The sequence below is a fragment of the bacterium genome, assembly GCA_022616075.1.
GTDB lineage: Bacteria > Acidobacteriota > HRBIN11 > JAKEFK01 > JAKEFK01 > JAKEFK01.
This window is the reverse complement of sequence record JAKEFK010000211.1, coordinates 57,672-110,682: the sequence shown is the minus strand read 5'-3', so window position 1 is coordinate 110,682 and position 53,011 is coordinate 57,672. Positions and strand designations below refer to the sequence as shown.

At 48.7% G+C, this 53,011-nt stretch carries 45 protein-coding genes (1 of these 45 running past the window's edge); 24 read left to right on the top strand and 21 right to left on the bottom strand.

The annotated features are described in order from the left end of the window. Positions 1-7 precede the first annotated feature (7 nt). From L0156_17410 to L0156_17385, 6 genes are all read right to left on the bottom strand, one after another. On the bottom strand, positions 8-694 hold the full coding sequence (locus L0156_17410; protein MCI0604768.1) for an ABC transporter ATP-binding protein: 687 nt from the start codon (positions 692-694) through the stop codon (positions 8-10). Next, complete coding sequence (locus L0156_17405; GenBank protein MCI0604767.1) at positions 691-1,845, bottom strand: efflux RND transporter periplasmic adaptor subunit; 1,155 nt, start codon at positions 1,843-1,845, stop codon at positions 691-693. Before L0156_17405 ends, L0156_17410 begins: the two co-directional genes overlap by 4 nt. Before the next feature lie 37 nt (positions 1,846-1,882). Continuing rightward, positions 1,883-2,218 (bottom strand): 6-carboxytetrahydropterin synthase, encoded by a 336-nt coding sequence (locus L0156_17400; protein ID MCI0604766.1) that lies wholly within the window; start codon positions 2,216-2,218, stop codon positions 1,883-1,885. Continuing rightward, entirely contained in the window at positions 2,199-3,332 is a 1,134-nt protein-coding gene (locus tag L0156_17395) for an FAD-binding oxidoreductase (protein ID MCI0604765.1), read from the bottom strand. The genes L0156_17400 and L0156_17395 overlap by 20 nt, the downstream gene beginning before the upstream one ends. Then, entirely contained in the window at positions 3,320-3,964 is a 645-nt protein-coding gene (locus L0156_17390) for a 7-cyano-7-deazaguanine synthase (GenBank protein MCI0604764.1), read from the bottom strand. Before L0156_17390 ends, L0156_17395 begins: the two co-directional genes overlap by 13 nt. Before the next feature lie 101 nt (positions 3,965-4,065). Further along, on the bottom strand, positions 4,066-4,815 hold the full coding sequence (locus L0156_17385; GenBank protein ID MCI0604763.1) for an SDR family oxidoreductase: 750 nt from the start codon (positions 4,813-4,815) through the stop codon (positions 4,066-4,068). Positions 4,816-4,951: 136 nt separating this feature from the next. Between L0156_17385 and L0156_17380 the strand changes: the two genes are divergently transcribed. Continuing rightward, positions 4,952-5,392 carry an Hsp20/alpha crystallin family protein gene (locus L0156_17380; GenBank protein MCI0604762.1) on the top strand — a complete coding sequence of 147 codons (441 nt, stop codon included), beginning with the start codon at positions 4,952-4,954 and terminating at the stop codon, positions 5,390-5,392. Here the strand turns inward: L0156_17380 and L0156_17375 are convergent. Beyond that, the gene (locus L0156_17375) at positions 5,382-6,353 is read right to left on the bottom strand and encodes a glycosyltransferase family 9 protein (protein ID MCI0604761.1); all 972 of its coding nucleotides are present in this window, start codon (positions 6,351-6,353) and stop codon (positions 5,382-5,384) included. The two genes, L0156_17380 and L0156_17375, sit on opposite strands and share 11 nt — an antisense overlap. A gap of 78 nt (positions 6,354-6,431) precedes the next feature. Between L0156_17375 and rpsO the strand changes: the two genes are divergently transcribed. After that, on the top strand, positions 6,432-6,698 hold the full coding sequence (gene rpsO, locus L0156_17370; GenBank protein MCI0604760.1) for a 30S ribosomal protein S15: 267 nt from the start codon (positions 6,432-6,434) through the stop codon (positions 6,696-6,698). A 168-nt stretch (positions 6,699-6,866) separates the two neighbouring features. After that, positions 6,867-9,095: a polyribonucleotide nucleotidyltransferase gene (gene pnp / locus L0156_17365; protein MCI0604759.1), complete on the top strand. Its 2,229-nt coding sequence runs from the start codon at positions 6,867-6,869 to the stop codon at positions 9,093-9,095. 31 nt (positions 9,096-9,126) lie between these two features. Here the strand turns inward: pnp and L0156_17360 are convergent, their stop codons facing one another. The 7 genes from L0156_17360 to ychF all read right to left on the bottom strand — a co-directional run bounded on the left by L0156_17360 (position 9,127) and on the right by ychF (position 18,907). Further along, on the bottom strand, positions 9,127-11,556 hold the full coding sequence (locus L0156_17360) for an ABC transporter permease (GenBank protein MCI0604758.1): 2,430 nt from the start codon (positions 11,554-11,556) through the stop codon (positions 9,127-9,129). 96 nt (positions 11,557-11,652) lie between these two features. Continuing rightward, the gene (gene uvrA / locus L0156_17355; GenBank protein ID MCI0604757.1) at positions 11,653-14,265 is read right to left on the bottom strand and encodes an excinuclease ABC subunit UvrA; all 2,613 of its coding nucleotides are present in this window, start codon (positions 14,263-14,265) and stop codon (positions 11,653-11,655) included. Between the two features lies 1 nt (position 14,266). Continuing rightward, positions 14,267-15,199: a flippase-like domain-containing protein gene (locus tag L0156_17350; protein MCI0604756.1), complete on the bottom strand. Its 933-nt coding sequence runs from the start codon at positions 15,197-15,199 to the stop codon at positions 14,267-14,269. Continuing rightward, positions 15,196-15,936, bottom strand: coding sequence for a class I SAM-dependent methyltransferase (locus tag L0156_17345; protein ID MCI0604755.1), 741 nt, complete (start codon positions 15,934-15,936; stop codon positions 15,196-15,198). The genes L0156_17350 and L0156_17345 overlap by 4 nt, the downstream gene beginning before the upstream one ends. A gap of 35 nt (positions 15,937-15,971) precedes the next feature. After that, a complete protein-coding gene (locus L0156_17340; protein MCI0604754.1) occupies positions 15,972-17,180 on the bottom strand; it encodes a glycosyltransferase family 4 protein in 1,209 nt (402 codons plus the stop codon). 96 nt (positions 17,181-17,276) lie between these two features. Continuing rightward, positions 17,277-17,846, bottom strand: coding sequence for a molybdenum cofactor guanylyltransferase (locus tag L0156_17335; GenBank protein MCI0604753.1), 570 nt, complete (start codon positions 17,844-17,846; stop codon positions 17,277-17,279). Beyond that, complete coding sequence (gene ychF, locus L0156_17330; GenBank protein ID MCI0604752.1) at positions 17,843-18,907, bottom strand: redox-regulated ATPase YchF; 1,065 nt, start codon at positions 18,905-18,907, stop codon at positions 17,843-17,845. The genes L0156_17335 and ychF overlap by 4 nt, the downstream gene beginning before the upstream one ends. A 97-nt stretch (positions 18,908-19,004) precedes the next feature. Here ychF and L0156_17325 point away from each other — a divergent pair, with 97 nt between their 5' ends. Both L0156_17325 and L0156_17320 read left to right on the top strand, forming a co-directional pair. Then, on the top strand, positions 19,005-19,976 hold the full coding sequence (locus L0156_17325) for an aldo/keto reductase (protein MCI0604751.1): 972 nt from the start codon (positions 19,005-19,007) through the stop codon (positions 19,974-19,976). 21 nt (positions 19,977-19,997) lie between these two features. Beyond that, complete coding sequence (locus L0156_17320; GenBank protein MCI0604750.1) at positions 19,998-20,297, top strand: hypothetical protein; 300 nt, start codon at positions 19,998-20,000, stop codon at positions 20,295-20,297. 12 nt (positions 20,298-20,309) lie between these two features. On the opposite strand, the gene L0156_17315 is transcribed toward L0156_17320, so the two are convergent. From L0156_17315 to L0156_17295, 5 genes are all read right to left on the bottom strand, one after another. Beyond that, on the bottom strand, positions 20,310-21,533 hold the full coding sequence (locus L0156_17315) for a glycosyltransferase family 39 protein (protein ID MCI0604749.1): 1,224 nt from the start codon (positions 21,531-21,533) through the stop codon (positions 20,310-20,312). Between the two features lie 22 nt (positions 21,534-21,555). Beyond that, complete coding sequence (locus L0156_17310; protein MCI0604748.1) at positions 21,556-22,956, bottom strand: aldehyde dehydrogenase family protein; 1,401 nt, start codon at positions 22,954-22,956, stop codon at positions 21,556-21,558. A 77-nt stretch (positions 22,957-23,033) separates the two neighbouring features. Continuing rightward, on the bottom strand, positions 23,034-23,966 hold the full coding sequence (locus L0156_17305) for a radical SAM protein (GenBank protein ID MCI0604747.1): 933 nt from the start codon (positions 23,964-23,966) through the stop codon (positions 23,034-23,036). Between the two features lie 79 nt (positions 23,967-24,045). Beyond that, a complete protein-coding gene (locus L0156_17300; GenBank protein ID MCI0604746.1) occupies positions 24,046-26,115 on the bottom strand; it encodes an Ig-like domain-containing protein in 2,070 nt (689 codons plus the stop codon). A gap of 119 nt (positions 26,116-26,234) precedes the next feature. After that, on the bottom strand, positions 26,235-27,500 hold the full coding sequence (locus L0156_17295; GenBank protein MCI0604745.1) for a serine/threonine protein kinase: 1,266 nt from the start codon (positions 27,498-27,500) through the stop codon (positions 26,235-26,237). A gap of 184 nt (positions 27,501-27,684) precedes the next feature. On the opposite strand from L0156_17295, the gene L0156_17290 reads away from it, so the two are divergent. Together L0156_17290 and L0156_17285 are read left to right on the top strand one after the other, a co-directional pair. After that, the gene (locus L0156_17290) at positions 27,685-27,891 is read left to right on the top strand and encodes a hypothetical protein (protein ID MCI0604744.1); all 207 of its coding nucleotides are present in this window, start codon (positions 27,685-27,687) and stop codon (positions 27,889-27,891) included. Between the two features lie 21 nt (positions 27,892-27,912). Beyond that, complete coding sequence (locus L0156_17285; GenBank protein ID MCI0604743.1) at positions 27,913-28,515, top strand: hypothetical protein; 603 nt, start codon at positions 27,913-27,915, stop codon at positions 28,513-28,515. On the opposite strand, the gene L0156_17280 is transcribed toward L0156_17285, so the two are convergent. After that, positions 28,492-28,977, bottom strand: coding sequence for a DUF4112 domain-containing protein (locus L0156_17280; protein MCI0604742.1), 486 nt, complete (start codon positions 28,975-28,977; stop codon positions 28,492-28,494). The genes L0156_17285 and L0156_17280 overlap by 24 nt on opposite strands. Before the next feature lie 65 nt (positions 28,978-29,042). On the opposite strand from L0156_17280, the gene L0156_17275 reads away from it, so the two are divergent. The 17 genes from L0156_17275 (at position 29,043) to L0156_17195 (ending at position 52,192) form a co-directional block, all read left to right on the top strand. Continuing rightward, on the top strand, positions 29,043-31,427 hold the full coding sequence (locus tag L0156_17275) for a protein kinase (GenBank protein MCI0604741.1): 2,385 nt from the start codon (positions 29,043-29,045) through the stop codon (positions 31,425-31,427). Between the two features lie 79 nt (positions 31,428-31,506). Further along, complete coding sequence (locus L0156_17270; GenBank protein MCI0604740.1) at positions 31,507-32,886, top strand: MBL fold metallo-hydrolase; 1,380 nt, start codon at positions 31,507-31,509, stop codon at positions 32,884-32,886. A 294-nt stretch (positions 32,887-33,180) separates the two neighbouring features. Beyond that, positions 33,181-34,386, top strand: a complete 1,206-nt coding sequence (locus L0156_17265; protein ID MCI0604739.1) for a hypothetical protein — start codon at positions 33,181-33,183, stop codon at positions 34,384-34,386. Between the two features lie 60 nt (positions 34,387-34,446). Further along, a complete protein-coding gene (locus tag L0156_17260; GenBank protein ID MCI0604738.1) occupies positions 34,447-35,778 on the top strand; it encodes an amidohydrolase family protein in 1,332 nt (443 codons plus the stop codon). 10 nt (positions 35,779-35,788) lie between these two features. Then, positions 35,789-36,319, top strand: coding sequence for a histidine phosphatase family protein (locus L0156_17255; GenBank protein ID MCI0604737.1), 531 nt, complete (start codon positions 35,789-35,791; stop codon positions 36,317-36,319). Between the two features lie 437 nt (positions 36,320-36,756). After that, positions 36,757-37,125, top strand: coding sequence for a LytTR family transcriptional regulator (locus tag L0156_17250; protein ID MCI0604736.1), 369 nt, complete (start codon positions 36,757-36,759; stop codon positions 37,123-37,125). 315 nt (positions 37,126-37,440) lie between these two features. After that, positions 37,441-40,398 carry a TonB-dependent receptor gene (locus L0156_17245; GenBank protein MCI0604735.1) on the top strand — a complete coding sequence of 986 codons (2,958 nt, stop codon included), beginning with the start codon at positions 37,441-37,443 and terminating at the stop codon, positions 40,396-40,398. Between the two features lie 169 nt (positions 40,399-40,567). After that, the gene (locus L0156_17240) at positions 40,568-40,918 is read left to right on the top strand and encodes a WD40 domain-containing protein (protein ID MCI0604734.1); all 351 of its coding nucleotides are present in this window, start codon (positions 40,568-40,570) and stop codon (positions 40,916-40,918) included. Further along, positions 40,830-41,588 (top strand): hypothetical protein, encoded by a 759-nt coding sequence (locus L0156_17235; protein MCI0604733.1) that lies wholly within the window; start codon positions 40,830-40,832, stop codon positions 41,586-41,588. The genes L0156_17240 and L0156_17235 overlap by 89 nt, the downstream gene beginning before the upstream one ends. Continuing rightward, complete coding sequence (locus L0156_17230) at positions 41,542-43,146, top strand: caspase family protein (GenBank protein ID MCI0604732.1); 1,605 nt, start codon at positions 41,542-41,544, stop codon at positions 43,144-43,146. Before L0156_17235 ends, L0156_17230 begins: the two co-directional genes overlap by 47 nt. A 3-nt stretch (positions 43,147-43,149) precedes the next feature. Continuing rightward, a complete protein-coding gene (locus L0156_17225; GenBank protein MCI0604731.1) occupies positions 43,150-44,754 on the top strand; it encodes a serine/threonine-protein kinase in 1,605 nt (534 codons plus the stop codon). Beyond that, positions 44,755-45,663, top strand: a complete 909-nt coding sequence (locus L0156_17220; protein MCI0604730.1) for a DUF4384 domain-containing protein — start codon at positions 44,755-44,757, stop codon at positions 45,661-45,663. Between the two features lie 20 nt (positions 45,664-45,683). Next, a complete protein-coding gene (gene galE / locus L0156_17215) occupies positions 45,684-46,661 on the top strand; it encodes a UDP-glucose 4-epimerase GalE (GenBank protein MCI0604729.1) in 978 nt (325 codons plus the stop codon). Positions 46,662-46,904: 243 nt separating this feature from the next. After that, positions 46,905-47,990, top strand: a complete 1,086-nt coding sequence (gene purM / locus L0156_17210; protein MCI0604728.1) for a phosphoribosylformylglycinamidine cyclo-ligase — start codon at positions 46,905-46,907, stop codon at positions 47,988-47,990. Beyond that, positions 47,987-50,008, top strand: coding sequence for a M28 family peptidase (locus L0156_17205; GenBank protein ID MCI0604727.1), 2,022 nt, complete (start codon positions 47,987-47,989; stop codon positions 50,006-50,008). Before purM ends, L0156_17205 begins: the two co-directional genes overlap by 4 nt. A gap of 22 nt (positions 50,009-50,030) precedes the next feature. After that, a complete protein-coding gene (locus L0156_17200; protein ID MCI0604726.1) occupies positions 50,031-50,963 on the top strand; it encodes a GDP-L-fucose synthase in 933 nt (310 codons plus the stop codon). A gap of 14 nt (positions 50,964-50,977) precedes the next feature. After that, positions 50,978-52,192: a glycosyltransferase family 4 protein gene (locus L0156_17195; protein ID MCI0604725.1), complete on the top strand. Its 1,215-nt coding sequence runs from the start codon at positions 50,978-50,980 to the stop codon at positions 52,190-52,192. Here the strand turns inward: L0156_17195 and L0156_17190 are convergent. Then, positions 52,149-53,011, bottom strand: partial view of a hypothetical protein gene (locus L0156_17190; GenBank protein MCI0604724.1) — the final stretch only. Its footprint extends 1,441 nt past the window's final position; 863 of the gene's 2,304 nt are visible here — the last part of the coding sequence; its start codon lies beyond the right edge, outside the window — the gene reads right to left on this strand; its stop codon occupies positions 52,149-52,151. The two genes, L0156_17195 and L0156_17190, sit on opposite strands and share 44 nt — an antisense overlap.

Below are 53,011 nucleotides of genomic sequence, written 5' to 3'. Positions count from 1 at the left end.
CTAGAGCTTACGCAGGCGAGACGCCCGCGCTACTTAGCTCAATCTCACCATCATGCATGCGGATCACGCGTCGCGCGCGTTCTCCGATCGCTGGATCGTGAGTCACAACAATGAGCGTTAATCCCGCGCGATTCATGCCTTCAATCAGCTCAACGATTTCCTGTCCCGAGTGGGAATCAAGATTGCCGGTGGGCTCATCCGCCAGAAGTATCGAAGGTCCCATCACAACAGCGCGCGCGATGGCGGTGCGCTGTCTTTCTCCTCCGGACAACTGGTTCGGGCGGTGTTTCGAACGATGTGACAAACCTACACTTTCCAGCGCTTTCTCCACACGTTTCTTGCGTTCTTCGCGCGGCACTCCCGCAAAAATCATCGGAAGCTCCACATTACCTGCGGCATCGAGCCGCGGCACCAGATGAAAGAATTGAAAAACAAAACCGATGCGATGACGCCGGATCAGGGAAAGCTCAGTTTCCTCCATATGCGTCACATCTTTTCCTTCTAATATATACGTACCAGTGCTGGGGCGATCCAGACATCCGATCACGTTTAGAAGAGTCGATTTTCCAGAACCGGATGGCCCCATCAAGGCAACATGATCGCCCGCTTCAATTTCCAGATTGACGTTCCGCAGCGCGTGAACCGTTTCATCTCCCACCTGAAATTCGCGAGAAATATTTTTGAGCTGGATCACTTTTTTCCCTCTTGCGTGACCTTCACCTCCGCGCCTTCCGTAACCTGCGCGAGGTCCAGCGACATCGCGATCTGCTCTCCTGCTTTGAGCCCATCGAGGACTTCTACATATTCCCAGTTGCGCAAACCGGTTTTCACCGGGCGGGCAAGCAGCTTTCCTTCTTGCACGACGAGAACTTTGTTTCCTTCCATCAGCGCGTAAGCAGGAATCCGCAATACATTTTCGTGCGCGTTTAGAATTACTTCCAAATCCGCCGAAGTTCCCGGAAGCACCGTGTGACCAAAATCCTTATCTTCAAATTCCGCTTCCACATCCACTGTGCGGTTTTGTCCTTCGATATCCTGAACAAACGGAGCGATACGCGTCAGTTTTCCGTGAAATGTTTTATCCGGATAGGGATCCAAACTGATCCGGGCCGGCAAACTGATTCGTAGCCGGCCGGCATCCGTTTCATCCATGGGGGCTTCCACATAAACGCCGGAATTATCTAGAATGTCAAGAACGGGAGGAATCGGAACGCCGGGAGGCGAAGGACTGATGTATTCGCCGACTTCAGTGGAAACCTGCGCAATGATTCCATCGAAAGGCGCGCGCAGCTCCGTCTTTTTCAGATTTGCTCGCGCAACTGCAATCGAAGCTTCGGCGCGCTTCACTTCCGATTTTGCAGCATCGCATCGCGCTTTTGCCGCATCATAATTTTCGTTCGCCTGATCCAAGATTGCCACCGAAACGATTCCCTGCTGATGCAACGAGCGGTTCCGTTCCAGCTCGCGTCCCGCCCAATCTGCAGCGACACACGCTTCCTTCATCGTGGATCGCGCGGACTGAGCGGCTCGTTCGGCCAGTGAAAGCAACGCTTTTAAATCGGAATCCTCCAGCTGCAGTAATAGCTGTCCGGTCTTCACTGTCTCTCCTTCCCGCGCGCCAAGATAGACAACCCGGCCACCCAATTCAGGACTGAGTTTTGCCCGTTTACGAACTTTCACGGTTCCGGCTTTGCTGTTGGTGACCGTTTCTTCCACTTTCCCTTTTTCTACTTTGTACGCAGAAATTTCCACCGGCTTCGGTCGAAATAATGTGAATCGAAGTCCGAGTCCGGCCGCAATGAGAATCACAAGTATGATGACACGCTTCCGCCATTTAGGGCTCAATTTTGACTCCCCTCTGATGTGGTGCGGGCTGACACATTCAGGCCGTTGTCAGCTCCGCGTATTTTCCATGTCCTTCCCAGACCCGGATTGTGAATCGATACGGCAACTTTCCTAAAATCTTTTCTGCCAGAAGCTCACAAATATTTTCCACGGACGGATAATCAAGATAATCGTTGAAATCGCGGTGATCATACTCTGCAAGCACTCCGCGCACGATGGATTTCAGGTCTGCAAAATCCAAAATCATTCCCCCTCTTTTCTCGCCTTCAATCACCACATCGATCGTATAAGTATGACCATGCAGACGTCCACACTTATCATGGCCAGGAAGATGATGAGCACAATCGATATATTCAGTGATTCCAAGCTTCATAAAGGGTCCTCCAATCTCCGCCGGTGTAATCGGGTAGATTTCTTATTCTATCACTCGAAAAATAATGCGGAATTACGGCTTTGTCATGCACAATGAGCTCGTAAAGCCACGATGCACATTCCAGCGCATAGCTATGCCCGAGGCCACACATCCCTGAGAGCACAAACTGATTTCGTCTTTCCAGCAGCGGCCCAACAAACGGAAATCCATCCAAAGTGATCGCCATGGTTCCATACCATGTTCTTAATGGATGTTCTGAATGCCGCACGTGCAGATTCTCCCGAATCCATCTTATTTGTTGCTCCAAAATTTCTTCGGAAACGGAGGTGGCGATTCCCGTTTCCTCCTCCGGGACACTGGATTCCAAACCTCCGAAACGAAGATTATTCGACGTAAAGTTCCAGTAGATATCGCCGTATTGGGCAATGACCGGCTGCGCGCAAGGCGGTTGATCGAGGATTTCCAATTCCAGCATCTGGCCGCGCAGCGGAATAAATTTGCCCTTGAGCTCCGGAACCAATTCGCCTGCGAATGCGTTCAGACAGTACACAACTTTGCGAGCGCGAAACTCTTCCATCGATGTCAAAACAAGCAATGAATCGGATTCATCAACGACCTGGATTACCGGGCTTCCCGTTTTGACTGGAAAATTGCGGGCCAGTTCACTCCAGAAAGTTCCTGAATCAATGAGACCGTCCGCCGGGTTGAAGATTCCCGGTCGATCCTCCCGGAGTCCGGCAGGTACTGCATCCAGCCATTCGACCGGAAATCCTTCCGCGCGCATGAGTGTATAGCTTGCGCGAAGCTCCTGAACCTCTTGTTCCATCAGTCCGATCGTAAAACTTCCCGTAGGTTCGACAGTATTAGTAAGTTCGCGTATTCTTTGGTGAGAAGACAGATGGATTCGCTGAATTTCCGACGCGCGCTGTGAACCCCACCTTTTTGCGGTGCGGGAAAAATGCTCCCCAAATCCTGCGATCAGAAAACCGGCATTTTTGCCGGTGGCGCCGGCGAGCAAATCTCCCTTTTCCAGAAGAAGAATGTTTTGATCGTGAAAAAAGTGTGCAACGGAAATTCCGGACATCCCGCCGCCGATTACAATCAGGTCGTACACAACGGGTCGTTCATTCCTAACTGACGGAAAGCTTCGGCTCTTTCTGTGCAGCTAATACAGATACCGCAGGGCTCCGTTTGATTCCAGTAACAACTCCATGTGAAGTTCAGTGGAACTTTCCATTCAATCGCCTTTTCAAGCACCTGCAGTTTCGTGTAGCCTGCAAGCGGCAATTCGATTTGCACTTTGCGGATTTGCAACGCCTGATTTGCGAGATCCTGTAACGCCTGAACAAAGCGGGAACCTGCATCAGGAAAGGCATCCTGGTCTTCCGCGGTATGACCGCCCACAATTGCTGTGCATTGGTGCATTTCAGCAAAATAGATGGCGATCGAATAAAAAATCATGTTTCGGTTGGAGATGTAGCCTTCCGGAGCTTTGCTGGAAAATTTTGAAACAAAGTCCGCTGCCTCTTTCAGAAACGGAAGCGGCACTTCGATTAAATCAGCAGGAAAATGTTGAAGCAAACGGAGCACGGCAAGCCGCTCGCGAAAAGGGCGCAGGTAATAATGATAGGAGATCGCTTTGATTTGTTGGAAACGATTTTGAGCCCACGCAAGAGCGGCCCCTGAATCGAGCCCGCCGGACAGCAGAACAAGCGCGCAAGAGTAATCGTGGATCATAATCGTCATCTTAATCCTGATCGTTGTCTTGATCGTCTATCATCCATCATCAAAGCATTACGAACAACGATTTAGATTGCGATTAAGATCATGATTACGATCCAAGATTGTTATGGCATGTAAATTCCACCATCAATCACAAAAGTTTGTCCTGTCATATAAGTGCATTCCGGTGAAGCCAGAAACGCAACCAACTCAGCAACCTCTTCCGGTTTTCCGATCCGTCCGGAAGGGCTTTCGTTCGAAATTGCTGCTAGATCCTCACTGGTCAGTTTCCACTTTGTGATCCAATCAGTGGCGATGGAACCTGGCGCAACGCAGTTTACCTGAACTGTTGGTGCAAACAGCCTGGCCATGGTTCGGGTAATTCCTACAACGGCACTCTTCGCCGCCGTATAAAAATAGGTATGAGCATCCCCATAAAGGGCGGCGCTCGAGGAAAAATTGATGATTTTCCCCCCTCGTTCACCCATCAATTCAAAGGCAGTGTGGCTGCAAAGCATGGTTCCTTTAACGTCAGTGTCCATGGTCTTTTGCCATTCGTTCCAGTCGATTTGCCGGGGTTCTATGTCCCAACCGCTCGACGAGGAATGAGAAGCGCAATTGACGAGTACATCGAGGCGTCCAAACTTTGCTGTGCAAAACCCAAAGAGACGGGTCACGTCGTCGTACTGGCTAACGTCCACTTGCAGATTCTCGACGTGGCACAGGTCGGATAAGGATCCTTTGAGCTCCTTGGACGATTCTGCAGAACGGTTGTAGGTGAAAAGAATGTCATAGTCTCTGCTCGCGAACAGTCGACAGATTGCAGCGCCGATCCCTCGAGCGCCTCCTGTGACCAGGACTACCCTTTTCGCCATACCCCCTACTTTATCTTTATTTTGAATCATTTACAACTTGAGTGTAAATAACTAAGATTTTATGCTTGACAGACCATAAAGCCAGAATTATATTTTTCACAGTAAACCTAAACATTCAAATACTGGAGGAAAAACAATGGTTGGATTGGAAAGATATAGACCATTCAGAAGTATCGACATGTTTCCTGAATTCAATGACTTAGTTTCTCGTTTGTTTGATGACCAGGTCTTCAATGTAGGCAGACCGCAGACATGGGTACCCACTTCAGACATTCATGAAACTGAAGATCAGGTGAAGATCCATTTGGATCTTCCTGGAATGAGCCGGGAAAACCTTGATATTCAGCTCACGGACAGCAACACGCTCACAATTCGCGGTGAAAGAAAATTCGAAGAAGTTGATAAGGCAAAGTATCATCGCGTCGAACGCTTCTATGGCAACTTCACTCGCAGTTTTGTGCTGCCAACGAATGTTGATACAGACAAAATCACTGCGACTTTCAAAGATGGCGTTCTTGAGATTTCTCTGCCGAAAGCTGAGTCCGCAAAGCCACGCAAAATCACGATCAAGTCCTAAGTTCTGTTTCTGGAGGACGGTATTCGATGCCGTCCTTCAGAATTGTTTTGACCATCTTCCACACTTCCTCAACCGTAATCGTTTCAATGCAAAAAGGTTTTTGATTGGACGATGGTTCACATTCAACAAAGAATCGTTGCCTGCAAGGAGAGCAAGGGAATGAGTGATAGATGACCCGGCCCGTCGACAATGACCGGAGCCCGGTAATACTAGGATCTCCCGGCCCATAGATTCCGATCACAGGTGCTCCGCATTGCTGCGCAAGGTGAAGAGGCCCTGAATCGTTCCCAATGAAAAGTGCGCATCTTTTTAGCAATTCGGCAAACTCGCCCAGTGATGGTTTGATAGTCAGAGAAAATCCATTCAGATGCAGTTCTTCCCCCGAGACAAACATCACCGCAAGGCCTTCCTCTTTCAGTTTCCGTCCGATCTCAACAAAACGATCGAGATGCCATGCTCTTTCTTTTTTCGACGCTCCCGGATGGAGGATGGCGAGCGATTCACGCTTGCAGTTCGGTAAAGCCGGATAACGAGCTGGAGCAATGTCAAATAGTTTCAGTAACTCCAGGAAGTATTCCGATTGATGCATTCGATGTGTCGGGGGCTTCAATGATTTTCGGAGCAAGAATCCACGATGCTCATAGTCGTAACCATATAGTGGAGATACACCTGCCCACCGCAAGGCAAGGGCAGAACCAATTGAGTTTGGTAGCACGAGTCCCCCATCTGCCTGAAAATGCTCGATTTTCTGGATTGTTTCAGGGTCCCAGTGTGGCCAGCTTTCCGCAGGGTAGGCGATCACCTCGGCATTGGGAACCGGAAAAATCGAGAAAAGGTCAGAATGTTGAATCGAAGTACAGAGTCCGATCCTGTCGAAATGACACGAAAGGCTGAAAAGCAGGTCGTATGCAAACAGAATATCTCCCATCCAATTGGGCAGTTTCACGAAGAGAGAAGGCATGGTGCTTGTTGTTGCTAATTGTAAACAGCTTCTATATAATACGTGTTTCCAAAAAAGAAAGAAGGAGTATAACGTTTCGTGTTGACGAAAGAGCGTAAGACCGAGATTATCAGCTCGTACCAAACCCACCCGTCTGATACGGGCTCCCCGGAAGTACAGATAGCCATCCTGACCGAACGGATTAACTCGCTAACCGAGCACTTCAAAGGCCACGCGAAGGACCATCATTCCCGTCGGGGGCTATTGAAAATGGTCAGCAAGCGCCGCCGTCTTCTTGATTTCCTCAAGGATGAAGACGCCAAGCGGTACAAGGCTATCCTCAAAAAGCTTAACATTCGTAAGTAGACTTCCTATTTCCCGGACGCGAAACCGCTCCCCCGCGATACGTGTAGCGAATTGCAAATATCAATTACCACAGATGAACACGAATGAGCTCAGCACTCAGCACTCCGTGCTCAGCACTGATTTCATCTGCGTTTGTCTGTGGTTTTCCAAAACGGAGGTTTAGAAAATATGGAACGCCGAGTAGAAATCCCGGTAGGCGACCGGATCATGAAAATCGAGACAGGACGTCTCGCCAAACAGGCAAACGGTTCTGTGCTCATCCAGTACGGAGATACCATCGTGCTGGTCACAGCATGTTTTGATGACAACCCCAGAGAGGGTGGTGATTTTTTCCCCTTAACAGTTGATTACAGAGAATACACTTATGCCGCAGGTAAGATTCCCGGCGGTTTTTTCAAACGGGAAGGCAAACCAACCGAAAAAGAAGTTTTGACCTCGCGGTTGATTGATCGTTCAATCCGTCCACTTTTCCCGGAGGGCTACTACAATGAAACCCAGGTAATCGCATCCGTCCTTTCCGCCGATCAAGAGAATGACCCGGATGTTTTAGGTTTGGTGGGAGCATCCGCTGCTCTGTACCTGTCCAAGAGTCCTTTCAACAGTCCGATCGCAGGAGTTCGTGTGGGTTTGATTGACAATCAACTGGTCTTAAATCCAACGAATCAGCAACAGACTCAAAGCTCACTTGAAATCGTTGTGGCCGGTACTGAAACGGCGATCGTGATGGTTGAGGCTCTGGCTCGTGAAATGCCCGAAGAAAAAATGATTGAAGCGATCATGTTCGGTCATGAAGCGATCAAGAAAATCATCAGTGCGATCAAACAACTCTTCAACAGTCAGCCTTATACGAAAAACGCTGTGCCGCCGGTTGAATATCCGACCGACATCGTAGATGACATCCGGTTCCGTCATGGGGCTGCGATTCTTTCCGCGTTGAACGTTTCGGGGAAACTTGCCTCACGGCAGGCGCTGAAGGAATTAGAGGAGAGCATCCTATCCGAGATTCCTGAGGAAGAGGAAGAGAAACGGGAATCGACCGAGAAATCATTTCATAAGGTAAAAGAAGAACTCGTGCGGAACCAGATTCTACAAGGACAAAGATCAGACGGTCGCGCGGCCAACGAAGTCCGGCCGATTGATATTCAGGTCGGGCTTTTGCCTCGAACGCACGGATCGGCATTGTTTACCAGGGGTGAAACTCAGGCTCTTGCCACCGTGACCCTTGGAACATCGGAAGACGCTCAGATCATTGATGAATTGGAGGGGGAAAGCAAAAGACGTTTCATGCTGCACTACAATTTTCCTCCATTCTCTGTTGCCGAAGTCGGGTTTTTGCGCGCGCCCTCCAGGCGTGAGATCGGGCATGGAGCGCTTGCTGACAAAGCGATTCGCACTTTGTTGCCTGATGAAACAACGTTTCCTTACACCATCCGGCTTGTTTCGGACATTCTGGAATCAAACGGCTCCTCTTCGATGGCCACGGTCTGCGGCGGTGTGCTTGCATTGATGGATGCGGGTGTGCCGTTGAAGTCTCCTGCCGCCGGTGTTGCAATGGGGCTAATCATGGAAGGGGAACGCTATTCCATTTTGACCGATATTGCAGGAGAAGAAGATCACACCGGAGATATGGATTTTAAAGTTGCTGGTACAAGAGAGGGCATTACAGCTCTTCAAATGGATGTGAAGCTGGAAGGATTGTCCGCGAATATCATGCATCAGGCTTTGAATCAGGCGAAAGAAGCTCGCCTGTTTATTTTGGATAAGATGCTGCAGGTGCTTCCTGAACATCGTTCGGAGATTTCCAGTTTTGCGCCGAGACTCATCACGATGAAGATTCCTACGGATAAGATTCGCGAAGTCATCGGACCGGGCGGCAAAGTGATTCGTGGAATCATCGAGCAAACCGGCGTGAAGATCGATGTGCAGGATGATGGAACTGTCACCATCGCCAGCGCTGATGAATCCGCTGCCAAGAAAGCTCAACAGATTATTGAAGGGATCACTGCAACCGCTGAGAAAGGCCGCACCTATCTTGGAAAGGTCCAGCGTATTGCTGAATATGGCGCTTTTGTGGAGATCATTCCAGGCACCGTGGGACTCCTACATGTTTCCGAGATGGCGCCTTATCGTGTGCATGAAGTTCGAGATCTGGTGACGGAAGGACAGGAATTGATGGTTCGAGTGATTGAGATTGGAGATGACGGAAAAATCCGGCTCAGCCACAAGGAATTTGCGCAAGCGACACCGCCACCCGGTTACAACGAAGGTCGCCGGGAAAGGGAACCAGAACGCCCTCGCCGCGAAGGTGAGTACAGGCCTCGCTCACAGGATCGTGATCGTGAGTATCGTGGTCGTCGTTCCGATTCCAATCGACGCGGACCTCGCTCCAACTATTAGAATCGCAGGCGTGACGCCCACGCTACTTTGTTTACTCGCCTCTTAGAGTGAATAGTGGATCTATCGAAGCGGCTCTTTTTGCCGGCAGCGAAGTGGCAAGAAGGGCAACGATCATCGCAATGCCTGCGGTGGCTGCGTAAATCATCGGGTCCACTGGCTCGAGTTTGAACAGAAGGCCGGCAAGGTACCGGGATAACGCGAGGGATGCAAGAGTTCCCGTGATCAGTCCGGCGCAAGCAAGCAGCAGGCTTTGCCGAAGGATCATCATAAGGATGTTTTCCCGTTTTGCTCCGAGCGCCATTCGGATTCCAATTTCCTTCCTCCTTTGCGTAACTGAGTAAGATAGGACGCCGTAGATTCCTACTGCCGACAGGGCCAGCGCAGTTGTTGCGAACAGGACAAACAGGAGCATTGTGAATCTTGGCTGTGCAATCGAACCTGAAAGAATTTGATCCATCGTTGTAATCTGGTAAATCGGTAGATTCGGATCGAGCGACTTAATTCGACTTCTGATCAAACCGATCAGCGCAGTCGTATCGGACGTTGCGTGGATTACGAAGGACATTGTGAGTTCGCCAATCTGTGAATGCGGAAAATAGATCTGCTCGCCACCTTCCTCCTTCAGCCCCGCGTTCTTTACGTGTCCTACGATCCCGACCACTTCACGCCAGCGGGCGCTTCTCGGGGAATTGCCGAAAGCGATCCGCTTGCCGAGCGGATTCTGATTTGGCCAAAAAAGGTTCGCTAGATTTACATCTATAATTGCAACTCGAGTTGTTTCTGTCGTGTCACGATCGCTGAAGTCACGGCCGCTGCGAAAGGGCATTCCCATCGCGCGAAAATAGTTCGGTGTGACGAAACGGTATTCAAAACCGTACGCAGGCTCACCGGGCTGGATCGGTTTGTCTTGCACAGAAAATGTAGCAGTCCAGTTGTGATTCGCAATTGGAAGACTAGCATTCGCGCCGGCCGACTGCACTCCGGGCAATCTTTCGATCTCGTGGCGCAACTGTTGGTAAAAATTGATAGTGCGCGATTCGTCCTGGTACTGCGCCGGCGGCAAGGCCAGGGTAAAGGTCAAACGATTTCTTGTTTGAAATCCCGGATCAATCGAAATCAAGCGCCCAAAACTTTTCATTAACAACGCGGCTCCGGTCGCCAGCACGAGCGCCATTGCTATTTCCAGAATGACCAGAATGCTTCTAAACCGGTGAATCGATTTGGGCGGTGTGCTTGTGCCTTCCAGTTTCAAAGATTGATAAGGATGAAACAGAGACACTCGCATTGCGGGGACAATTCCGATCATCGCCCCGGCAAGCAAAGATACAACAAAAGAGAAAGTCAGAACTGTGCCATCGATTGCGATCTCGCTCAATCTCGGAAGTGTTTCCGGCGCGATTGCGGGAAGCAACATGGTGCTCCAGTACGCCAGCAGCAAACCGATCATTCCGCCGGCGATTGCAAGCAACAAGGATTCCACGAACAACAAACGCACAAGACTGATTCGATCGGCGCCAAGCACTGCGCGGATCGCGATTTCCTTTTCGCGCCCACCGGTTCGTGAAAGAATGAGATTCGCGACATTGGCGCATCCAATCGATAGTAGGAAACTCACCGCTCCCATCAAAACGAGTAGCGCGGGCTCGACGTCCCCAATGATGGATTTCCGCAACGGAACGACGATCGCGCCCCAACCGGCGTTTGTCAGGAACTCGGCCCTTTCAGGCGCCCGTTGGAGGACCCGTGCCGCAATCGTATTCATTTCCGCATGAACCTGCGATTCGCTAACCCCAGGTTTCACGCGCGCGATCATGGAAAGGTATTCGCTCCCGCGATTATCATTCGAGAGTTGTTCCGGTGTGAAAGCGATCGGCATCCACAGATCGAAGTCCGGTGTTGGAAACCAGAATGAGGCAGGCATGATTCCGATGACCTCGCACTGATTTCCAGACAAGTTCAAAGTTTTTCCTATCAACGCAGATTCGGATCCAAAGCGTCGCTTCCAAAGATTGTGGCTCACGATCACCACCGAATTTTTTCCGGGCTGATCCTCTTCTTCAGTAAAATTTCGTCCATATGAAGGCGAGACTCCCAGCAGCGGAAACAGCGAAGAAGATACTTTCGCTGTACGAATCCTTTCCGGCTCACCGCGTCCGATCAGATTCAAGCTCGATTCTTCGATCGCTGCCATGCTTTCAAGCGTCCTGCTATCTCTTTTACGATCCATGAAATCCGGAGGAGACACGTGCGCGCGGGATTCCTTCAACTTGCCGTAGCGGTTCCAAACCATCACGAGTCCATCCGGTGATTTGTAGGGAAGGGGGCGAATCAACACTCCATTAACTACACTGAAAACAGCCGTGCTACCACCAATTGCGAGGGCCAACGTGATGATGATTACGACTGCGTAACCGCGGTTCTTGATCAGATTACGCAGGGCGTAGCGAAAATCATCCAACATGCCAAATACTTAGACCTGGCTTTCATGGAAAGGTTGTAGCGCGGACGTCTCGTCTGCGCGCGCTGTTTCGCAGGCGGGACGCCTGCGCTACTTTGTTTACAAATGATCCGCCAGATAACCGCCGGTCAGAGACTTTTTGCTGCGAGCAATTTTTTCCGGCGTGCCTGTGGCAACGATTTGTCCGCCTGCTTTTCCGCCTTCCGGTCCCAGATCGATGATGTGGTCTGCGGACTTAATCACTTCGAGATTATGTTCGATCACGACAACAGTGTTTCCAAGCTCCACAAGGTTCAGAAGGATTTGCAGGAGATGGCGCACGTCTTCGAAGTGCAGACCCGTTGTTGGTTCGTCCAGTATGTATAGAGTCTTTCCGGTACTTCTTTTGCAAAGTTCCTTCGCCAGTTTTATTCTTTGCGCTTCTCCGCCGGACAGAGTCGTGGCCGCCTGTCCCAGATGAATGTAGCCCATTCCCACTTGATCGAGGACCTGGAGCTTCGGTTTGATCTGAGGATGGAAATCAAAGAACTCCAGCGCTTCTGAAATGGTCATCTCCAGCACATCTGCGATGTTCTTTCCTTCATACAGGACTTCGAGCGTTTGCTGGTTGTATCGTTTGCCTCCGCAGATTTCGCAGCGCACGTAAACATCAGGCATGAAATGCATAAAGATACGGATTTCGCCATATCCGCGGCATTCGGCGCATCTTCCGGAAGCCACATTAAAGGAGAAACGTCCGGGGGAGTAAGCGCGAATTCGTGATTCAGGCAACTGCGCAAAGAACTCGCGAACGTGATTGAAGATTCCCACATAAGTTGCTGGGTTCGAGCGCGGTGTTCGTCCGATCGGCGCTTGATCGATATTGATAATTTTGTCGATTTGATCGAGTCCTTCGATTTTTTCATGCTTGCCCGGAGCTTCGCGCGATTTGTATAGCTTTTTGGCAATCGCTTTATATAGGATATCGATCACAAGAGTTGATTTTCCCGATCCGGAAACACCTGTCACGGCGGTAAAAAGGCCAATCGGAATCTTCACATGCACATTTTTCAGATTGTGTTCCGCGGCTCCGATCACTTCGACATAGCCTCGATTTGCTGTTCTTCTTTTTCGTGGCACAGGAATTTGCTTCGTGCCGCTGAGATAAGCGCCGGTCAAAGAAGCGGGATTGCGCAAGACATGATCTACGCTTCCTGCAGCGACCAGATTGCCACCTGCTTTTCCTGCGCCCGGTCCGAGATCCACCATGTAGTCGGCTGAACGGATGGTCTGTTCGTCATGTTCCACAACGACCACCGTGTTGCCGATTTCTTTCATCGTTTTCAGCGCATCGATCAACCGTTGATTGTCGCGCGGATGTAGCCCGATGGTTGGTTCATCCAGCACATAAAGGATGCCCCTCAGTTTTGCGCCGATCTGGCTGGCGAGCCGGACCCGTTGCGCTTCGCCGCTGGACAGTGTTCCGATCTTGCGTTCCAGCGTTACGTATTCCAATCCAACTTTTTTCAGGAAACCAAGCTTCTCCTTAACCTCACGAAGGATCGGCGTTGCAATGAGCGATTCTGTTTCGTTGAATTCCCATGAATCGAAGAGCTCTTCCGCTTCACTCACAGCAAAATCCATCACTTCTGCAATGTTTCGTCCGTTCACTTTCACAAACAGCGCTTCACGGCGCAGACGGGTTCCCTTGCATTGCGGACAGGGAACCTGTTCTTCTTCCGGCAAACCATCTTCCGCAACTTGCCACTGGGCGAGAGCGGTTTTTGTCGGTGAATAATAGAGATCCGCTTCCGTGGTGGTAGAGCTTAGCAACACACCTTCAGCCATTTTTTCCACTTCGCGATAATACTGGCTCTCTTCACTGATCTCGCCGATTCCATCACATTCCGGACACGCTCCCAAAGGAGAATTGAATGAAAAAAACCGCGGTTCCAGTTCAGGAAAATTGAAGGAACATTGCGGACAGGCACGATTGACTGAAAATAATTTTTCGCGTTCGTCGTGCAAAATCACCATGCTTCCCTTGCCGAGTTTTAAGGCAAGCTCGGCCGAAGAACGGATTCGTTCAGCTTGCACGCCGGCATCCAGCGGGAAGCGGTCGATTACGATTTCAATCGTATGGATCTTGTGACGCTCTAAGCGAACCGGACCCTCCAAAAAAACCATCGCGCCATCGATGCGCGCCCGCGTGTATCCCTTTTTTTGAAATTCCTCAAGTTCTTTTCTGTATTCCCCTTTCCTATCGCGAACAATAGGCGCCAGAACTTGAATTTTGCTTCCGTGAAGATTTTGAATCTGCGCAACGATCTGATCGATTGTTTGTGATTGAATGGCGATATTGCATTTTGGACAGAAAGGGATTCCCAGCCGCGAAAAGAGGACTCTCATGTAATCCTGGATCTCGGTGACGGTAGCGACAGTGGATCGTGGATTTCTGGTAATCGTCTTCTGTTCGATCGAAATCGCGGGAGAGAGCCCTTCGATGGAATCCACGTCCGGCTTTTCCATTTGTTGTAAGAACTGGCGCGCGTACGCGGAGAGCGATTCAACATAACGGCGTTGTCCTTCTCCGAAAATCGTATCGAAGGCGAGGGAAGATTTTCCGCTGCCACTCAGGCCGGTGATGACGATCAGCTGATTGCGTGGCAGCTCCAGATCCAGATTCTTCAGATTGTGCTGCCGTGCGCCACGGATGATGATACTCGTATACATGTTATTTCTTAATGAGGTAAAGTATGCCGCCTATAAGACCGTAGAAGAAGGTTAAGATATAGTCCCAGAGAGAAAATGCAACCGCCAGAGCTTCGCTCACGCCGAAAGGTCCCAGCAAATAAATATAAGAGAATTCGCGCACTCCGATTCCGTTCGGAGTCAGCGGCAGAAGTTGAATGCAAATCAAAATTGGCATCACGATCGCGGCTTCCTGAAAACTGACCGGCATCTGGATGCCCCGGGCGATGAAGTAGTAGTAAAGAATCACATTGATCTGAAGCAGCAAAGCCAGAAGAAACGTTCCGATCAGAACACCCCTGGAACGCGAAAAATACCAGAAAGCCTCGAACATAGAGAGCATTTTTCCACTCAAACGTGCGGGTAATTTGGCCGTCATACGTTTCAACCATTCGGCGAAGCGGTCACTCCCGTAAAACAACAGCATGCTGAGAAAGCCCAAAATAGCGAGTGCAAACAGGGCGGTCGCGAGCGCTTTCACCTCTTGAAAGCGCGGATAAAAAGCCACTGCCGCAATCCCGATCAGCAGCAATGCATAAACTCCGGAAAGCCTTTCCACGAAAATCACCGCAAAGGGACGCAGAAGTGATCCGCTATATTTTTTTGAATCCACCATGCGATAGATATCGCCTCCAACGCGCGTAGGAAGAAAATTATTAAAGAAACCTCCAATCAAGTAGGATTGAATCAAATCTCTAATGGGCGCTTCGACTGTTTGCGCGTCGAGAAGCAGCTGCCACCGGTAAGCGCTGATCAACAGGCCAATGATATGAAGCGCTCCAGCGAGCAAAATCCAACGCCAGTTGCTCTCTGCCATTTCGCGGCTGATTTCAGACGGCCGGACTTGAAAGGTCAGTAGTAGAACCAGAAGCGCAATTCCTGCACCCAATTTCAACCAGAAAGGTTTTACCTTCATCGGATGCGGCGCGCAAAAATCGTGGCAGGAGAACCGAACAGATGTGTGAGTCCAATACGTCTGAACAGTTTTTCGGAGAGGCTTGTAAAACGAGTGCTTCGAACAATGCGATGCGCAAAAATCGGCAAAAAGAATCCATCATCGCGCGATACGATTTGGAAATGTTGTTGCCTCAAATGCTCTTCTACTCCTTTCAGAGGCAAGACTTTGTAGGCCTGCAGGTTTTTCGCAAAAGGTTTCTTCAGCCAATGAAAGAAGGGAGCAAATCGGAGAAAGCCACGGCGTGGTGGCAGGTCGATGATAACCCAATCCCTGGAAACCCTGCAAAATTCCGCCAGCGCCTTCTTCCAATCGATTACATGCATCAGCAACCTGAAGGAAATCGCGCAATCAAAACTATTATCGGGTAAGGGCAGATTATGCGCGTCTACAAACTTCGTTTGCAAACCTGAATTCGTTATTTTTGATTGCAGCACTTTCAGCATTTCTTCGGAAGCATCACAAGCGGTCACCCTGGCCCCTTTTTCCAGGAATGGAATTGTGAGTCTGCCAGTTCCCGCTCCGATATCGATCACTTCCCATCCCGAAACGTCCGGCAAAGTTGAGAACACTAGCTGCTCTTGTGTATGTTTGATGAATTCTCCGATTGCGCTCCCGAAACGCAATCGATCGAAGGATTGGGCAGTCTCCGGATCTGCGTACACACGATAGCTGTAGTGGTTCTTTGCGGAATCCATTCTAAATAACCCGTTTGTAGTAGCGAATTCAGTCGCTATTTCTTAGCGAATGAATTCGCTACTACGAACTGGCCAGTCGGCTTCTTCAAATTCTGGACGTATTCGTACAGTTGCGCTGTCTTTGTGATGTATTCCTTGTAACTGTATTTCTCTTCCGCAACGCGGCGCGCGCGTTCCACCATTGCGGCTGTTTCCGGATCTTCAATCGCTCGAATGATTCCATCCGCAAATGCTTCGGCCTTCGGCTCGGTCAGGATGGAAATATCCGGCGTCAACACCTGCGTATGAGTGACAAGATTCGTTGCAACGATCGGTTTGCCGCTACGCAAATAAGAATAAATCTTCAAAGGCGTATTGGTTCCGGATTTTCTTGGCGATACAAGAACATCTGCAATCTGAAAATAATCGCGCACTTCCGCGGCGGGAATTTTTTCGACAAAATGTACATGCGATGCAACGCCCAGCTTCTCACTCAGGTCCCGGTAGTATTGCGTCAGTTTCGCATTGCCGCCAACAAGGAGAAATAGAATGTTTGATCTTTTGGCGGCGACCAGTTTGGTTGATTCCAGCAATAGATCCAGGCCTTGATAATGCTCAAATGTGCCGGCATAAAGGACAACTTTCTTTCCTGGAAATTGCGGAGCTGCTCCGGCTGTCATCTTTTCTCCGGGGAATATTTCTTCCGACTGCGGAGTGTTTTCAATCACGAACACCTTTCGCGTCACGCCGGATTCCACAACGTGCTCTTTCAAATAAGGACAAATTGCTATGATGGCATCCGAAGATTGGAGCGCAAATTTTTCGAAACTCCGCATGATTTTGTGGATCCAGCCCGCGTGAACCACATCAAAGTTTTTGAATTGTTGAGGCAGGGAAGAATGCATGTCGTAGACATGTGATATTTTCCAGAATTTGCGGAGGATTGCTCCCCAGAAACAAGCCTCTTCATGAGTGTGGACGGCGTCGTACCGGTTTCTAAAAAGTAGTTTTAATACGGTGAAAAACAGGAAGAAATCCAGGAAGAGTTTTCCGATGGATGGCCCGACTTTAACGGACGAAATTCCCGGAATGCGCAGCGACCGATAAATCCTAAGCCCGGCGATCTCGACATTTTGCCCCAGCGGATAAGTCGCCAGATCCACTTCGTGTCCCAGCTCCGATAGCGCCTTAATCCGGAAATACTCACTGAACGGAGTTCCACGTGGCTCGAAAAATGGCTCAGGCGCAATCATTAAGATTTTCATAAATAGGAAGCCGCCAAGACGCCAAGCCGCCAAGATTCTGAAATGAAAAATTCTTTCATGACGTCTTGGCGCCTTGGCGGTTGGTTTTTATTAATATTACAGTTTCTCATAATCCGACGGGGTATTCACGTTCTGAAACATCTTTCCGGACGGATCGAATTGCCCGATTGCTTCTTCCGTCACAAAATGCACACGCGCAGCGCCGAGAGCATCTCGCAACTTATACTTTTTCGCCGCTATCGAAGCCTCAAAACCTGCCAACAACGACTCCGAATAAACGGCGTGCAACATTTCCTCGCGCCCTTTCCAGACCGGAATCACGACGTCAAAATCCGAAAGGCTGCAAAGATACTGGATGAAAGCTTCATTTAAATAGGGCATATCGCACGCAACGCAAAATGCTCTTGAAATGCCCGCCTTTAATATGGATGTGATGCCACCAATCGGGCCAATATCAGGATGCAAATCCGGAATTTTGGGAAGCCCGTATTCAGCAAAGTCATCCTGATTCCGAACACTCAGGAAAACGCGGGAGAAAATACCATTGAGTATTTCGATGGGAGCATCGATTAGATACCTGTCGCGATAAGGCAGCAAGGCCTTGTTTTTTCCCATGCGTGTGCTCTTGCCTCCCGCAAGAATGACACCCGCCACCGACTCAATCATACGTTGAAACGGAAGGTGATGATGTCCCCATCTTGCACCACATAGTCTTTTCCTTCCAGCCGGAAAACACCTTGTTTTTTTGCCTCAGTGAAGGAACCGGTTTTGACGAAATCAGGATAGGCAACCACTTCGGCGCGTATGAAGCCACGCTCCATATCAGAGTGAACCGTGCCGGCCGCTTTTTGCGCATTCAGTCCGCGCCGCAACGGCCAGGAGCGCACTTCTTCCGGTCCTGCTGTAAAAAAGAGAATCAAATCCAGCAGATGAAACGTTGTGTGAATCACGCGGTCCCGCCCAGTCTCCTGAAATTGATATTGCTCCAGGAATTCCTTTCTATCGTCCGCTTCTAATTGCCCGATCTGTTCTTCCAGAGGGCCGCAGATGTAAGTAATCTCCTGATTCTTCGAAAAGGCATCGGATACAAATTGATCTCGTTCGTTCAAGCGCTCTTCGCTCAAATTCACAATATGCAACAGCGGCTTTTCGCTGAGAAAAGCGAAGCTCCGCAGTCTCTTTTTTTCGTGCGCCTCAAACTCTAATTCACGAAGCGGTTTTTCGGCTTCGAGCTGTTTTATACACTGTTCCAGCAACGCGAGCTCATCTTCGTTCTCTTTATTCTTCATCTTTTTTACGAGCATCGTTAGCTTTTCCAGCCGGTTATGAATCACATCCAGATCTGCAAGAATCAGCTCCAGATTAAAATCCTGAATATCATTTTGTGGATGAAGGTCCGAGGGAGGAATTCCCATTTCTTCATCTTCAAAAGCTCGTACAACATGCAACAGGCAATCCACGGTTCGAAGATGAGATAGATACTCAGCTCCTTTGATTTCGCCACGTTGCACGCCCACGAGATCTACGAATTCTGTAGTCGCAAGCGTTTTCTTTTTCGGCTGCACGAGATCGTGTAGTTTCTCGAGGCGTTCATCCGGAACTTCAGCCACACCGACGTTCACAGCTTTGGCTTGCGCGAAACGAGAGGTTTCCGCATGTCCACGCGTAAGTAAATTAAATAGAGTCGTTTTTCCTACTTTTGGAAATCCTACAATTCCTGCTTTCATATTCACCGCAGAGGGCGCGGAGGGCGCTGAGAGGAAAAGACAGAGTCTATCTCTGCGATCTTTGCGTCCTCCGCGGTGAAAGTATAATAGTTGGCTTGTGAAATACAGACAACTGGGCAGGACTGGGATCTCCGTCTCAGAGATCGGATTCGGCTGCTGGGCCATCGGCGGGCCCGTGGATTTGTTTGGGATCCCGGTCGGTTGGGGCGTTGTGGACGACCGTGAGTCAGAAGCAGCCATCCGTCGTGCTTTGGAGCTAGGCATAAATTTTTTCGACACGGCTGATGTTTACGGCAGTGGACATAGTGAAGAGCTGCTCGGTCGTTGCCTGCAAGGAGCGGATTCCATAGTCGCAACAAAGGTGGGAAACGCGCGGAAAGAAGGACGCCCCGTTAAGGACTTTTCTGTGACACACATTCGAACGCGACTCGAGGCCAGCCTGAAACGACTGAACCGGGAAACGATCGATATCTATCAACTACACAATCCCCCTCCGGAAGTATGGCAAGCCGAGGAAGCTTTTCGGTTGCTAGAACAACTAAAACAGGAAGGTAAAATCCGTGCCGCCGGAGTATCTATTTCGACGATGCAAGAAGGCATTCATCTGATTCAGAACCGGAAAGTGGACTTGTTGCAGATTCTCTTCAATATCCTGAATCAGGCGCCCGCCGGCGAGCTTGTACCTCTTGCGGAACAGGCTCAAATCGGATTGATTGCCAGGGTGCCACTGGCCTCCGGCATGTTAACGGGCAAGTTCCAGAAGGACCATAAATTCCCGAAAGATGATAACCGGCAAAACTATCTAACACCCCGCCGACTTCCCGAGGCTCTGGAAAAAGTGGATCGCTTGAAACAAATTTTGCAAGATTCGGGTTATAATGTTCAGCAAGTCGGATTGGCCTTCTTGCTTCGCTTTCCTGTAGTGCCGATACCGGGAGCGAAGAATGTAGCTCAGCTCGAACAGAATGTCTCGGCAACCGAAGTGCAGTTACCGGACCATTTGTTTGATACGATTCGTGAAGAATTCGCGAGTTACAATTTTTACTTGCGACATAAAGTTCGCGTCTAGTGGAGCGGGGGAAGTTTCATCGTGGAATCTGAACAGTTTCAGTGTTTTGAAACAATTCTGAAAGAAGCCGCCGAGTCAGATCTTGATCAGCTTGTAATGGTACCGCGAGAAGACGTTTGCCACCTTTATATGTTGTCCAATGGACGAATTTTGAAAGGGATCACCTTTGAAAAGGACATTACTAGAGCTTTTGTGGAATATTTTACAGAGCAAGAGTTCCCGGAACCTATCCAGGAAACGCTCTTGTGCGAACTGAATGCCATCACATCCGTCGCATTAGGGAAATGTTTTACTGTAAAAATTGTGAAGAAAGAAACGTGACGCGGACGTCTCCTAATTGCTAGCGGGCCGTTTGAAATCGAATTTCCTTGCGGTTTCATAAATGGAATTTGCGGCAATCCCCGCGAATATATAGACAGCCGGCATACCTTCCACCAAAAGACGAAAATGCATTGCCGCTGCAGTCATCATCGGAAGAATACATCGGCCAACAATCACGCATAATGGGAGAAGCAGAATCCATTCGCGTCGGTAAATGGAGATTGCGATTCCCAGAATTCCCAGAACCACCGTGCAGTAGGCAAACACATGATCCGGAATCCATTTCGGTATTTTGTACAGACTCTTGGGTAGATCATCCTTTATAACGTTGATTAAACGGAGGAAGGGGACAACAACATAAACACGAATTTTGCCTTTTTGCATTTCTTGCCTGGTAAGCTTTGCATAGTTGATGTTTGGATTAAGCTTTAAATTGTGACTGTATCGGTAATGATCATCCATTTCGGTAATCCAGGAATTCGCCCATTTGACCTGAGGCAATCGGCTTTTCAGGGTGAGATCACCAACAGGTGCGAATCTACCTGCAATTTGATAGTTTCTAATAATCCACGGTGAAGCGGCTGCGAAAAATGTCAAAACGAGCAGTAGCGATTTGGCAATTTTACGTGAGAGTATTGCACAGGACAGCACCAGTAAAGGGATGATCAAAACTTGATCCGCCCGCGCAAACCATGCAAAGGCACAGGCGAGTCCTGCAGCCACCCAGAAAAGTGTGCGTTCCCGCCTGATGGACAGAAGCACAAGATAAAGTGAAAGGGTGATGAAGAAAGTTGCAAGGATTTCAGCAGCAAGGACACGAGTGTATCTTGCAAGCAGGGGACAAAGCAAAGCGGTGATGATTGCCATACGCTTCGCTCGCTCATTGAGCCCAAGCAATTGAGCAATCAACCCTGTCAGATAAATGGTCAATAACTCCAGAATCAACTGCACGAAAGCTACGAAGCGTAAATTGGAGTTATTACTAACCAAAAAAGTACCCGCCAGAAAGAAGGCATAGCCTGGATTGTGTTCCGAAGTATCTGGTTTGTAAGGAGCCTTAGTGCTTTTAGAGAAACCATTTCCTGCCAGGAGGTTCTTCGCCTGTGGAACATAGCGCTTTCTTGCGTCAAAGCCGATATTGATCGGGGGCATTAGAATGGCGGCTCTTATAACAAAAGCGAACAGGCAAATCGCTATAAGAGCCGCATATTTTCCGATCTTTGAATCTTTTACCATAGCATGCATGGTTTTTAGCACGTCAAAAATATTTGACGGTCCATTGGATCAGCTTTTTCATCTTTTCCGTATAAGGCGGATAAAAAAAGGTCATAGCACCGGTCTTTGGTTGTTTCAAAACGGCGCGTTCATGTGAAAAAGCCCTGAATCCGAAGTAGCCGTGCGAATTGCCGATTCCGCTGTTGTTGATTCCGCCAAAAGGTAGTTCCACGTTCGCAAAATGAACAGCAACATCATTAATACAAACTCCACCGGAATGCGTATGATCCAGAATGTTTTTTACAAACGAAGTATTGTTGCTGAATATGTAGAGCGCGAGTGGGCGCGGCTTTGAATGGATCTGTTGGAGTGCGTCTTCCGGACTCCGGTAGGCCAAAACGGGAAGGATCGGACCAAAGATTTCTTCTTCCATGATCTGCGAATCCGCAGGAACGTTCGATACTATTGTCGGAGCAAAGTACTGGTTTGATTCCTCAATCTCTCCGCCGATTTCTATCCTGGCTCCCTGTTCCACTGCGACAGTGAGCATTTTTTTCAATCGCAGCTGATGTTTTGCTGAAATGATCTTGCAGTAATCCGGGCTGTTCTTTGGATCCTTATAGAGCTGTTGCAAATATTTTTTGGCAGTCTCTATAAACTGTTTTTCTCTTTTCTCCGGGACCAGTAAATAATCGGGGGCGACGCAAGTCTGGCCGGCGTTTATCATTTTTCCCCAAACGATTTTTCTTGCGGCATCTTCCAGGTCATAAACTTCATCGATAATTACCGGTGACTTCCCACCCAGTTCCAGAGTTGAAGATGCAAGATGTTTTGCGGTTGCCTGCATCACAATTTTTCCAACGGCCGGGCTTCCCGTAAAAAACACATGATGAAAAGGCTTCTCCAACAGCAAAGTTGCGACCGTGTGATCTCCCTCAAAAACGGCAACTTCTTCTTGCGGGAAAGTTTGTTCAAGAATCTGTTTGATGCAGCCGGATGTATGAGAGCTGATTTCGGAAGGCTTGAGCACGACGCAGTTTCCAGCAGCGATCGCCGAAACAACCGGGCTCAGAGCAAGCTGGAATGGATAATTCCATGGAGAAAGAATCAGGGCCATGCCTTTAGGCTCATAACGGATAGAAGCATTAGCGCGAAAAAAGACAAGTGGATTCTTCAGCGGGCGCGGCTCCATCCATTTTTGCAAATGCTTGCAGGCGTGCCTGATCTCACTGAGCACCGGATACAATTCGCTCAAGCCCGTTTCTTGAGGCGCTTTCCTCAGATCCTGGCGCAAAGCGGTTTCGATCAGACTTTGATTTGCGAGAATTTTGTCCTGCAATCTGCGCAGTTTTGCGGTCCTTTGATCAGCAGACGTGTTCCGGATTGTGTCGCAATGGGCTTTTTGCAGTTCAAAAACACGATCGATTTCGGAATTAATTGCCACGGCTCTATTTGAACAGAAGATCGCAAAGAGCGCAAAGAAATTAAAATTTTATCTTTGCGGCCTTCGCGTTCTTCTGTTCAAAACGAGGGAAGATCGCGTAAGGAGCGTTGGTCTAATCGCCGCAAGCCGGCTTCGCGCGCGGCGGTGACCGCTTGTTCGAATTCAGTCTTGAACAGATCTCTGTGGATTTCGGGATATTTTTCCGTCTTATTGGCGGGGTAGTATTGCGCCATCACGTTGACGTAGGTATCCTGTGAGATCTCACTCACGATGTAGTTCATGATTTCTTTTGTATCGGCTACACCTCCCGGCATTACCAGATGGCGAATCAGCAATCCACGAATCGCCATTCCGGACGAATCGAATTCCAATTCTCCTACCTGCCGGTGCATTTCTTTGATCGTCCGTTTTGCGACTTCTGCATAGTCTTTGGCCTTTGCGTAAACCTTTCCGTGCTCTTCGGTGAAGAATTTGAAATCCGGCATGTAGATATCAACGATTCCATCCATCCATCTCAAACTCTCCATGCTGTCATAGGCGGAAGTGTTGTAGACAAGCGGCAGATGTAAACCGAGCCGGATAGCGATGGGAAGGGCCTCAAGAATTTGAGGAACTACGTGTTCCGGCGTGACAAAGTTGATGTTATGACAGCCTTTCTTTTGCAGCTCCATCATCATTTGTGCGAGCATTTCGGGAGTTGCCACAACGCCAACTTCAAGCTGGCTGATATCATAGTTCTGGCAAAAGACACAGCGCAGATTGCACATGCTGAAAAAAATTGTCCCGGAGCCGCGCCACCCACGCAGGCAGTCCTCTTCACCAAAATGAGGGAAGTAGGAAGAAACACGCGCGTAGCGGCCTGTTTTGCAAACTGCCTTCTTGTCTTCCAAACGATTCACCGCACAATCACGCGGACATACTTTGCAAATGCCTAAAGAGGCAACCGCTTGTTGTGCGCGCGATTTGATTTCGGAAAGTGGAAGTTTGAGGTAGGCAGGAGTGAAGGCCATCAAGCTAAATTATACAGTGCAGAGCCCGACGTAAAAACATTGGGGCGGCGCGAAGCCGCCCCAATCACAGGGGATTTGATTAGTAGACGACGATGCCTTTAAAGCTGCAGGTCTTTATTTTGTTATTCGGTGACCACGTTCTAAAGCCCACAATACCGGACGGCGTAGTTGCGGGCGCGAGCGTGATGATCAAAACACCATCCACATATACCCTGAAGTTGCTTCCATCAAACTGCATCTTAATGTGGTAATACGTGTTTGTGGCGATCGTTCTCGAAACGGTTAGTTGAGCAACGGTTGTGCCTCCGGAAACCTGTTTCAGAATGTAGCGGTTTTTGTCATCCTGAATTTGAAGCTCCACGTTAGTCGAGCTGCTCTGGTACCATCCGAAAACAGAGGCGCGTCCTGAGGCTGTTTGAATTCTGACATCTGTTTCGATCGTGCAGTTAGTGCAACCGCCGAAATTGGGTGATATGGCCCTGCCGTCCTTCGTTGTGCCGGTCAGATCGCCATTCACAACGGACCATGTCCCACCGGTGAGCGTCCAGCCTGCGGCGTTTCCATCTTCGAAGTCATCGGAGAAGGAGACCGAGGCATTGTTTACGTTGACATTGACCGGCGAAGATGATGCGCTATGACTTGCATTGTCATATGCGATCGTTGTCAGGCTGTGACTTCCATTTGCCACCGTGGTTGTATTCCAGCTTGTGCTGTAGGGTGAGCCTGTGTCAGTACCGATCAGATTCCCATCGACAAAAAATTCTACGCGATTCACCGAACAATCATCCGATGCGTTCGCCGAAATCGTAATCGTTCCGCTGACTGTGGCGCCATTGCCAGGAGAAGTGATCGAAGTCGATGGCGGCTCAGTATCGACGCATCCCGATCCTGATTCGTATGCGCCGATGTCATGCGTGCTGCCTGCGGGACGCGGATTCCCTTCCAGGTCGTCCGTAACCTGGGCGAGCAGAAAACCGGAGTCGATTGCCGGTGAACCTGCCTTCAGGTGGTAATCGTCCACAGAAGCATTCACAAAAAGCGCAGTTGTGTTTGAAATGAACGAATTCAAATCATGCCCGCGCGATTGCCAGGTTGCAAGACTTACGAAACTTGCGCCATCGTTGTAGGAAAAAACATTCACCACCGCATTGCGATTGGAATCCAATCCCGGTTCACTTTCCGAATCGACATTGATGGAACCGCGAGTTCCCAGATGAATAAGAATATTGTTTTTGATCTCATTGTTGGTGGAACCGTTTAGTAAAGAAATGACAAATCTGCCGTTCGAAGGTTGCACGATTGTATTGTTGTAGATTTTGTTGTGATGTGTGCCGAACTGATTGCTTCCCTCTCCATCATCCCAGCCGGCAATTCCACCCGCAACGTTCTTGTAAAGCAAATTATTCTGAACAACAGAATTGATCACGGATGCCAGATTGATGGCCGCTCCGCCGGCAGCTCCGTTTTCATAAATGATGTTGGAATCAATCAATGCGTTGGAGATGATTCCATCGCCTGCCAGTGCCGGATCGGCATTGATCTGAATTCCCGAAGCGTTGTTGTGATGCGCTTTGTTGCCAATGATGACGGGATTATCCGCGCTATTGGAAACATAGATTCCATGTTCGATTGCGCTGAAGGAGGTTTCATTGTTTTCAATTAGAATTCCTTCGGCGTAACCCGTGAAAATTCCCCAGCGTGAATTGTTGTGGCAGTAATTATTCCGGATCACAATTCCATGAACTTCCGGGCTAGGTTCTCCTTGAACAGCAATGCCTGAACGCAAAGCGGAATGCACTTCAAATCCTTCTATGTGAACATAGCTCGCATTGCGGATCCAAAGATTGTCGTTGTTGGTGTTCAATGAACCCTTTGCATTTACAATGGCCCCGGGTTGTCCGATAAAACGAATCGGCGCAGATATGGTCCCGGATTTTGAGAATTTCGCCCCCACATAGGTTCCGGCGGTTACAATAACGGTATCTCCCGCGTTCGCAACGTCCGCACCTTTTTGAATGGTTCGAAACGGAAGAGGCAGGGTTCCAGGGTTGGAATCATTTCCCGATACGGAGACGTAATAGGTAGCTGCGTAACACTGCATGAGACAAAAGAAAAGGAAGAAGAGAGTAATCGTCGTCTGTTTTTTCATTGTTCCCTACACCTCCAATTTTTGTTGTGCAATTATGCTGCCATATCTAAGGGCTAGAAGTATCAATCACTTACGGGGCGGATTCAGATCCTGATGACAAAAAATGTTAGTGGCCAGGGTCAGGATTTGACCTGCTCCACCTGTACCCTTTGAGGGGCTGTCCTGGATATGTCTTGCGGTTGCAGCACTGCTGCTTCCAAATCTTTTTTTAATTCCGTGATCGTGCGATAACGGTGAATGGGGTCTTTCTCCAGTGCTTTGCAAATAATCCTTTCAATTTCTGTAGAGATTCCGGGATTCACTTTCGTTGGAAGCTCCGGCTCTTCCTTCAGTTGCATAAAGCCAACTGCGATCGCTGAATCTCCTGTGAAAGGAACGCGACCCGTAAAAATTTCATACAAAATGATTCCGAGTGAGTAGATATCGGCGCGCTCATCAATTTTCTTGCCGGATACCTGTTCCGGCGCCATGTATTCGGGAGTTCCCATAATGAGACCTGTCGCCGTCATGCCTTCCATGTGTGCGGTTCTTGCTAGCCCAAAATCAATGATTTTGATGCGGTTTGTCTGATCCAGAATAATGTTTTGAGATTTAAGATCCCTGTGAATCACACCTTCACGATGCGCGGCCTCCAGTCCATCGCAAACTTGAGCAGCGATGTTGAAACCTTGCATCATCGATAGTGCGCCATTCCTTTTTATATAGTCTTTCAAACTCGTGCCGTGAAAATATTCCATCGAAATGAATGTGAGTCCATTGATTTCGGAAATGTCATGAATGCGAATGATGTTCGAATGCGTAATCCGCCGCGCCGCAGATACTTCTCTTTTTAATCTTTGCAATGCGTCTTGATCGTTACTCAGTAAGGGTGAGAGGATTTTGATCGCCACCTGTTCTCTGAGCTCTTTATCATATGCATGGAACACAATGCCCATTCCCCCGCGACCAAGCTCTTTCAGGATTTGATAACGTCCTTCCAGGGCTGTGGCAACATTCATAAAGGTAGTGGGCATCTGGCTGACTCCTGCAGCATCCGGATTCGTTACAATCCTGCCCAGACTCAATGACCTCTCCAGTTGATAGTTCATTTCCGAATCGAGCCGGCATATCAAGGCTTCCAGATTCTGCAGTCTCTCTTCCAGCTTTTTCATCTTACCTTCCTCTTCGGGACTCTTTTGCGCGGCAGTCTGTGCAAGTTGCTTTTTGTGTCTCATCCACATTGGAAGAAAGATCCAGGAAGTGATCGATCCAAAAACGATTGCAGCAATCAGAACGTCTTTATTGGAGCTGAGAAAAGCCATCCCGAAGACAGCGACGATCAGCCAGAAGAATCCGCCTCGATTCTTCAGGCTGGGAAGTTCAGGTAACTTGTCTTTTAGCGCCATGAGCTCCGAGAGACACGAATTGGTGCCTTAATCATAACAAATACTCCATACGAGAATAAACCCGTCAACGTTCTCGAGGATGTATGAAAGGGATTTGAAGGTTTCTACGACAAACTTATTGAGGTTGCCATGACAACTTTTTCTGAGCTCATCCGATTATATATAGGTAGAGAGGTTAAAAAAGATGTTTGGGGATCAAAAACTTGAGCCAAGGCGATATGAAGATCCGAAACTTCGGGATCTGAACTCCGGTGAAGTTGTAGATGTTATTTCGCCGGGATCCTTTGAATTGGAAACGGTTCTGCTGGATTCCGCTTACTACAAATTCCGGGGAAAAGAGTACAGGTTTCTGCTTTCAAAAGCGCGTGAGCTCGGATTGAAGGTTGCGTGAGACAGGTATAATGTTGGCAGAATGATTCTGCTGTTGATCCTCTCAACATTTACTTTTCAGCACGGTGGGGCAGACATGCAAGGTTTTCTTGCAATGCCATCCGATCCGCCGAAAGCTCTCCTTCTTTACTTCCATCGTTACGTAGAAAAAGGGGACGCAGTAAAACTCTGGGGGGAATCACTAAACCCAAACGGTTATGCCGTAGCCGGCTTCACAGCTCCCTCATCCGGGAATATCTTGGAAGCGGCAGAGAATGCACTTTTGTCGCTTCGCAAAAATCCGGAGCTTGAAAAAGTGCCGGTGATTGCAATAGGTGCCAGCATGGGCGCAGTTTCAGCGGCGCAATGGTTTGCTTCCAGCTCAAAAGTGAGAGGTTTGATTTTGATCGTTCCAGGTTCTCCGGACATTTGCTCATTTCTTAAGGCTGCTTCAGGCCGGCCTGTTTTCTTGATTCAGGCGGAGAATGATGAGATAACTCATGGCTCCGGCGCAAAAATCCGTAAATGTCTCAGTTCAGGGAAACCATTTATGTTAAAGGGAGCCGGACACCTCTTTCCTCCTTCCTCTGTGGCGAATGAAATCAGTCAGTGGCTCGATTCGCTACCCCTGAGCACCACCAAATAAACGGGAAATCGCCCAGATCATAACGACAAGAACGGCAAAAGCCATCCCAAGAAATGCGGCAACCAGACCGCCGATGAAAATCCAGTGCCTGTTCGTGCTTTTCAAAGGGGTCTCGGCGTATTGATGAAATAGTTTCATGTTCCGGGTGTTCGCCTTGTAGACGAAGTCAAACGCGTCACCTACAAAAGGGATCGCGCCAATTGCGAAGTCCAGCAAACTATTAACAAGCATTCTCACGATTACGATTTTTGGAAGCCTGAACTGAAAAGCGCGTATGAGCAAGAAGAGTCCCAAAAGCCCGCTTATGATATCGCCGGCCCCTGGCACCAAACCGAGCACCGCTTCCAGTCCAAATCGCCATTTTGTGCCGGGAATCTTAAAACAGTTGTCCAGGAGCCAGGCAAGTTGATCGAGCTGATCCCGGGTTTTGGTAATCTCGACGGTCTTCTGTTCAGTGTTCATGTACAATAATCTATTCCTGAGAGTTTAAACGTATACCATTAGATAAGGAAGAATTCACTATAACCATGGCTCACGATCAGTTTTCAGATTTGTTGATCGGGTACGCTCTCGATGAGCAACCGGAAGAGGTGCGCCTCAGAGTCCTTGCCCATCTGGAATCCGGTTGTGATACTTGCACAACAGAGCTGAAAAATATTCAGGAAACGCTCCATAAACTTCCGTTGAGCTTGCCGGTATATTCTCTTCCCGCTTCGGTGAAAATGCGAATCGATCAACAAATTGAAGACGAGATGTTCCACGATAAAGATTTTCACCGGCAGAGCGTGTCTCATTACAGATTAATGAGACGTCTTGGAATTGGCGGCATGGGAGAAGTCTTTCTTGCCGAGGATACAAAACTTGGCCGTTCCGCTGCAATCAAATTAATCCGTCCTGAAGGGGCAAACCAGGAAAGGAAGAAACGTTTCTTGCGCGAAGCTCGCGCGGCTGCAGTTCTGAGCCATCCCGGAATTGCTACGATTTACGAAGTAGGTGAAGACGGCGGTACAGACTTCATTGCCATGGAGTACGTTGAAGGGCATTCTCTGAAGGAAGAGCTCAGGGAACAACCTCTGGATCTGGAACGCATCATCCGGCTCGGAATTCAGCTGGCAGACGCTCTATCGGAGGCACATGAGCGCGGGATTCTGCATCGCGATTTGAAACCGGAAAACATTCAAATCCGGAAGTTGGATCAGCTGAAGATTCTCGATTTTGGTCTTGCAAAATTTCTCGAAACGCGCCTTGAGGATGACTACACATCTTCCACCGATGCTGTTGTCGGAACCATTCCTTACATGAGTCCGGAACAAATCGAAGGAAAATTCCTGGACGCACGCAGCGACCTTTTCTCAGCTGGTTCTTTGCTTTATGAAATGGCGACCGGCCGCGCACCTTTTACGGGTGAGAATCCGGGCGCCACTCTGCAAAACATCTTGAACTGCAATCCAGCTCCCCCTTCCTCGCTGAACCCGCAAATTCCTTCTTCATTGCAAAAAATAATAGCCCGCTGTCTGCAGCGAGATCCAGCGTTACGTTATCCTTCTGCTAAAGAATTAGTAGCAGATCTCACACTACTAGAGAAAGGGAAATCGATCGATTTCGCCCGCCCGGTGACTTCCATTGCGCGCCCCGCTATTTCGATTGCTGTTTTATATTTCGAAAACCTCAGCGAAGAAAGGGAGAGTGATTATTTCCGGGCCGGAATGACTGAAGACATTATTACGGAGCTTTCCAAACTGAAAGGCTGGGAAGTCAGGCCGCGAACTCAAGTTGTTCCCTACAAGGACCAGGAGATTCACATCAAGGATATCGCTTCGGAATTGAAAGTGACTCACATTTTGCAAGGTAGTATCCGAAAAGCGGGAAGTCGGTTGCGAATCTCAGCTCAACTTGTGGAGACGCGTACGGCAAGTTCGATGTGGGCGGAGCGTTACGACCGCGACCTGCAAGATATTTTTGAAATCCAATCAGAGATTGCCCAAAAAATCGCAGTGGCCCTGAAAGTTCATTTAACCAAATCAGAAAAACAGGAATTTGCGAAACGTTACACGGAAAATCTCGAAGCCTATGATTCTTATCTACGCGGCCGTGAAATGATTTTCAGGTTAAGCAAGGAAGGTGTAGAAGGCGCGATCGATTATTTTTTGCAGGCCGTGCAAGCAGATCCCAAGTATGCTCTGGCTCATGCGGGTCTGGCGCAGGCTTACGCGATCAGCCTGAGTTTTTATGGTGGTCCTGAATCACTGGCCGATCAATCGATCGTTCATGCCGGCAGGGCGCTGGCTCTGGAAAAGAATTTACCCCAGGCATATGCCGCCCTGGGTCTTGCTTATTTCTTGAAACGGATGATTGAAGATGCAAGAGAAGCCTGCTCAAAAGCGGTGCAACTCGATCCATATGACCCCTTCGCTACGTGGATTTCGGGACGCTTGTTGTACCGGATGAACCAGTATGAGGAATCTGCTGAGCGATTCCGGAAAACGATTGAACTCCTTCCGGATTTTTACACGGCGTATGCTGATTTATCGCAGGCTTATGAAAATATGGGGATGCACGAGATCGCGATTGAAACCCGTAAGAAGACGATTGAGTCCTGCCGCAAGTATGTTCAGGATTTTCCGAATGAAGCAAGAGCTCGTATCTTTCTAGCGACAAGTTATGCATGGCTGGATGCGCAGTCCGAAGCAATTGCAGAAGGAAAACGCGCTGCCGACCTGAGCCCGAAAGACCCGGTACTGATGTACAACCTCGCCTGTCTTTTCAGTTTGTTGAATGAGAAGGAAGAAGCAGTGCACTGGCTCTCGAAATCGATCCAGCTCGGACGCCGGGATTTCGAATGGATGAAACGGGATCCGGAATTGGAAAACATTCGCAATCATCCCGCCTACCTCGCCCTTATCAACCAATAAAAAAAGTAGCACAGGCGTCTCGCCTGTGGAAGCGCAGGCGGGACGCCCAGCGCTACTTTTTTCAGCTATAATTGCTTTGATGTATTTCAAACAATTTTATCTTGGGTGCCTTGCTCACGCTTCCTATTTGATTGGCAGCGACGATGAGGCTGCTGTTGTAGATCCGCAACGTGATGTGGATCAATATATAGAGGAAGCCGCACGCCAGAATCTTACGATCAAGCATGTGATCGAAACTCATTTGCACGCAGATTTTGTTTCTGGACATCGGGAGCTTGCCAGACGGACCGGCGCAAGAATCTATTTTGGCTCAAAGGCGCAAGCTCGTTTTGAACATGTTCCGGTTCAGGAAGGAGAAGAAGTCCGGTTCGGTAAGGTGAAGTTAAGATTCCTGGAAACTCCCGGGCACACACCGGAATCCATTTGCGTTCTGGTTTTTGATCGGGAAGAGTCTGAGAACCCGGTAGCAGTTTTAACAGGTGATACGATGTTCATCGGTGATGTCGGGCGCCCTGATTTGTTGGGCGCTACGATGAGTCCGCAGCAACTCGCCGGAATGTTGTATGACTCTTTGCATCAAAAGTTGCTGACACTACCTGACGATGTGAAAGTGTTTCCCGCGCACGGCGCGGGTTCCATGTGTGGGCGGAATATTTCGAGTGAAACCAGCTCAACAATCGGTGAGCAGCGGAAGTTCAACTATGCGTTGCGGCCGTTGCCACGCGAAGAATTCATAGACATGATGACGACCGATTTGCCGGAGGCTCCGGCTTATTTCGGTCAGGATGCCCAGTTGAATCGCGAAGGGCCGATTCCGCTCGATGAGCTGCCGTCACTAAAAGAACTCTCGCCGGCGGATGCCCTGCAATTTCGTGATCAACGCGCCGTGATTCTGGATACACGCTCGGCTGATCAATATGGAACAGGACACATTCCAGGTTCACTCAATATTGGATTGGGTGGCCAGTTTGCTACGTGGGCCGGTACGTTGATTCCGCTCAAGACGCCGATTGTTCTTGTTGCCGAAAACGAAGAGCGGGTGCAGGAAGCGCGCCTGCGTCTTGCCAGAGTCGGTCATGAAAATGTCGTTGGTTTTCTTGGCGGTGGAATCCTGACCTGGTATCAAGCGGATTTGCCCCTTGCCACAACCGAACAAATCAGCGTTGATGAACTGGAACGTCGAATCAAAGAAGGCGCGACGAAACAGCTCCTGGATGTGCGCAGGCCCGGTGAATGGACGTCCGGGCATATCAAGCAAGCCGTGCATATTCCTCTGAATAAACTGCGTGATAATGTGAACCGGCTCGATCCTGAGAAAGAAGTCACAGCGATTTGTGCCGGCGGTTATCGTTCTTCTGCCGCGACCAGCGTGCTGGAACAAGAGGGGTTCCTTCGTATTACAAACGTCGTGGGCGGTATGACCGCCTGGACAAAAGCCAATCTTGATGTAGTTAAGTAGAACTACAGTCACTCTTCATCCGTATATCTCCTTGAAATTCTGTTTTGACTGGCTTGGCGTGTTGGCGCCTTGGCGGTTGATCTAGAGGGGAATACCGATGATTCGAATTGAAAACGTATCCAAAAAATATCGATCCGGCGTGTTTGCGCTATTTTGCTCGGGTTGGTGGGCTACTACCTTGTTAGTAACTCAATCGGAAGGGACACGCGGACGCGTACAGGATTCGTCATCGCCTCCACGACAGTCCGCAATCACGAATACTTGATTGGCATTTTTCTGAGTAATGTACTTTTTTTGTCGGTCGTCATCTTCGGATTCATGCTGAGCAGTATGGTGATGCAACTTGTACGCGGAGAAGCCGCAGTCCGGTTTTCTTCTTTTCTATGGCACTACGCGCTTCTGTTACCGCCCATGATCATCTTTGTGTCTGGAATTGCTTTGTTGTTTGAATCTATTCGCTGGCTCTCCGGCCGGTTTGGAGACCTCTGTTATTTTCTCGTATGGATGTTTGCTTTCGGCATGGTCGCTGTTTCAGCTGAAAAACTCGGGGGAACGAACTGGAGCTCTTATTTTGATACATTCAGTTTTGCATTCATGCTGGAGCAGGTAAAACAAATTACAGGGTCAGACTCTTTATCCATCGGAAGCAGTAGTTTTGATGCATCACAACCTCCTTTTCTGTTTCCCGGTTTAACGCTCTCACGGTCCTGGATTCTGTCTCGAATCGTATCAACACTGTTTCCTTTGATATTTGTGATCGGCGCGATGTTCGCATTTCACCGGTTTAATCCCACAAGAATCAAGTCCTCACAGGTCGGTTCTCGCAGAAGTCTTGTGGGAAGGTTGAACGCCCTGATCAAGCCGCTTATTGCTCCTCTCTTTTCTATAAGAATTTCGGCAAGACCGGGATTCTTCAACGCGATCCTTTCTGAAGTGCTGCTGACTCTACAGTTAAAGCCGCTCACAGGATTATTTCTCTTCGGTTCATTGACAGCATCCTTGTTTTCCGGAATGGACTCGCTACAGCAAAAAATTTTACCGGCACTCTTCGTTGGAGTGGCAATGATTCTGGCAGATTTGCCAACCCGCGAAAAGAGTGCGGGAACAAGCACCATGCTGGAATCGATGCCTTTGTTAAAACCTCACTTTGTCTGGTGGAAGCTGGGCACCGCATTTGCATTTGTTCTGTTTCTTGTATGCATCCCGGTGTTGCGGCTGATTCTCTTCAAACCATCCGCATCCATCTCTCTCATCATCGGATCAGCATTCCTAGCATCGAGCGCGATTGCGCTTGGAATCGCAAGCGGTAACCCAAAAGCGTTCATGGTTAGCTTTCTGATGTTTTTGTATCTGGTCATGAATGACAGCGGGAAAACTCCGGGCTTCGATTTTGCCGGCTGGTATGGCACGGCTACTCTTTCGGTGCAAATGATGTACCTGCTTCTCACCGGCGGTATGATTGTCTTCTCGCTCGTAGCGCGGACGTCTCGTCTGCGCTAAGCTCCGCAGGCGAGACGCCCGCGCTACTTTGTTCTAAAATGGCACAGGAGGTAATTGAAATTGAAACCACTCCTCTGTCTTCTTCTTACTTTTCTTTTTCTAGCAACCGCATCCGCGCAACAATTCAAAGCGCTGGTGGGCGGAACGTTAATTGACGGTTATGGCGGCAAACCGATCCGGAATAGCGTAATCCTTATCGAAGGGGAACGAATCAAAGCAATCGGACAGGTTGGTACGTTGCCTGTGCCAGAGGGCGCTGAAATTATTTCTACGGAAGGTATGTCCGTTTTGCCGGGTTTGTGGGACATGCATGTCCATCTGGACATCAACGGTCACGCGAATTACGAACACTGGGACAAAACGTATCCACCACAATATGAATCCGTAATCATGCCTGCTTCCGCGAAACAATTGCTACTGGCCGGCGTGACCAGTGTGCGTGATCTCGGCGCGCCTTTGCGTGAGAGTATTGTCGTGCGGGAGGCAATCAAATCGGGCAAAATTCCCGGACCTAATTTGTACGTGTCCGGTCCCTTTATTCAACACGAACCCTATCCTGGAACTGAATTCTTTCGCTGGGGAGTTAAAGGTGTGTCCGATGCGCGCGCAAAAATCAGGCAGCTGGCCGTAGCCGGTGTGGACATGATTAAGCTGATCGATCAGGATCAGATGACCATGGAAGAAGTGAATGCCGTTGTTGATGAAGCGCACAAACATTCGCTTCCCGTGGTTGCTCATTCACACCGGCCGGAAGAAATTCGCAGAGGCCTGCAAGTGGGTGTGGATTGTTTCGAACACACCGGACTGGCTTCCGCGCCCGAATATCCCTCCGATATCATATCGATGATTCGCGAACGAACGGCAAAAATGAATCTTGGTCCTTTGTTCTGGACTCCCACAGTCGAAGGCTTATTGAACTACGAATCGATTCGGGATAATCCGGAAGAATTAGACGATCCTTCCTGGCAGGAAGGATTGCCGCAGGAAATCATTCAGGATATTCGCGATTCCATCCTGCACCCTGAGCGTCTGCCCTATTTTCAAATAACACCGAACCGGCGACCAACTCTTTCACGAAAATTCCATCAGCTTATGGAATCGGGTGTTGTGCTACTGATCGGCACGGACAGTGGCATTCCCATGAATTTTCACAGTCAATCAACCTGGAAAGAACTGGACGCATGGGTGAACACATTCAAAGTGGATCCTATGTATGCCATTCGCGCCGCAACATATTGGCCTTCTCTTGCCATGAAAGTCGAAAAAGATTTCGGAACCATTTCTGAAGGCAAATATGCGGACATCATTGCGGTACGCGGAGACGTACTGCGTCACATCAATCTGTTGCAAGATGTGGATATCGTCCTTAAGCATGGGACGCGCTATAAATAAGGAGAGTCACGTGAAACGAATTACATTACTGATTGTTCTTTTTTATTTTCTTTTGAGTGGCGCTGCATTCGGGAAACAAAAACTCACAACCGTCCTTCTCGTTCGACATGCCGAAAAGGTCGTAACCTCCGGAGACGATCCTCCACTGTCGCCTCAAGGCGTCGCAAGAGCGGAGCTTCTGGTGCGCATGTTCGAAAACTCAGGCTTGAATGCAATCTACACGTCGCAATTCGCACGAACGAGATTGACCGGTGAACCGCTTGCGAAACGCTTGCGCATTTCCCTGGAAACGGTAGATGCGGGAACTACGAATAAGTTAGTAGCATCGATTTTGTCGAAGCATTCTGGCGGAACCGTTCTCGTGGTGGGTCACAGCAATACTTTGCCCGAGATTATTGAGGCGCTGGGAGGCGGCGAGGTCCAGGAGATTGACGATTCGGATTATGACAACCTGTATGTCGTAACAGTGTTCGGAAATGGGATTGCGAAAGTGGTGCGTACGAAATTCTTTGTTACAGGTGAAGAACAGGTTTGTAAATAATTCAAACCGCCAAGACGCTATGGCACCAACGTCAAAATATTTTTAGTTTTTTCTTGACGTTCTTGGCGCCTTGGCGGTTGAGCTTAAAAAAAATGGCGATCTGTGGGGAAGATCGCCATCTTCTCTTTCACAATGAAAGAGCCATGAGAGAGGAGTTAACGACTCTATCAGACACCAGGTGTTCATTTCCGCACAAGCTGAAAAGGAGGGATAAAGTTTTCATTCTTTAGAACTATCTTTTCTTCCTCCCAAAAAATTTTTCAAATTTACACAACCTTTTGCTTTTCATTTTCGTCTTAATGTTTAGTCCTCATGGCTCCTTCATTACGAAGGAGAAGGGCGGCTTCTGAAATGGAGTCGCCCTTTTTTGTGGCAGTCGCCTCATTCTTTTGGAGGATGTGGATTTGAAATCAAGAGGGGACAATAAGAAGAAGAAAATGAAAAGACTCTTGATTCGCTCTAGTGGAAGCTTGTTGTTTGTGAATCAGGAAGAAATTCACTGGATTGAGGCCAAAGGAAAATACAGTCATCTTCATTGTGAAGGGAATTATTATCCGGTGCGCGCCGGTATCCAGACTCTGGAGGGGGAATTGGATCCTGAATCGTTTATTCGGATCCATCGCTCCTATATCGTGAACGTCGATTCGATTCGGGAATTGAAACCATGGTTGAAAGGTGAATATCACGTGATCCTTAGTGACGGCACAGAACTGACCTGGAGCCGGAATTACAAAGACCGCTTCTACGAGTTTGTTGACAAGCTCGCACTCACACTCCCCGCCCGCAAATCTAATAAAGTAGATTAATTCAACACAGAGACACAGAGGCACAGAGATTAGAAAAATGTTTTTCTCTGTGTCTCTGCGCCTCTGTGTTAAGTTAAAACTCCAATAAGCTGAATTATCGCTCGTTGTGGCGAATCCGGGATTGAACCGTACGAAACAAGGCTCCACAGTTCCACAATCGGATACGAAAGGTACTTTACACGGTTCCAATTGAAGAACCACTCACTCCTGTTTGGAAATGAATGTGCCAACGAGACCGACGAGAAATTGATGGCACGACTCTTGCGAAAAGGAGGTCGTTCTTGAACACACATTAACTCTCATTAGGAGGAGCGTATGAAGCTTAAAATATTCCTCGTAGCAATTGCGCTTCTAGCACTTGCTGTAGCTCCTGTGATGGCACAAGTTTCTACCAGAGCAGGATCGATTTACGGCAAAGTAATAGATGAAAAGGGGGCCCCTCTGCCCGGCGTGACTGTTACATTGGAATCAAATGAGATTCAGCCGCAAACTGCGACGACCGGTCCAACCGGTGGTTTTCGTTTTGCGAACCTTCCTCCCGGTATCTACTCTGCAACCTTCGGTATCGAAGGATTTACGGAAGTTAGACAGGAGGAAATTCGGGTAAGTGTTGGCGGTGGAGTCCAATTGGACATCACATTGAGACCAACCTTAACCGAAGAGTTCGTGGTTGTGGCGGAAACACCCGTTGTCGATACAAAGAAAACGGGTAATGAATCTACTTTCAATCGTGAGTATCTGGACAAAGTACCTTCGGGACGCGATCCCTGGGTCATTATTGAGCAGACTCCCGGAGTCGACAATGATCGCGTAAACATTGCCGGTTCCGAATCCGGTCAGCAGACCGGCTTCTTTGCGCGCGGCGCAGCCGATACAGATAACGGCTGGAACTATGACGGTGTCAACGCAACAGATCCTTTATCCCTGGGAGCTTCCCCCACTTACTATGATTTCGACGCCTTTGAAGAAATCCAGATTCAAAGTGGCGGCATGGATGCTTCCGTGGGATCGAAAGGTGTTGTTGTTAACCTCGTTACAAAACGTGCTGGAAATAAGTGGGAAGCAAACGCTTCTTACTATTTTGTAAACGATTCTCTTCAGAGTGATAACACACCTGATGAGTTGATCGAACTTGGTGTGCTTCGTTCGAACAGAATCGATCAGGTTTATGACGTGGGTTTCGATATCGGCGGTCCTGTTGTAAAAGACAGACTCTTTGCATGGGGCGCCTGGCGTAGAAACCAGATCGATTTGTTCACAAGAGTGACGAATCCTTTTACCGGACAATCACTCAGTGACAAAACGAAGTTAACGGATCTGAATTTCAAAGTGAATTTCAATGCAAACTCCGCAAACGAATCTCAATTTGGATACTTTGACGGAGCCAAGGAAAAAGATGGTCGTGGTTTCGATCCGCCGACTCAAGCGGAAGAAACATTGTGGCAACAGGGAAGCCCCGGAACGATCCTGGAAGGGATCTGGACCGCTCAGCATACCTTCATTCCCAATGATCACACGATCATCAATGGCCGCTATGGCTACATTGGATTAAGCTTTGAACTCGCTCCCAATGGTGGAAACTGTGCACCCAGTACACCTTGCGAAATTCCGATGATCTATCTAGCCAGCATTCCGCATTGGGAAGATACATCTTTTAACGTGAGCCCGATTGATCGTCCGTCCCATGATTTCAATGCTGACGTGAACTGGTTCAGAGAGAGCTGGTTGGGTGGCGATCACGAGTTCAAGTTTGGATTCGAATACAAGGCTTCCGAAGGTCATACATTCAGCAGCTATGGAAATGGCGCGTTGATTGTTGATTACGGCCAGACCGTAGCGAATGGTCCATTGACCTACGGAGCTATCTATGCTCAGCGCTTCCTTAATGGCACGATGAATTATTACCGTGCCAGTGGATACGTGACTGATACATGGCGCATGGATCGGTTGACGCTGAACCTCGGCTTCCGTGTGGATAGCGCGTCCGGTGAAAACCAGGCGTCATCCATTCCGGCACCCGGCGGATTCGAACAGTTCATTTCCGGCGTAGATTTTGCAGGAAATGACCGGAGTGATGTATACACAGACATTTCTCCGCGGTTAGGAGCAACGTACGATATTAGCGGCGATGGCAGGACCATTGTTCGCGGCAACTATGCCCGCTATTACGATGGTTATGTCCCGTTCTACGATCAGTACGCCAATCCAACCTATGTTTATAACGGTGTGATTCTTTATTACACGAACCTGAACGGCGACCGTCTGATTGATCCTAACGAGATCGACTCAGTTGGTGGGTATTATGGTGGCGCACGTCCTGGCCCATTCACTCAGGAAGGATTCGATGAGTTCACCAAAATCGGTAATATTGAATCTGCTGTTACCGACGAATTTGTTGTCGGTTTCGAACGTGAAGTTGTCAAGGATCTTGCTGCGTACGTTTCCTTTACACATCGCACGTATGATAACTTCACTCAGGTAGTTCCGTTTGGTGTAACTGCTGAGGATTACGCTCCAGCCGGAGTATTTACTTTCAATCATCCGGTGACCGGGCAAGTTTCCATTCCTTTCAGCGATATCACCTTCGAACACGATGGCTCCCAACTGCTGAAAACAATTGATGGCTATACGCAAACCTACAATGGTGTTGACCTTGGAATCAGGAAGCGTATGAGCAACAATTTCATGTTGAACGCTTTCGTCACGTTGCAACGCCAGAAGGCGCACTATGATGGTGGCGATTCTTTCTTCGTTGTGACCGGTGATGGAATTGCTTCGCGCGCAGTCTATGCCGATCCGACACTCGTCAGCTTCTACGACGAGCAGCCGTATGCATTTGCAAGCGGCGGCAGCGGTAAGACTGGTGTGTTCCCGTTCGCTGAATGGACTTTCCGCGCAAGCGGTATCTATCAGTTCCCGTGGGACCTCAGCGCAGGCGGGTTCGTCCGTTATCAGCAGGGCTTCCCCCAACCGTTGTTTGCACAGATTTCTTCCGGAAATCTGTTGAACTTCTACGGTGATGCAAGGTTGATCCTGCTCGAACCCATCGGAGAACGTCGTTACGACAACCTCTTCACACTCGATCTTAATGTTCAGAAGGTGTTTGAACTTTCCAATTACGGTCGCGTTACATTGGCTTTGGACGTGTTTAACGTTACCAATTCGAACACAGTTGTCCAAAGACAACGACGCGTTACTACTGCAACCTTCAACGACCTGCAGGAGAATCTTTCTCCACGCGCGGTCCGTTTAGGGTTCAAGTACAGTTTCTAAAACCTCTTCCACACAAAGGGGCGATGCATTGCATCGCCCCTTTATTTTTTTTTATTCCTGCGGCACAAGTACTCTTTTTCAGTACAATAGAGAATGTAGCGCGTACGTTTCGTCTGCGCAGTTCCGCAGGCGGGACGCCCGCGCTACGTTGAGCTGAGGGGTGGGTAACATGCGACCTTCTAAATTCCATTGGATAGCACTCTTTCTTTTGATTGGTACGCTTTTAGAAGCTGCAGATACAAGACCCGAGCTCGTTTTACAGACCGGCCATACCGGTTCCATTTTGACTCTTACCATCAGTCCTGATGGACGTTGGCTCGTTTCGGGTGGACAGGATTCCACAGTCAAAATGGAGCGTTCTCAGCAAATCTTCCTTCAAGGGATCTTTTCCGAAGGAGCTTGCATTTGGACTGGATGGTTCCTGGTTGGCAATGAAGATCAAAAACGAAATCAGAATCATAGAAGTGAAAACTGGAACGATCCTGCGAAGTTTCACGATTGGAGAAATCGCGGCAATTGATGCGAGTCTCTTTGATGTGTCCGGCCGGTATTTTGCGATGGGTGGGAGGGCAGCTTCTGCAACACCCTCAATGTTTGACGTCATAGCGATGCCTGGAGGTATGCAGATGCCGCAAATGTCAGGCGGAAAGATGGATAAGAAACAAATGAAAGAGCTGCAGAAGCAAATGGAGAAGATGCAAAAAGAAATGGCCAAGAGCTTGAGTGGGGAGAAGGCCATGCCACAGCAATCTCCGTATGAGATTAAGATTTTCGACCTGCAGAACGGAAATCAGATCCAAACCATTGCAACGGAAAAGCGTCAGGTTGAACAAAAAGAAGGTGAAGTTCATATTGCGGGTTTTGGGGATGAGGAAACGCACCGAATGATTTTCAGCAAAGATGGAACTCTGATGGCAATTGAAGATACGGATCAGATGTTTCCTTCCGTAAAGATTTACGAGATAGCAACAGGCCGTCGAATTTCAACGATCAGGGTCAGCAATGATCCGGTTCAAACCGATAATACCAGTCCGATGTCAATGTTCGGGTCCCCCAATCGTGTCCACCCTGTTTTTGCTTTTAGTCCGGATCGTTCTCTGATCGCGATCAGCTCGCAGGACCCGGGTTATATGGTGCATTTTTATGAAACGAATACAGGAAAAACATTTGAGAACATTGCCGCACAATAATCGCATTGATGCGCTGGCCTTTACAGTGGACGGAAAGTTTCTTATCAGCTTGATTCGGGATGGAAGCCGGTCGATCTGCGATTTATCCAATGGAACTTTGCGTGCGACCTTGATGGAGTTCCCCGGTTTGCATTACACGACCGAATGGCTGGTTGCAACACCGGACGGCCTTTTTGACGGCTCGCCGGGGGCCTGGAATCAAATCCTTTGGAGATTTTCCCAAAACACTTTCGATTTAGCGCCGGTGGAAACCTTCTTTAATGAGTTTTACTATCCGGGCCTGTTTTCTGAAGTTTTTGCGGCCACCCCGCCACAAGCGCCCCGTGACATTTCGAAACTGGACCGGAGGCAACCGGTTGTTAAGATCAGCTCTCAATCGAAGGGGGATTCCCGCAATGCCATCGTTCAAATTGAGGTAAAGGAAGCGGCGGCAGATGCGCAAAATCCCAAAGGAAGCGGGGCGCAGGACGTTCGGCTTTTTCGAAACGGATCTCTCGTGAAGGCGTGGCGCGGAGATGTTTTGCAAGGGCAACCTGGAAAAACACTGGAAACAACATTGCCGTTAGTTGCCGGTGAAAATCGACTCGTGGCTTACGCTTTTAATCACGATGATGTGAAGAGTATGGACGGCTATCTTAAGATAAAGGGCGGTGAAAATCTGAAGCGAAAAGGCGTTGTATACATTGTGGCAATCGGTATCAATGAGTACGCGAATGCGGATTTTAATCTTAAATTTGCTGTTGCGGATGCGCAGGTATTCAGTGAGAACCTTAAACAGTCTCAAACACGGCTGGCGGAATTTGAAAAAGTGGAAGTGATTTCATTGTTCGATCAACAAGCGACTAAATCCAACATTCTTTCCGCGCTGAAAGCTTTTGGAGAAGGAGTTCGGCGCGCGGAACCGGAGGACGCTCTGATCGTCTATTATGCCGGCCATGGAACCGCTGACAAGGCGCATTTCTATATGGTTCCGCATGACCTTGGGTATACTGGATCACGGGCTCAAATGGATGATATCGCTTTTCAAAGCATGATTCAGCAGGCAATCTCAGATGAAGAACTGGAAGAGATTCTGGAAACCGTGGGCGCAAGCCAGACTTTGCTGGTCATTGATGCGTGCAATTCCGGACAGGCGCTGGAATCGCAGGAAAAAAGGCGCGGTCCGATGAACGCGAAAGGTCTTGCTCAACTTGCGTATGAAAAAGGAATGTACATTCTTGCTGCGTCGCAGGGTTATCAGGCAGCTCTCGAAGCTGCAAGGCTGGGCCATGGCTATCTTACTTATGCGCTGATCGAAGAAGGAATCAAGACTTTGTCCGCTGACAATTCTCCGCAGGATGGCCAGGTATTCGCTCAGGAATGGTTGAACTATGCTGCTCAACGTGTTCCGGAAATGCAATCGGAAAAGATGCAAGAGGCAAGATTGCTCAAGCATGAAATTGCGTTTGTGGATGGCGAAGAAAGCATTCAAAACTTCCGGCTTCGAACGGTGCAGCAACCGCGAGTGTTCTACCGCCGCGGATTGGAATATGATCCCTTCCTTATATTAAAGCAATAAGAAATGACAGATTCGGAGCAGACGTTTGCGTTTTCGGAAACGCCCAAATATGGCCAGCTGATCAAGAACCGGTACAAGCTGCAGCAAGAACTGGGCAAGGGTGGAATGGGCGTAGTGTATCTGGCTCATGACACACAGCTGCACAACCGGCCTGTTGTAATCAAAGTACTGAGGGATGCAGCGGCCGAAGATTGGCTCACGAAAAAATTCCGGCAGGAGATTGAAGCGCTTGTCCGCATCGAACACCCTGGAGTTGTGGGAATTTTTGATACAGGCGAGATGCCCAATGGCCAGTTATTCGTGGTCATGCAGTTTGTAGAAGGTGTGAATCTGCGATCGGTACTCACCCGCCAGGAGAATCATCTCAATTTCGATGAGGCTGCTCGCATCATTGATCAGGTGGGGCGGGCGCTGACAGCGGCGCACGACAAGGGCGTGCTTCACTGCGATCTAAAACCGGAGAATATTATGCTGCAAATGCCGCATCCGGGTGAGGAGATTGTGAAGCTCATTGATTTTGGAATAGCGAAAATTCGTGACTCCAACGTTACTTCTGCTGAGCCAACCAAAATAGCCGGAACGATGGAATACATGGCGCCCGAGCAGTTGACCGGCACACCCACGACAGCGAGCGATATTTTTTCTCTGGGTATAGTCGCTTATGAAATGCTTACCGGAAAAAAACCTTTTCCAGCTCAGAATCTTTTTCAGTTAGTGGAAATGCATCGCACAGGAGTCAAGGAACCGCCAAAGAATCTGCGCCCGGAGCTCCCGGAAACCGCACAGGCCGTGATTTTAAAAGCTCTTTCCTTTGATCCCGACAAGAGATATAAACGTGCCCGCGATTTTGGTGAACAATTGCAAAGGGCTTTGCGTCAGGACTCAAACGTAGCGCCGACTGCGCGATTAGAAGAGCGGGTTTCGGGAGCGAAGACAAAAGACACTGGAATTCCCGGCAGAAAAATTTCCAGAGTTGGAATTGCATTAAATTTATTGCTGGTCGTAGTGGCAGTTCTGATTGCATTTTGGGCATTTCGTTCCTCAGATAAGCCGGCTCCCATAATTCCTTCTCCTGCTCCATTGCCTGAAATCACTTTGAACTATCACATGATGTTACAGGAAACGGATGATGCTAAACCTTTTCGCCTGCCAAAAGAGGTTCTCTTCAAAAAAGGTCATCGTATCCAGTTGTTCGTGACGGCCCCGAAATCCGGGTATCTGTACTTGATGAATGAGGGACCAGGAGGATTTATTGTCCTTTTTCCATCCACATTGAACAACAATGGGTCTGCGCATCTGATGCAGAACCAGGAAATCAAGATTCCCGGGAAAGACTGGTTCATATTTGATGAAGAACAGGGAACAGAGAAAATCTGGATGGTGTTCTCTCCGAAGCTGGTTCCCGAACTGGAATCCGTCAAAAGTGTCGCCAATCCTGAAAAATTCGGATCCATCACGGATCTTGCAATGATCCGGACGGTTACGACCTTCTTCCAAAATCATTCACCGGACAAAACAGAATCGAAAAGAGACTTCGAAAAAAATCAAACTCTATTGAAAGCTAAAGGAGATCTATTACTTTACCAATTGTTGCTGGAGCATCATTAAATGAAACAGAACTTATTGTTCTTGATTGTTTTTATTCTTTTTTCTATTTCGATTGCGGCAGCGGAAGATGAAACGCGCAGAATCTGGGCCGAAGCTTTTATCAAAAAAGAGGAGAAGCCACCGGTCAAAAAAGAGGAGCAAGCTGCTCCGGCCAAAAAGACGAAACCGGCTCCAGCTTCGAAGCCGAACAAAAAGCCTGAATACAAAGTTACAACTCCGGAAGTAGTGACAGAGAATGTTGCGCAAGAAAGTGTTGTCGGAATTACGATCTGGCGTTTTCGTCCTGCTGAAGAGGATGAAGCCGGCATTTTGATCGGCAACGAGCGGCTCTCCGCGGAACGGGTGGAAGGGAACAGGATACTCTCGAAAGGAGATCGTGTGCGAATCGCAATCGAAGCAGCGCGGGACGGATATCTTTACGTGTTGAATCGTGAGCAATACAGGGATGGCACAACCGGTGAACCTTACTTGATATTTCCAACCGCTCGTCTCACCAGTGGATATAACCGCACGACGCTTGGCCGAATGATTGTGATTCCCGGTGAAAGTGACAAGCCGCCCTACTTTACATTAACTCCGGGCCGACCCGATCAGATTGCCGAAATACTCAGCGTCTTTATCACACCAGAGCCGCTGCAAGAATTGAATATCGGCAATCAGCCAGCGCGAATTTCTGCCGCGCAAGTTGCCACGTGGGAGAAGCAATGGGGAAAGGCGGTCGGGCGCTTGGAGCTGGAAGGCGGAGCTGGTTCAACATTGACCTCTGTCGAACAACAGGCCGGTGAGGGAAGTCGACTGCTAAAGCATACAGATCCTGCTCCACAATCTCTTTATTACAATCCGGATTTAAAATCGTCCGATCCTGTTTTTGTAAACGTAAATCTTCAATATGAACCCGCGATAGAGTGAAGAAATTAAGGGGGAGTGCGATGCGTGTGCTGGTAACCGGAGGGGCTGGATATATAGGAAGCGTTATCACGGAAGAATTGCTGAATGCCGGCCACGAAGTGACGGTTCTTGATAATCTTAGCAAAGGGCATCGAAATGCGGTGTGTTCGGGTGCGTACTTTGTGCAAGGTGAATTGCTCGACCGGAATGTTGTGCGAAAAACGTTACAAGATCGCAAAATCGAAGCGGTGATTCATATGGCTGCTTTCTCCCTGGTGGGAGAATCGATGCAAAAGCCACGAGATTATTACGGGAACAATGTTGAAGCGAGCGTGGCTTTGTTGAATACCATGTGCGATTGCGGCGTTAACAATCTTGTTTTTTCTTCAACCGCTGCGGTGTACGGGGAGCCTTCGAAACAACCAATTGAGGAAAACGATCCTGCACAGCCGACAAACCCTTACGGGGAAACGAAACTAACCTTTGAAAAGATGCTGCAATGGTACAGTGAATTGTATGGGTTTAAATACACGAGCCTTCGCTATTTTAATGCCGCGGGAGCCACAGAACTGAATGGGGAAGTTCACGTTCCCGAAACGCATCTCATCCCTGCAGTCTTGCAAGTTGCCCAGGGAAAGAAATCCTCTGTGGATGTTTTTGGGGATGATTATCCCACGCGGGATGGCACCTGTGTTCGCGATTATATTCATGTAATTGATCTGGCAAGAGCTCACATTCTGGCTTTGGATGCTGAGCATACGAAGAATTCCATTTTTAATCTGGGTTGCGGTGGAGAAGGTTACAGCGTAAAAGAAGTTCTGGATACGGCGCGCAAAATCACAGGCCATCCAATTCCATCGCGGATTACCGAACGCCGGCCCGGAGATCCTTCGGTGCTCATTGCCTCTTCGGACCGAATTCAAAAAGAGCTTGGATGGAAACCGCAATTTCAGGATTTGAACTCGATTATTGATTCCGCGTGGAAGTGGATGGTAGCGCATCCGAATGGGTACGCTTAATTCTTCACAGATTCAACGTAGTGGCAGAGCATTTTCCATCCAGCGCACATGAATAGTTTGGAGTCTAAACTAGAATTTTGCTTGAAATTCTGTATCGGCACAAAATGCTCTGCTTATATTTCAAAACTGCTGCAGAGCATTTGCTGTAATGATGATTTGTTCATGCTAGTCGATGTGTCTTGGAAGTAGTGAATCTGTTCGAGCAGAATAGCAAATGCTCTGCCACTACGCTAAAATGACTGGATGCTGGATTACAAATCCGCGGGCGTTGACGCGCAAAAAAAGGAAGACAGTTTAAGTCGCCTTTTAGAGCATGTAACCCGAACGTTTTCCTTGAATCTGTGCCGTCCTCTGCTTCCGATCGGCTATTTTGCAAACGTAATTGATCTTCGCCCTCTGGGTTACCCTCTCGGCATTGCCTTTTCCACAGATGGTGTAGGAACCAAATTGCTGGTTGCTGAAGCCATGGATAAGTACGACACTGTCGGAATTGATTGTGTCGCGATGAACGTCAACGACATCCTGTGCGTGGGGGCGACCCCTGTTTCCATGGTCGATTACATCGCGGTCAGTGAAGCAAACGCCAAACTGTTAGAGCAGGTCGCCCGGGGACTGTACGCGGGATGCGAAATGGCCGGCGTCAATCTTTCCGGTGGTGAAATTGCTCAAGTGGCTGGATTGCTTGCGCAAAAACCGGGAAAAATCAGTTTTGACATTGTTGGAACAGCAATCGGCACTGTTGATCCGGACAAAATTGTAATCGGGCAGCACTTGAACGATGGAGATATTCTAATCGGCCTGGAAAGCAATGGCCTTCACAGCAATGGATATACTCTTGCCCGCAAGATCTGTTTCGAAGCGAATCATTTTTCTGTTCATCAGTATGTCGAAGAGTTCGGAAAAACGCTTGGTGAGGAATTGCTTCGGCCCACAAGAATCTACGTGAAAGAAATCCTGGAGATGATGAAGAAGGCGGAGATAAAAGGACTCTTCCATATCACTGGCGATGGTTTATTTAATTTGATTCGCACGGCGGCGCCCGTGGGTTACCGCATCGAAAAATTTCCTGATCCCCCTCCCATCTTCCGTTTTCTACAGCAAGCGGGCCGCATCTCGAACGAGGAAATGTTCCGCGTATTCAACATGGGCATTGGTTTTGCTGTTGTTACTTCTGATGATTCAGCGCAATATAACAGGATCACTGAAATCGCAGGCCGCGCGGGTTACGCTGCGCACAAACTGGGATATGTAATCGCTGATCCGGCTCGCACCATTACCATTGAACCGTTCGGAATTGTCGGGCGTTCGGGTTCTTTTCAGCATCAGTGACGCGATCCAGAATTCTTTCCTTCCTGATTCTCTGCGTGATCTCTGCCTGCGTCTACTTCTTTTTTTTCCGGAAAAGCAATGCTCTGGATAACTACGCGAATGATCTCGAAGACCTGATCATTCGTGAGAGTATTGCAGCAAATATGAAGGTTTTTGCGGCAAAACCGCATCGGGCCGGCACACCTGAAAATCACGCAGTAGGCCATAGGATAATGAAAGAGTTGCAATCGAGTGGCGCTACAGTTTCAACCACCGAATATTCCGTTGAACTCCCGGAACCAGGAAGCGGTTCCCTTTTCCTGACTGCTCCAGACGCGCAGGAAATTCCGTATTCGGAAAAGGTTTTTCAGCAAGACCCCTATACAACACTTTCAGGTCAGGAAAAGCCGTATTTTGCTTACATTCCGGACAGCGATATCGAAGGAGAAATTATCTACGCAAACTACGGAGACCGAGCGGATTATGAATATCTGAAACAACAAGGCATTTCTGTTGCCGGGAAGATTGCGCTTGTGCGGGCGCAGGGGAGCTGCCGTGGGATGAAACAGATGATTGCGGAGGAAGAGGGATTATCAGGGCTTTTGTTATTTCCGGAACCGAAAGATCACGGTTTTAGAAAACAACCCTATCCGGGTGGCCCCGGCCTTCATTCGCTGGTAGCTCAGCGAGGTTCCATGCTCAAATTCTTTGTATATCCAGGCGACCCATTTACGGCAGTAAAAGATGAAAGAGAACCAACATTACCGACTGTAGCGGCACTGCCGGTTACGACCGAGGCGGCGGAGCTTCTTTTTCAAAGACTGGACGGAATCTCGAACTCTGCCTGGAAAGGCTGGTTGTCCAATTCCTACCCGATCGGGCCCGGACCGGCTCGTGTGAGAATTCAGTATCAAAGCCGCCGTGAATCGAAAAAGATACGGAATATTTTCGGAAGGATAGAAGGTACTAATACGTTAGAACCAGCGCTGATGGTGAGTTGTCATTATGATGCATGGATCTATGGCGCCTCTGACCCTGGGTCCGGTACGGCCGCGGTGCTCGAAACGGCGAAAGCGTTGTTGCAGTTGCGAAAGAACGGCTGGAAACCAAAACGGGACATCCTGTTCGCTTTTTGGGATGCCGAAGAATATGGAATGATCGGCTCTACAAATTGGGTTCACCATCACTTGCCACAAGCCCGCGGTGGAATTGCCAATCTGCTTTTTGTGGACTCCGTTCGCGGACCGGTTTTTTCGGCAACTCTTCTTCCCGGGCTCCGCGGATTGCTGGACGACGTCTTGAAATACTGCACGGATCCCAATACAGGGAAATCGGTTCTCGAATTCCATACACAGTACGACATGCCGGGTTTCAGCGATGACACCATACCTTTTTCTAATCTGGCAGGAGTGCCACTGGGACAGCTCAATTACGGAATCCACTATCCGATGTACCATTCGATCTACGACAACCTTACGTGGATGGAACGATTCGGCGATCCTGGATATTCTTACGCAGCCAATCTTTCACGTATCTTAGCTTTGTATGCAATCAGGCTGACCAATGAAGATCGCCTTCCCTTCCGTTTTTCAGAATTTGCAACTCACTATGAGAAACAACTATCCAAGGTACTTCTGGAAAATATGCAAGGAAAGGAACAGACCGCACAAATCAACGAATTGATTGCAACAGTGAAAGAAGTTGGCGCACTTGGCGCAAAATTGGAGACAGATGATATCCGCAGGATTTCCGCCGAGAATCGAAAAAGAATGAACACTTTTTTGCTCCAGGCGAGTTTGAGTTTTACGGAAGAGCCAGGTAAAACAACGGTTCCTTTCCGTTACAGGAATGTTGTTGCGGGACCCTCCCCTGACAATGAATGCGCGGGAATTGAATTACCTGGATTGAATCGTGCGCTTCGCCAAAACAGCAAGGAGCGATTGCATCACGAAATGGACCGGCTTCACGAGGCGTTCCTGAAATCGAAAGAATACCTTCAGCAAGCAGTTTCAGTTCTTGATTCCAGAAGTGGTCGATGAGAATTGCAGATATAATAATGCCATGAACCTGGCTGGCAAGCGGGTAACTGTCACAGGTGGGGGAGGTTTTCTTGGGTCTTTTGTAGTGGAACAGCTTCAAAAAAAAGGCTGTGCAAATGTTTTCGTGCCACGCAGCAAAGAGTACGACCTCCGAGAAGCGAGTTCCTTAATTCGATTATTTGAAGATGCCAAACCGGATGTGTTAATTCATCTTGCAGGTGTGGTGGGAGGCATTGGCGCGAATCGCGCGCACCCGGCTCGGTTTTTTTACGATAGTGCGATTATGGGAATTCAAATCATTGAATATGCGCGCCGGTATCAGGTCGAAAAGATGGTTTGCATCGGCACGGTCTGTTCCTATCCCAAATTCACGCCGGTTCCGTTCCAGGAACAAAATTTATGGGCCGGCTATCCCGAAGAGACCAATGCTCCCTATGGTCTGGCGAAAAAGATGCTTTTGGTTCAGCTGCAAGCTTACCGGCGGGAATTCGAATTTCCCGGCATTTATCTAATTCCCGTAAATCTCTATGGGCCTCGTGACAATTTTGATCTCGAAACTTCCCATGTAATTCCCGCTTTGATTCGTAAATGCGCAGAGGCCAAAACTCAATCCTTGCCGAGTGTCACCGTCTGGGGAACAGGAAGAGCAACACGCGAATTCCTGTATGTTGAAGATGCCGCTCAAGGAATCATTGCTGCTACAGAGGCCTATTCGAAAACTGAACCGGTCAATCTGGGTTCAGGCGGAGAAATCAGCATTCGGGAGCTGGTTGATTTGATTAAGGAAGCAGTTGGCTTTGAAGGATCGGTGCAATGGGATGATACCAAACCGGATGGGCAACCGCGGCGTTGTTTAGATACAAGCCGGGCATTTGAAGAATTCGGCTGGCGCTCCAAAACCTCCTTCCGCGATGGGATCACAAAAACGATCCGCTGGTATCTATCGCAGTTATAAGTCAGTGAAAAGGGATGGACTACTATCAACCCACCTCCTTCGGGCAAAAAATTCAGAAAGTTTTCAGGCTATACAAAATTCTTTTCTTGAAAGACTTATCACCCGCAACACCGGTCACTCAAAAATGTTTTGCTCTAATGATGGTGGTCCCTTCCGTCGATCGAGTAGGTGGATACGAGCGCCAGGCGCTTGAGCTTTCCCAGTCTTTAACAGAAACAGGAAATCTTGTGAGCATCGTGAGCCATCCCGCCGGAAGTTTCCCTAAACGCGAATTTCGAAACGGTTTTCTTGTTCATCGTTTGGAAGGCTCAGGCATAACCCTGTTTTTTCGACTGGCTTTGTTTCTATTTGCGAAGAGAAAACGCTTTGACATGCTTCATGCACACGGTGTCACGGGTTTTTCGTTGATCGCTGCGAGATTGGCTGCGCTTCTGGGCCGGCCAGTGTGTTTAAAGCCCGCAACGCGCGATGATTTGAACACAATTGTTTCGAAATCCTCGTTGAAGCATCGTTTTTATAAACGATGGTTGAAAAGGATTGATCATTGGATCGTAATCAGCAGGGAACTGAAGGAGGAGCTTGCGTCCTGTAATGTTCCCGAAAGCAAAATTCATTGCGTCCCCAATTTTGTGAACAGTGTGAAATTTACGAAAGCCTCGCCCGAAAGGAGAGAAGTTCTCAGGAAACGATTCTCCATTCCCTCAAATCAGGTCGTTTTTCTTTTTTTGGGAAGACTTGAAAAACGAAAAGGAGTCGATTACCTCCTGGAAGCGTGGAGAATGGATCCTTGCGGGATTTTGTGGATCGTGGGTTCGGGATCTGAAGAGGAGCGTCTGAAAAAACAGGCTGAGAGTCAGGGGCTGCCTAACATTCAATTTCATGGCAGCACTCTAAAGCCCCTGGATTACTATCAGGCAGCAAATGTGTTTGTACTCCCTTCCATAAAAGAAGGGTTTCCGAATGTTTTGCTGGAAGCTATGAGCTGCGGCCTTCCGTGCATCGCAACTGAAATCGGCGGAGTGGTCGATTTGCTCCAACAGGATCAACAGGGCCTGCTTGTGGAAACTGCGGCGATTGAACCTTTGAGTAAAGCATTGCGCAGGGCTGCGGATTCGCGGGCGGACCGGATGCGATGGAGCATGAGTGCGATGCAGACTGTGCGTGACAAGTATGACCGGTCGCAAGTCACCGCGCAGTATTTGCAGCTTTATTCTCAATGGTTGCGATGACTTTCTGGAGGTTACGTATCTCTTCCTGGATGCTTTGATTGGCCTGACCCAATGTGATTGCTTTTTGTTGCATCTCCAGCGCTTCTCGAAAATGTCCAAACTGTCGCAAGACAAACCCGTAAGAGTAATAGGAAATCGCGGACTGCTCTTGTCGCGCAAGCTCTCCAAACAGTTTGAGAATCTCTTTTTCCATGAATACAGGATCCGCGCGCACAGACATCGCTCTTCTGTAGTGTTTTGCTGCTTCGGAGTATTCTCCTGACTCACTTAATGCCGCAGCCAGGTAAATAAATCCTTTCCGAAATTCCGGAAGCATCGCTGTCACATAGCGGAATTGCTGAACTGCAGCGGCCGGATTCGAAGTCTCAAGATATGCCTTCCCGAGAAAAAATGCAGCATCGATGTCATCAAAATATCGTAATAATTGCTGTTTGTATTTGTTCTGTCCCGTTAAAGCGGCAAGATAGGCGAGTGAGGAAGGATCTCCCGGCGAATTCTGAATGGCTTCCAGCAATGTTGTTATGGCTTGCCGGCGTTGATTATTCTTGATCTCGCATCTGGCAATATAAAAGCGTAACTCGGAGGATTGATAATCGTCTCTTTTGAGCCGGTAACCCGCCCTGTAAAGTTCGTTAAGAATCTTTCTGGCATCACCGATTTTGTTCGCTTCAATCAGCAATACAGCTTTATCCATGAGCAGGGCAGGATCGTCTTGGCGGGAAAAGGTCAAGGCTGTTTGTTCGTAGCCATTCTCTCCGAATGGAAGATTCGCGGGCCGTCGCGAATCCAAAAACCACGGAGCTATAGCAAGCGCAAGCG

What these genes read in the sequence shown, in the direction of transcription:
- L0156_17400 (MCI0604766.1), bottom strand. Translation starts at nt 2,218, where the DNA reads ATGAAGCTTGGAATCACTGAATATATCGATTGTGCTCATCATCTTCCT.
- L0156_17390 (MCI0604764.1), bottom strand. Translation starts at nt 3,964, where the DNA reads ATGACGATTATGATCCACGATTACTCTTGCGCGCTTGTTCTGCTGTCC.
- L0156_17385 (MCI0604763.1), bottom strand. Translation starts at nt 4,815, where the DNA reads ATGGCGAAAAGGGTAGTCCTGGTCACAGGAGGCGCTCGAGGGATCGGC.
- L0156_17380 (MCI0604762.1), top strand. Translation starts at nt 4,952, where the DNA reads ATGGTTGGATTGGAAAGATATAGACCATTCAGAAGTATCGACATGTTT.
- L0156_17375 (MCI0604761.1), bottom strand. Translation starts at nt 6,353, where the DNA reads ATGCCTTCTCTCTTCGTGAAACTGCCCAATTGGATGGGAGATATTCTG.
- pnp (MCI0604759.1), top strand. Translation starts at nt 6,867, where the DNA reads ATGGAACGCCGAGTAGAAATCCCGGTAGGCGACCGGATCATGAAAATC.
- L0156_17360 (MCI0604758.1), bottom strand. Translation starts at nt 11,556, where the DNA reads ATGTTGGATGATTTTCGCTACGCCCTGCGTAATCTGATCAAGAACCGC.
- uvrA (MCI0604757.1), bottom strand. Translation starts at nt 14,265, where the DNA reads ATGTATACGAGTATCATCATCCGTGGCGCACGGCAGCACAATCTGAAG.
- L0156_17350 (MCI0604756.1), bottom strand. Translation starts at nt 15,199, where the DNA reads ATGAAGGTAAAACCTTTCTGGTTGAAATTGGGTGCAGGAATTGCGCTT.
- L0156_17345 (MCI0604755.1), bottom strand. Translation starts at nt 15,936, where the DNA reads ATGGATTCCGCAAAGAACCACTACAGCTATCGTGTGTACGCAGATCCG.
- L0156_17340 (MCI0604754.1), bottom strand. Translation starts at nt 17,180, where the DNA reads ATGAAAATCTTAATGATTGCGCCTGAGCCATTTTTCGAGCCACGTGGA.
- L0156_17335 (MCI0604753.1), bottom strand. Translation starts at nt 17,846, where the DNA reads ATGATTGAGTCGGTGGCGGGTGTCATTCTTGCGGGAGGCAAGAGCACA.
- ychF (MCI0604752.1), bottom strand. Translation starts at nt 18,907, where the DNA reads ATGAAAGCAGGAATTGTAGGATTTCCAAAAGTAGGAAAAACGACTCTA.
- L0156_17315 (MCI0604749.1), bottom strand. Translation starts at nt 21,533, where the DNA reads ATGGTAAAAGATTCAAAGATCGGAAAATATGCGGCTCTTATAGCGATT.
- L0156_17305 (MCI0604747.1), bottom strand. Translation starts at nt 23,966, where the DNA reads ATGGCCTTCACTCCTGCCTACCTCAAACTTCCACTTTCCGAAATCAAA.
- L0156_17300 (MCI0604746.1), bottom strand. Translation starts at nt 26,115, where the DNA reads ATGAAAAAACAGACGACGATTACTCTCTTCTTCCTTTTCTTTTGTCTC.
- L0156_17295 (MCI0604745.1), bottom strand. Translation starts at nt 27,500, where the DNA reads ATGGCGCTAAAAGACAAGTTACCTGAACTTCCCAGCCTGAAGAATCGA.
- L0156_17290 (MCI0604744.1), top strand. Translation starts at nt 27,685, where the DNA reads ATGTTTGGGGATCAAAAACTTGAGCCAAGGCGATATGAAGATCCGAAA.
- L0156_17285 (MCI0604743.1), top strand. Translation starts at nt 27,913, where the DNA reads ATGATTCTGCTGTTGATCCTCTCAACATTTACTTTTCAGCACGGTGGG.
- L0156_17280 (MCI0604742.1), bottom strand. Translation starts at nt 28,977, where the DNA reads ATGAACACTGAACAGAAGACCGTCGAGATTACCAAAACCCGGGATCAG.
- L0156_17275 (MCI0604741.1), top strand. Translation starts at nt 29,043, where the DNA reads ATGGCTCACGATCAGTTTTCAGATTTGTTGATCGGGTACGCTCTCGAT.
- L0156_17270 (MCI0604740.1), top strand. Translation starts at nt 31,507, where the DNA reads ATGTATTTCAAACAATTTTATCTTGGGTGCCTTGCTCACGCTTCCTAT.
- L0156_17250 (MCI0604736.1), top strand. Translation starts at nt 36,757, where the DNA reads ATGAAAAGACTCTTGATTCGCTCTAGTGGAAGCTTGTTGTTTGTGAAT.
- L0156_17245 (MCI0604735.1), top strand. Translation starts at nt 37,441, where the DNA reads ATGAAGCTTAAAATATTCCTCGTAGCAATTGCGCTTCTAGCACTTGCT.
- L0156_17240 (MCI0604734.1), top strand. Translation starts at nt 40,568, where the DNA reads ATGCGACCTTCTAAATTCCATTGGATAGCACTCTTTCTTTTGATTGGT.
- L0156_17235 (MCI0604733.1), top strand. Translation starts at nt 40,830, where the DNA reads ATGAAGATCAAAAACGAAATCAGAATCATAGAAGTGAAAACTGGAACG.
- L0156_17230 (MCI0604732.1), top strand. Translation starts at nt 41,542, where the DNA reads ATGAAACGAATACAGGAAAAACATTTGAGAACATTGCCGCACAATAAT.
- L0156_17225 (MCI0604731.1), top strand. Translation starts at nt 43,150, where the DNA reads ATGACAGATTCGGAGCAGACGTTTGCGTTTTCGGAAACGCCCAAATAT.
- L0156_17220 (MCI0604730.1), top strand. Translation starts at nt 44,755, where the DNA reads ATGAAACAGAACTTATTGTTCTTGATTGTTTTTATTCTTTTTTCTATT.
- galE (MCI0604729.1), top strand. Translation starts at nt 45,684, where the DNA reads ATGCGTGTGCTGGTAACCGGAGGGGCTGGATATATAGGAAGCGTTATC.
- purM (MCI0604728.1), top strand. Translation starts at nt 46,905, where the DNA reads ATGCTGGATTACAAATCCGCGGGCGTTGACGCGCAAAAAAAGGAAGAC.
- L0156_17200 (MCI0604726.1), top strand. Translation starts at nt 50,031, where the DNA reads ATGAACCTGGCTGGCAAGCGGGTAACTGTCACAGGTGGGGGAGGTTTT.
- L0156_17195 (MCI0604725.1), top strand. Translation starts at nt 50,978, where the DNA reads ATGGACTACTATCAACCCACCTCCTTCGGGCAAAAAATTCAGAAAGTT.